The organism is Proteus sp. FME41 (assembly GCF_014897315.1).
In the GTDB taxonomy this organism is placed as follows: domain Bacteria; phylum Pseudomonadota; class Gammaproteobacteria; order Enterobacterales; family Enterobacteriaceae; genus Proteus.
Window position 1 is genome coordinate 57,672 of the sequence record NZ_JABUYL010000010.1, and the last position, 57,671, is coordinate 115,342.

General features: G+C 39.4%; 47 protein-coding genes (2 of these 47 cut by a window edge). 16 read left to right on the top strand and 31 right to left on the bottom strand.

The genetic code is table 11. The annotated features are described in order from the left end of the window. Both rcsD and rcsB read left to right on the top strand, forming a co-directional pair. A protein-coding gene (rcsD, locus tag INT04_RS10765; RefSeq protein WP_193016135.1) for a phosphotransferase RcsD crosses the window boundary here: on the top strand, window positions 1–2,143 show its 3' portion. It extends 566 nt beyond the left edge of the window; 2,143 of the gene's 2,709 nt are visible here — the last part of the coding sequence; its start codon lies off the left edge, out of view; its stop codon occupies window positions 2,141–2,143. A 2-nt stretch (window positions 2,144–2,145) separates the two neighbouring features. Further along, entirely contained in the window at window positions 2,146–2,802 is a 657-nt protein-coding gene (gene rcsB, locus INT04_RS10770; protein ID WP_193016136.1) for a response regulator transcription factor RcsB, read from the top strand. A 336-nt stretch (window positions 2,803–3,138) separates the two neighbouring features. Here the strand turns inward: rcsB and rcsC are convergent, their stop codons facing one another. Both rcsC and gyrA read right to left on the bottom strand, forming a co-directional pair. Continuing rightward, a complete protein-coding gene (rcsC, locus tag INT04_RS10775) occupies window positions 3,139–5,973 on the bottom strand; it encodes a two-component system sensor histidine kinase RcsC (RefSeq protein ID WP_193016137.1) in 2,835 nt (944 codons plus the stop codon). Between the two features lie 191 nt (window positions 5,974–6,164). Further along, window positions 6,165–8,792, bottom strand: a complete 2,628-nt coding sequence (gene gyrA / locus INT04_RS10780) for a DNA topoisomerase (ATP-hydrolyzing) subunit A (RefSeq protein ID WP_193016138.1) — start codon at window positions 8,790–8,792, stop codon at window positions 6,165–6,167. Window positions 8,793–8,964: 172 nt separating this feature from the next. Between gyrA and ubiG the strand changes: the two genes are divergently transcribed. From ubiG to tyrP, 6 genes are all read left to right on the top strand, one after another. Next, window positions 8,965–9,702: a bifunctional 2-polyprenyl-6-hydroxyphenol methylase/3-demethylubiquinol 3-O-methyltransferase UbiG gene (gene ubiG, locus INT04_RS10785; RefSeq protein WP_193016139.1), complete on the top strand. Its 738-nt coding sequence runs from the start codon at window positions 8,965–8,967 to the stop codon at window positions 9,700–9,702. Between the two features lie 348 nt (window positions 9,703–10,050). Next, window positions 10,051–12,342 carry a class 1a ribonucleoside-diphosphate reductase subunit alpha gene (gene nrdA / locus INT04_RS10790; protein ID WP_193016140.1) on the top strand — a complete coding sequence of 764 codons (2,292 nt, stop codon included), beginning with the start codon at window positions 10,051–10,053 and terminating at the stop codon, window positions 12,340–12,342. Window positions 12,343–12,353: 11 nt separating this feature from the next. Beyond that, a complete protein-coding gene (nrdB, locus tag INT04_RS10795) occupies window positions 12,354–13,484 on the top strand; it encodes a class Ia ribonucleoside-diphosphate reductase subunit beta (protein ID WP_193016141.1) in 1,131 nt (376 codons plus the stop codon). A 25-nt stretch (window positions 13,485–13,509) separates the two neighbouring features. Then, the gene (gene yfaE, locus INT04_RS10800) at window positions 13,510–13,788 is read left to right on the top strand and encodes a class I ribonucleotide reductase maintenance protein YfaE (RefSeq protein ID WP_226894070.1); all 279 of its coding nucleotides are present in this window, start codon (window positions 13,510–13,512) and stop codon (window positions 13,786–13,788) included. Between the two features lie 91 nt (window positions 13,789–13,879). Further along, window positions 13,880–14,113: a YgdI/YgdR family lipoprotein gene (locus INT04_RS10805; RefSeq protein ID WP_193016142.1), complete on the top strand. Its 234-nt coding sequence runs from the start codon at window positions 13,880–13,882 to the stop codon at window positions 14,111–14,113. A 182-nt stretch (window positions 14,114–14,295) separates the two neighbouring features. Continuing rightward, window positions 14,296–15,507 carry a tyrosine transporter TyrP gene (gene tyrP, locus INT04_RS10810; protein ID WP_193016143.1) on the top strand — a complete coding sequence of 404 codons (1,212 nt, stop codon included), beginning with the start codon at window positions 14,296–14,298 and terminating at the stop codon, window positions 15,505–15,507. A gap of 89 nt (window positions 15,508–15,596) precedes the next feature. Here the strand turns inward: tyrP and INT04_RS10815 are convergent, their stop codons facing one another. After that, entirely contained in the window at window positions 15,597–16,139 is a 543-nt protein-coding gene (locus tag INT04_RS10815) for a YfaZ family outer membrane protein (RefSeq protein ID WP_193016144.1), read from the bottom strand. Between the two features lie 283 nt (window positions 16,140–16,422). Between INT04_RS10815 and INT04_RS10820 the strand changes: the two genes are divergently transcribed. Continuing rightward, on the top strand, window positions 16,423–17,877 hold the full coding sequence (locus tag INT04_RS10820) for a catalase (protein ID WP_193016145.1): 1,455 nt from the start codon (window positions 16,423–16,425) through the stop codon (window positions 17,875–17,877). A 137-nt stretch (window positions 17,878–18,014) separates the two neighbouring features. On the opposite strand, the gene INT04_RS10825 is transcribed toward INT04_RS10820, so the two are convergent. From INT04_RS10825 to INT04_RS10860, 8 genes are all read right to left on the bottom strand, one after another. Further along, entirely contained in the window at window positions 18,015–18,398 is a 384-nt protein-coding gene (locus INT04_RS10825; RefSeq protein ID WP_193016146.1) for a type II toxin-antitoxin system YafO family toxin, read from the bottom strand. 5 nt (window positions 18,399–18,403) lie between these two features. After that, entirely contained in the window at window positions 18,404–19,024 is a 621-nt protein-coding gene (locus tag INT04_RS10830) for an iron-sulfur cluster assembly scaffold protein SufA (RefSeq protein ID WP_193016147.1), read from the bottom strand. 169 nt (window positions 19,025–19,193) lie between these two features. Then, complete coding sequence (gene menE / locus INT04_RS10835; protein WP_193016148.1) at window positions 19,194–20,624, bottom strand: o-succinylbenzoate--CoA ligase; 1,431 nt, start codon at window positions 20,622–20,624, stop codon at window positions 19,194–19,196. Further along, window positions 20,612–21,583, bottom strand: a complete 972-nt coding sequence (gene menC / locus INT04_RS10840) for an o-succinylbenzoate synthase (RefSeq protein ID WP_193016149.1) — start codon at window positions 21,581–21,583, stop codon at window positions 20,612–20,614. The genes menE and menC overlap by 13 nt, the downstream gene beginning before the upstream one ends. Further along, complete coding sequence (menB, locus tag INT04_RS10845; RefSeq protein WP_193016150.1) at window positions 21,583–22,440, bottom strand: 1,4-dihydroxy-2-naphthoyl-CoA synthase; 858 nt, start codon at window positions 22,438–22,440, stop codon at window positions 21,583–21,585. Before menB ends, menC begins: the two co-directional genes overlap by 1 nt. A gap of 12 nt (window positions 22,441–22,452) precedes the next feature. Next, window positions 22,453–23,220 (bottom strand): 2-succinyl-6-hydroxy-2,4-cyclohexadiene-1-carboxylate synthase, encoded by a 768-nt coding sequence (gene menH, locus INT04_RS10850; protein ID WP_193016151.1) that lies wholly within the window; start codon window positions 23,218–23,220, stop codon window positions 22,453–22,455. Continuing rightward, a complete protein-coding gene (gene menD / locus INT04_RS10855) occupies window positions 23,195–24,889 on the bottom strand; it encodes a 2-succinyl-5-enolpyruvyl-6-hydroxy-3-cyclohexene-1-carboxylic-acid synthase (protein ID WP_193016152.1) in 1,695 nt (564 codons plus the stop codon). Before menD ends, menH begins: the two co-directional genes overlap by 26 nt. 350 nt (window positions 24,890–25,239) lie before the next feature. After that, complete coding sequence (locus INT04_RS10860; protein WP_193016153.1) at window positions 25,240–26,571, bottom strand: isochorismate synthase; 1,332 nt, start codon at window positions 26,569–26,571, stop codon at window positions 25,240–25,242. A 211-nt stretch (window positions 26,572–26,782) separates the two neighbouring features. Between INT04_RS10860 and INT04_RS10865 the strand changes: the two genes are divergently transcribed. Beyond that, the gene (locus INT04_RS10865; RefSeq protein WP_193016154.1) at window positions 26,783–27,994 is read left to right on the top strand and encodes an alpha-xenorhabdolysin family binary toxin subunit A; all 1,212 of its coding nucleotides are present in this window, start codon (window positions 26,783–26,785) and stop codon (window positions 27,992–27,994) included. A gap of 15 nt (window positions 27,995–28,009) precedes the next feature. Further along, on the top strand, window positions 28,010–29,044 hold the full coding sequence (locus tag INT04_RS10870; protein WP_193016155.1) for an alpha-xenorhabdolysin family binary toxin subunit B: 1,035 nt from the start codon (window positions 28,010–28,012) through the stop codon (window positions 29,042–29,044). A 69-nt stretch (window positions 29,045–29,113) separates the two neighbouring features. Here INT04_RS10870 and nuoN read toward each other — a convergent pair whose 3' ends face one another. The 14 genes from nuoN to hexA form a co-directional block, all read right to left on the bottom strand. Next, window positions 29,114–30,583: an NADH-quinone oxidoreductase subunit NuoN gene (gene nuoN, locus INT04_RS10875; RefSeq protein ID WP_193016156.1), complete on the bottom strand. Its 1,470-nt coding sequence runs from the start codon at window positions 30,581–30,583 to the stop codon at window positions 29,114–29,116. Between the two features lie 6 nt (window positions 30,584–30,589). Further along, complete coding sequence (gene nuoM / locus INT04_RS10880) at window positions 30,590–32,119, bottom strand: NADH-quinone oxidoreductase subunit M (RefSeq protein WP_193016157.1); 1,530 nt, start codon at window positions 32,117–32,119, stop codon at window positions 30,590–30,592. 19 nt (window positions 32,120–32,138) lie between these two features. Further along, complete coding sequence (nuoL, locus tag INT04_RS10885; RefSeq protein ID WP_193016158.1) at window positions 32,139–33,974, bottom strand: NADH-quinone oxidoreductase subunit L; 1,836 nt, start codon at window positions 33,972–33,974, stop codon at window positions 32,139–32,141. Beyond that, window positions 33,971–34,273, bottom strand: a complete 303-nt coding sequence (gene nuoK / locus INT04_RS10890) for an NADH-quinone oxidoreductase subunit NuoK (protein ID WP_193016159.1) — start codon at window positions 34,271–34,273, stop codon at window positions 33,971–33,973. The genes nuoL and nuoK overlap by 4 nt, the downstream gene beginning before the upstream one ends. After that, window positions 34,270–34,803, bottom strand: a complete 534-nt coding sequence (nuoJ, locus tag INT04_RS10895; RefSeq protein ID WP_193016160.1) for an NADH-quinone oxidoreductase subunit J — start codon at window positions 34,801–34,803, stop codon at window positions 34,270–34,272. The genes nuoK and nuoJ overlap by 4 nt, the downstream gene beginning before the upstream one ends. Window positions 34,804–34,815: 12 nt before the next feature. Continuing rightward, window positions 34,816–35,358: an NADH-quinone oxidoreductase subunit NuoI gene (gene nuoI, locus INT04_RS10900; protein WP_193016161.1), complete on the bottom strand. Its 543-nt coding sequence runs from the start codon at window positions 35,356–35,358 to the stop codon at window positions 34,816–34,818. A gap of 14 nt (window positions 35,359–35,372) precedes the next feature. Further along, window positions 35,373–36,350 carry an NADH-quinone oxidoreductase subunit NuoH gene (nuoH, locus tag INT04_RS10905; protein ID WP_193016162.1) on the bottom strand — a complete coding sequence of 326 codons (978 nt, stop codon included), beginning with the start codon at window positions 36,348–36,350 and terminating at the stop codon, window positions 35,373–35,375. Beyond that, a complete protein-coding gene (nuoG, locus tag INT04_RS10910) occupies window positions 36,350–39,073 on the bottom strand; it encodes an NADH-quinone oxidoreductase subunit NuoG (RefSeq protein WP_193016163.1) in 2,724 nt (907 codons plus the stop codon). Before nuoG ends, nuoH begins: the two co-directional genes overlap by 1 nt. A 62-nt stretch (window positions 39,074–39,135) precedes the next feature. After that, window positions 39,136–40,500: an NADH-quinone oxidoreductase subunit NuoF gene (gene nuoF, locus INT04_RS10915; RefSeq protein WP_193016164.1), complete on the bottom strand. Its 1,365-nt coding sequence runs from the start codon at window positions 40,498–40,500 to the stop codon at window positions 39,136–39,138. Continuing rightward, window positions 40,497–41,042 carry an NADH-quinone oxidoreductase subunit NuoE gene (gene nuoE / locus INT04_RS10920; protein ID WP_193016165.1) on the bottom strand — a complete coding sequence of 182 codons (546 nt, stop codon included), beginning with the start codon at window positions 41,040–41,042 and terminating at the stop codon, window positions 40,497–40,499. The genes nuoF and nuoE overlap by 4 nt, the downstream gene beginning before the upstream one ends. A gap of 2 nt (window positions 41,043–41,044) precedes the next feature. Next, the gene (gene nuoC / locus INT04_RS10925; RefSeq protein ID WP_193016166.1) at window positions 41,045–42,841 is read right to left on the bottom strand and encodes an NADH-quinone oxidoreductase subunit C/D; all 1,797 of its coding nucleotides are present in this window, start codon (window positions 42,839–42,841) and stop codon (window positions 41,045–41,047) included. Between the two features lie 76 nt (window positions 42,842–42,917). Continuing rightward, window positions 42,918–43,592, bottom strand: coding sequence for a NuoB/complex I 20 kDa subunit family protein (locus tag INT04_RS10930; protein ID WP_193016167.1), 675 nt, complete (start codon window positions 43,590–43,592; stop codon window positions 42,918–42,920). Between the two features lie 17 nt (window positions 43,593–43,609). Next, a complete protein-coding gene (locus tag INT04_RS10935; RefSeq protein WP_036912633.1) occupies window positions 43,610–44,062 on the bottom strand; it encodes an NADH-quinone oxidoreductase subunit A in 453 nt (150 codons plus the stop codon). Window positions 44,063–44,861: 799 nt separating this feature from the next. Then, window positions 44,862–45,776: a transcriptional regulator HexA gene (gene hexA / locus INT04_RS10940; RefSeq protein WP_193016168.1), complete on the bottom strand. Its 915-nt coding sequence runs from the start codon at window positions 45,774–45,776 to the stop codon at window positions 44,862–44,864. 834 nt (window positions 45,777–46,610) lie between these two features. On the opposite strand from hexA, the gene INT04_RS10945 reads away from it, so the two are divergent. Together INT04_RS10945 and yfbR are read left to right on the top strand one after the other, a co-directional pair. Next, complete coding sequence (locus INT04_RS10945) at window positions 46,611–47,825, top strand: pyridoxal phosphate-dependent aminotransferase (RefSeq protein ID WP_193016169.1); 1,215 nt, start codon at window positions 46,611–46,613, stop codon at window positions 47,823–47,825. Window positions 47,826–47,961: 136 nt separating this feature from the next. Continuing rightward, a complete protein-coding gene (yfbR, locus tag INT04_RS10950; RefSeq protein WP_193016170.1) occupies window positions 47,962–48,543 on the top strand; it encodes a 5'-deoxynucleotidase in 582 nt (193 codons plus the stop codon). A 61-nt stretch (window positions 48,544–48,604) separates the two neighbouring features. Here the strand turns inward: yfbR and INT04_RS10955 are convergent, their stop codons facing one another. From INT04_RS10955 to yfbV, 5 genes are all read right to left on the bottom strand, one after another. Beyond that, window positions 48,605–49,102: a hypothetical protein gene (locus INT04_RS10955; protein ID WP_193016171.1), complete on the bottom strand. Its 498-nt coding sequence runs from the start codon at window positions 49,100–49,102 to the stop codon at window positions 48,605–48,607. Window positions 49,103–49,286: 184 nt separating this feature from the next. Then, entirely contained in the window at window positions 49,287–51,116 is a 1,830-nt protein-coding gene (locus tag INT04_RS10960; protein ID WP_193016172.1) for an SLC13 family permease, read from the bottom strand. 109 nt (window positions 51,117–51,225) lie between these two features. Next, window positions 51,226–51,888 (bottom strand): sugar phosphatase, encoded by a 663-nt coding sequence (locus tag INT04_RS10965; protein WP_193016173.1) that lies wholly within the window; start codon window positions 51,886–51,888, stop codon window positions 51,226–51,228. Window positions 51,889–51,922: 34 nt separating this feature from the next. Beyond that, a complete protein-coding gene (locus INT04_RS10970) occupies window positions 51,923–52,417 on the bottom strand; it encodes a YfbU family protein (RefSeq protein WP_193016222.1) in 495 nt (164 codons plus the stop codon). Between the two features lie 139 nt (window positions 52,418–52,556). After that, window positions 52,557–53,012 (bottom strand): terminus macrodomain insulation protein YfbV, encoded by a 456-nt coding sequence (gene yfbV, locus INT04_RS10975; protein WP_193016174.1) that lies wholly within the window; start codon window positions 53,010–53,012, stop codon window positions 52,557–52,559. Window positions 53,013–53,404: 392 nt separating this feature from the next. Between yfbV and ackA the strand changes: the two genes are divergently transcribed. From ackA to INT04_RS10990, 3 genes are all read left to right on the top strand, one after another. Next, complete coding sequence (gene ackA / locus INT04_RS10980) at window positions 53,405–54,607, top strand: acetate kinase (protein WP_193016175.1); 1,203 nt, start codon at window positions 53,405–53,407, stop codon at window positions 54,605–54,607. Window positions 54,608–54,684: 77 nt separating this feature from the next. Then, complete coding sequence (gene pta / locus INT04_RS10985) at window positions 54,685–56,829, top strand: phosphate acetyltransferase (protein WP_193016176.1); 2,145 nt, start codon at window positions 54,685–54,687, stop codon at window positions 56,827–56,829. A gap of 409 nt (window positions 56,830–57,238) precedes the next feature. After that, window positions 57,239–57,382: a Hok/Gef family protein gene (locus INT04_RS10990; protein WP_193016177.1), complete on the top strand. Its 144-nt coding sequence runs from the start codon at window positions 57,239–57,241 to the stop codon at window positions 57,380–57,382. Between the two features lie 70 nt (window positions 57,383–57,452). On the opposite strand, the gene alr is transcribed toward INT04_RS10990, so the two are convergent. Then, window positions 57,453–57,671 carry the 3' portion of an alanine racemase gene (gene alr / locus INT04_RS10995; RefSeq protein WP_193016178.1) on the bottom strand. The gene runs 1,005 nt beyond the window's last position, so 219 of the gene's 1,224 nt are visible here — the last part of the coding sequence; the start codon falls outside the window, past its right edge; its stop codon occupies window positions 57,453–57,455.

Below are 57,671 nucleotides of genomic sequence, written 5' to 3' on the forward strand. Positions count from 1 at the left end.
TGAAAAAGAGAGCCTTTCACCTATCAGGAAGATGTCTACAGAAAATATCTATTACTATACTTACCGCATTATGTTTAATGTGCCAGGTCAACTTACCAGTGTGGTGGCTTTTGATTTACCTATTAATAATTTCTTACCATCAGAGCTATCGCCTCACTATTTAAGATTACTTCCGACAGGGCAACAATCCGTTTACGATAAAAATAATATTGAAATATCAACCGATGGCACTTCCCTGATTTTTTCCCAGCCTATAGCGGGTATTCCCTATTCACTATCTTATGAATACCCCTTAAAATCGATGATTAAAGAAATTGCATACAAAAACATTTGGTTGCTAATTAGCCTTTTTGTTTTTGTTTCTATTTCTGTTTTTGGGCATATCTACATACGTAATAAGTATGTTTTTCCCTATATTTCAATGACACGTAATCTTCGAATCAAAGAAGAGATGACTAATGATATCATCTCAAACCTGCCGATAGGATTGTTAGTCTACAATTTCTCCTCTAACCATAAGATTATTAGTAATAGTCACGCCGAAAAATTATTACCTCATATTGATTTATCTAAGATCCGTCAAATGACGGTTGAGCATAATGGTTTAATCCAAACAGCTATCAATAATGAGATCTATGAAATTAGAACAAGTAATAATAGCAATATCGACAATACGTCATTATTCATATTTTTGAATAAAGATAATGAAGCATTAATCAATAAAAAATTACAACTTGCACAGCAAGAATATGAAAAAAACACCATGGCAAGGCGTAAAATTTTATCTAATATGTCATTAGAATTAATGCGCCCAATCAAAGATATAAATGAGATGGTTTATCAGTTCAAAGAGCTACTGCCTGAAAACATGCATCAACAATTGCTTAACTTATTATTAGAGAAAACAAATTACATTTCCGAATGGATAGAAAATATTACGTTAATTAATAAGTTAGAAAATCAAGAATGGAAAATTCATAAAGATGAATTTGAGCTTTCAACATTAGTTGAATCTATTCTGATAACAGCATCTCCGTTTATGATAAGAAAAGGCCTAACTCTTTATTTCCATAATAACATTAGACCTGGTTTACTTTTAATAAATGATGGCCCTGCATTAAGTAAGATTATTTTATCATTGATTAATTATGCTATTAGTACGACTAACTATGGAAAAATAACAGTTAATCTAAATTTAGCTAAAAATAAAGATAAAGAAGAAATACTTATTGATATTATTGATAGTGGAAGCGGATTGACACCACAAGATATCGCTAATATAAAATACCCATTCCTTGGACAAGCGATGGGCGATAAATATTATTCCAATTCTGGTATCATTTTTTATTTATGCCATTTATTGTGTAATAAAATACAGGGCGAGTTAACAATTAAAAGCCAAGAAAGTATTGGTTCTCATTTCAGAATCGCACTTCCATATCAGCATATAGATACGGAAGAACGAGGTTTTAGTGTATTATTAGAGGGCGTAAGCGCAAAACTCGCCATAAAAAACCCTGAAATAGGAAAAATCATCCGCCAACAGCTTGATAAATATGGCGCGACATACTTTGATAAAAATAAAGAGAATCTTTATCCCGAATACGATATCATACTTAAAGATACTCCGGATGATAATCCTGAGTCCCCAACAATATTATTAGTGAGCTCTATTGTTGGATTTGAAAAAATATCAAAAGATTTAATAAAGTGTAACTATAACTTCGGTGACCCTTTAATAGAGGCTATTACTTATTTAATAGAAGAAAATGAGTCATTTTCTCTAGATACAACTCAAACGAGTATTTTAGATGAAAATAATAACCTTGATAATTACGAAGTAATTCTTAATAATTATAGGAAGAAGTTGAATGGTAGTGATTATAAGGAACTATTTATCAATACTGTTCCTATTGATGTTGAAAAACTACACTTAGAAGCAACAAATAAAGACTTTCATTCTCTAGCCCAGACGGCTCATCGTCTAAAAGGGGTTTTTGCCATGTTAGATTTGGAATATCTCAGAGAAAGCTGTGAATATTTAGAGCATGACATAAAAAATCATAATGAATTAGAGATCAAAGAACGTATCACTCAACTGGACAAATGGATTCAACAGTTGCTGCAGCAAGGTAACAATTAAACATGAATAACCTTAATATTATTATTGCCGATGATCACCCAATTGTTTTATTCGGTATTCGTAAATCTTTAGAACAAATTGAATGGGTTAATGTTGTAGGCGAATTTGAAGATTCAACTTCACTTATCAATAACTTACCTAAGTTGAATGTCGATGCCTTAATTACTGACTTATCGATGCCTGGTGATAAGTATGGTGATGGCATTACACTCATTAAGTATATAAAAAGACATTATCCTAATTTGTCTATTATTGTACTGACCATGAATAACAACCCAGCAATTTTAGGTGCGGTACTTGATCTTGAGATTGAAGGTATCGTTCTTAAGCAAGGCGCGCCAACCGACCTGCCAAAAGCATTAGCTGCGTTGCAAAAAGGCAAGAAATTTATGCCTGAAAGTGTCGCGAAGCTACTTGAGAAAGTGAATGCAAATGGCTATGGCGACAAGCGTTTGTCACCAAAAGAAAGTGAAGTGCTGAGACTATTTGCTGAAGGCTTTCTCGTTACCGAGATTGCAAAAAAACTTAATCGCAGTATTAAAACGATTAGTAGCCAGAAAAAATCAGCGATGATGAAATTGGGTGTTGATAACGATATTGCACTGCTCAATTACTTATCATCAGTCACTATTGATAAGGAAATTAACGGCCCAGATTAATCTAATCCGAGTTACCGTTAGTTGTACCAATAAAACCAGGAAGCTCAATCTATATGAGAGCTTCTTTGTTTTTGTTTCTCAACTTCTATTTAAGTTCTCCTTTTTCATCTCCTCGCTCTCAATCTTCATTTCATAAGCGTTTTTATAAGTAGCAGAATGCTCAGCTCTTTTACATTTGTTTAGTCTAGCTACCGCTCTACAATAACCACTAAACTGCATTAGCTGGGGCTTTTTTCTTTATCATAAAATGGAGTTTTAAGCGACTTAGGTACAAAAAATAAAAAGGACTACTCAACTAGTCCTTTTTATTTACTCGTTAATGATGACTATTTAACGCTATTCTTTGGGAATATATCCCATCAGTACTTCTCTTAAGACAGAAAGGGAGACAGGCTTAGATACGCAGTCATTCATTCCTGCATCGATACAGCGTTGCTTCTCTTCTGCAATAGCGTTAGCCGTCACACCAATCACTGGCATATCACTGCTCATTTGTCGTATGTGGGTTGCGAGCTGATAACCATTCATATTCGGCATATTGACGTCTGTCAGAATAATATCGACATGATTTTTCGCTAAATAATTTAGTGCATCACAACCGTCTTCTGCCGTTGCGGTATTAAAACCAATTTTTTTCAGTTGATCGGTCAACAATAAACGATTTATTGGGTGATCATCGACAATAAGAACGGTCAATGTTTTTAAGCCGCTATCTGTATTCAATGCAGACATCTCAGAATAACTTGTGTCTACTTTAATTTGCGGCAATTGTAGTATTATTTTCGTTAACTCGTTTAATTTATAAGTACTACATATCCATGTATTTTCTGCTATTTTTTTAGTCGGTTCAAAATAATGCTTATTGATCCTAATAAATTGGCAACTGTCTGTTTTCAGATAATCATAATCTGTAATAATAAAATCGCTTGAAGATAGCGTGACTTCTTCTGTTAACAATTCACAGCTCAAGCCAAAATAACGAAGATAACGTCGAACAAACCCTTCTAAATAGAGGTTATTAATATCAACAAAACAACGAATAGGGCTCCCTTTATAGATATCTTTTTTAGAAGCAAGATTATCCTTTTCTAACGCACCATAAAGTGGAATTCGTACAGTAAAACGGCTCCCAATATTTTCTTGTGAAACAACGCTGATATCACCATCCATTAAATTGATCAATTTTTCACAAATGGCTAAACCGAGTCCCGTACCTTCTGATGCACTTTCTGTATTTTGTGAAACTTGGAAAAAAGGTTCAAAAAGCTCATGCAGCGCCTTTTCACTAATACCTCGTCCTGTGTCGTGGATATCAAAGTACAGATAATATTCATCTTTATAAAGATGTAAGGTGATACACCCTGTTGTAGTAAATTTAATACTGTTATTCAAAAGATTAGAAATAACTTGCTGCACACGAACAGGGTCGCTATTTACAATTTTAGGGACATCGGGTTCGATAAAACAATAAATAGCTAAATCTTTTTTTGCGATAAGAGGTAAATAGTTAGAAATAACGAAAGAGAGCACTTGGCGACAATTAAATGGATTTATATCTATTTTTAACTGCTTGGATTCGATTTTTGAAAAATCAAGAATATCACTGATAATTTTTAGCAATAATGATGAAGAGTTATCCATTGTTTTTAATAATCGAGCCGTATCATCACTTTGTGCAAATGACTGTAATAACTCTAAATTACCAATAATACCATAAAGTGGGGTGCGTAATTCATGACTGACCGTGGCTAAGAACATTGATTTGGCTTGGTTAGCTTGCTCTGCTGCTGTGGCCATATTTTGCAGTGAACGCTCCATTTTAACGCGGGCACTAATATCGACTAATACACAAATAGCCACATCTTCATTTTGATAGCGTGAATTCACAAAACTAATTTGTAAATGATTACGGTTATTCGTTACCACATCGACCATATTGCTACTTTTTTCAGCAATAATAGACAGAATATTTTGCTTATCACTGTGGCTAAGCAAACGAAAATAGTTATGCGCTAATTCGTTACTTAAGATAATCATACCATCACGTATTCTAAGAATACTAATCCCAACAGGCGCAGATGCCACAATTTTATGGTTAAATTGCTCGTGCTCTTCTAAGCGAGAGGCATTATTTTCTGCCGGTGAAAATATTTTCTTCTCAAAAATCCAAACAAAAATAAAAATAAAAATGGCAGAAATAATATTTAAAATCAGTGCATTAAAAATAGTAAATTTAAATTCATTTAAAATTTGTTTAAGTGGTAATGAATACACCACACTAAAAGATGACGGTAATAATTTACGCTTAGCGACCAAATCACTGAAATCCTCATCAAAACCAAAATAAGGCGCACTCACATCAGGGACTTGTTTCACCGTACGATAATTATTTTCAGCAGGATAACTTAGGATCGTGGTATTTCTACTATTAAGAAGATGAATAGAAATAACTCTGTCTTTAGCTGGAGAGAAATATTCGAGGCGGATTGCTCTTTCAATCCCAATCAGACCAATAAATTTACCCGAAGCATAAACTGGTGACATAATATACAGTATGCCACTATCTCCTTTCGCATCTGGCACTATCCAATATTGGTTAACTTCTTTACCTTGCGCACGTTGATTAATGTAGTTCCGTGTATTTTCATACACCATTTTTTTCAACATCTCAGTATCAACAGGTGATGCGCGTAAAGGAAAATTAATCATACACATGCTGTGGGAACCCACCATAAAGACTTGGTTTATCCCTTGTAATGCAGGTGTGTTATCTTTCCAATAATATAAAATACTGTTAAATGAGCGAAAATAGTTGTTCGTTTGCCCTTTAAATAATTCACAATCTGCGTTGTCACTGAGTTTATGAAGTGAAAAAGGTCCTTCATAAAATAATGAGTTTTTAATGTTAGGGTTTAAATTGAGTTGTTCTTGGTGGCGTTCTGCGAGGTATTGTAAATCACGGATGGTACCCGAAGTTTGCCTAAAAAAACTAAGAAGATTCGTGTAGTTATTACTATACTCTTGCCGAATATCTGACTTAGTGTCATTGAAGATATTGATAAGGTAAAACATGGTTAACAATGCGCCCATCGCCCACAACATGATACCTAATACGCGAAAAAGGTAGCGGGAAATTTTTAACGATGTTTTAAAGGACGAGAGATATCTCAAACAACCACCCTAATCAATATACCTACGCATAAGAAACTTATTCTATTCTAGCAGAAGTTACTGTATGTCTGAATGATATGATCTTTATCATCAAGATAATTTTTTCCGATAATAAACTTATCTTACTACATAAAAAAAGCAGGCAATTATGCCTGCTTTTCTTTATTTATACATCACAATAATGATAAATATTATTCTTCGTCCACATCATCTGCTAAATCTGATTCAGGTTCTTCAGAAGCTGCTTCGTTAATAACCTCATTAACTTCATCATCATCTAATGCATCATCTTCATCTTCAACACGTTGCAAGCCAACAACTAACTCACCTTCTGTTGTACGAATTAAGGTAACACCTTGTGTATTACGTCCAACAATGCTGACTTCTGAAACACGTGTACGAACTAATGTACCCGCATTCGTAATCATCATAATCTGGTCAGTGTCTTCAACTTGAATAGCACCAACAACTTTACCGTTACGCTCACTGACTTTAATGGAGATAACGCCTTGAGTAGCACGATTCTTCGTTGGGTATTCACTTTGTGCAGTACGTTTACCATAACCATTTTCAGTTACGGTTAAGATATCACCATCACCACGAGGAATAATAAGTGAAACCACTTTATCGTCACCACTTAGTTTCATACCGCGAACACCTGTCGCAGTACGTCCCATTGGGCGAACACAATCTTCTGCAAAGCGAACAACTTTACCGTCAGCAGAGAACAGCATAACTTCATTTGTGCTATCGGTTAAATCAACACCGATTAATTCATCACCTTCATTTAAGTTGACGGCGATAATACCTGCACTACGAGGGCGGCTGAAATCTTGCAGAGGTGTTTTCTTCACTGTCCCGCTTGCCGTTGCCATAAAGACAAACTTACCTTCTTCATACTCTCTTACTGGTAAAATAGCCGTAATACGTTCATTTTGTTCAAGAGGTAATAAGTTGATAATTGGACGGCCACGAGCACCACGACTTGCTTCTGGTAACTGGTAAACTTTCATCCAGTAGAGGCGACCACGGCTTGAGAAGCATAAAATGGTGTCATGAGTGTTAGCCACCAGCAAGCGATCAATAAAGTCTTCTTCTTTAATTCTTGCTGCTGACTTACCTTTACCGCCACGGCGCTGTGCTTCGTAATCGGTAAGTGGTTGATATTTAACGTAACCCTGATGAGAAAGTGTAACAACCACATTTTCTTCATTGATAAGGTCTTCTATATTAATATCTGCTGTATTTTCAGTGATCTCAGTACGACGCGGATCGTTATATTGATCTTTAATCGCATTTAGCTCTTCACGAATAACTTCCATTAAACGTTCAGGGCTTCTTAAGATGTGCAGTAACTCAGCAATTTGAAGCAATAAATCACGGTATTCATCTAACAGTTTTTCATGTTCAAGGCCTGTTAGTTTCTGCAAACGCAGATCCAAAATAGCTTGAGCTTGTTGCTCTGTTAAATAGTATTTGCCTTCATGCACGCCATATTGTGGTTCTAACCATTCAGGACGAGCAACATTACTGTCGCCAGCACGTTCTAACATAGTAGAGACGCTACCTAAATCCCAAGGTTGTGCAATTAATGCCGCTTTCGCTTCTGCTGGGTTTGGTGCTTGACGGATCAGTTCAATAACTGGGTCAATATTTGCTAATGCAATCGCGAGCGCTTCTAAGATATGGGCACGATCACGCGCTTTACGTAATTCATAAATAGTGCGACGAGTAACAACTTCACGACGGTGACGAATAAAGGCAGAAATAATTTCTTTTAGGTTTAATAATTTTGGTTGTCCTTGATGAAGTGCAACCATATTAATACCAAAAGAAACCTGCATTTGTGTCTGTGAGAATAAGTGATTTAATACCACTTCACCCACTGCATCACGCTTGATTTCAACAACAATACGCATACCGTCTTTATCAGACTCATCGCGTAATCCGCTGATACCTTCAATACGTTTGTCTTTTACAAGCTCTGCAATTTTTTCAATTAAACGCGCTTTATTCACCTGATAAGGAATTTCCGTCACGATAATTGTTTCACGACTGGTTTTCTCATCAGTTTCAATATTGGCCTGAGCACGGATATAAATTTTTCCGCGACCAGTACGGTAGGCATCTAAAATTCCTCTGCGGCCGTTAATAATAGCGGCTGTCGGGAAGTCAGGCCCCGTAATATGTTCCATCAACTCTTCAATAGTGATGTCTTCGTTATCAACATAAGCAAGGCAGCCGTCGATAACTTCACCTAGATTATGTGGAGGAATGTTTGTTGCCATCCCTACCGCAATCCCTGAAGAACCATTCACTAGCAAGTTTGGAACACGGGTTGGCATCACTGCCGGGATATGTTCTGTTCCATCATAGTTAGGAACAAAATCAACCGTTTCTTTTTCCAAATCCGCCAGCAGTTCATGGGCGATTTTCGCCATACGAACTTCGGTATAACGCATTGCAGCCGCCGAGTCACCATCAACTGACCCGAAGTTACCCTGCCCGTCAACCAACATGTAGCGCATAGAAAAAGGCTGTGCTAAACGAACTATCGTTTCATAAACAGCACTGTCACCGTGCGGGTGATATTTACCGATAACATCCCCAACAACACGGGCTGATTTTTTATAAGGTTTATTCCAATCGTTTCCTAGTACATTCATCGCGAAAAGAACTCGGCGGTGTACTGGCTTCAGTCCGTCTCGAACATCGGGTAATGCGCGTCCTACAATAACAGACATCGCATAATCCAAATATGAGCTTTTCAGCTCTTCTTCGATATTAACTGGTGTGATTTCTCTGGCAATGTCGCTCATGGAGCCACTGTCCCTCATACTACGGATTCAAAGGTTTAGAACTATACCATAAATCGCCAATTTTGGGAAAAAGGAAACAACTAAATTAATGATCCTTTCGCTATTCTCTTCGATTTCACCGTCTAACGTTGGTAGAATCATAGCAATATGAAAATAGGAGTAATACTTTCTGATGAATGATAAAACAACCTCTTTACATGCGAACGTTGATCAGCATGAAATCGACAAATTTGAAAGCGTCGCATCACGGTGGTGGGATCTTGACGGTGAATTTAAACCACTCCACCGCATAAACCCACTTAGACTCAACTATATCCAAGAACGCGCTGATGGCTTATTTGGAAAAAAAGTCCTTGATGTCGGCTGTGGTGGCGGTATTTTATCTGAAAGTATGGCGTGCGTCGGTGCTGAAGTTACTGGACTTGATATGGGCACAGAGCCATTACAAGTTGCGCGCTTGCATTCACTGGAGTCCGGCATTCCAGTGACATACATTCAAGATACCGTTGAAAACCATGCAAATGACAATCCTCAGACCTATGATGTCGTGACGTGCATGGAGATGTTAGAGCACGTTCCTGATCCGTCTTCTGTAGTAAGAGCGTGTGCAAAGCTTGTTAAACCCGGTGGGCATGTTTTCTTCTCAACCATTAATCGCAATAAAAAAGCATGGCTAATGCTGGTGGTGGGTGCGGAGTATATTCTGAATATGGTACCTAAGGGCACACATGATGCTAATAAGTTTATTCGCCCATCAGAATTACTGAGTTGGGTCGATGAAACCGATTTGCGTAGCAAAAATATGATTGGTTTACATTATAACCCGATCACGGACAAATTCCGATTAGCGCCAAACGTTGATGTGAATTATATGGTGCACACACAATCGACACATAACTCGAATTCGTGAAACTGAAAGTTTGATTTGGTTTAATAAAACATCAAACGATCACATTTTTTAAAATTGACTTTACATCATTGTCACTTGAATTTGAGTTTCTTACTGCCTGTATTTATGCAGGGTACGGGCAGTTATTTAAAAAATTATCCCCTATTTATCCACAGAAACAATCCAATTTGTACACTTGATCAATCTCTCAATTACCTTTATCTTGTTATCACCATTTGAACTAACCCCTATATATTGTGTTTCCTTAAATTTCACACCACAAGGCTCCTTGACACTCATTGTCATCGGGAGCGTTTTTTTGCGGTATAAAATTTTAGGTAACACTAATGCAAGAAAGGTGCATCGCTCATGAATCACAGCCTGCTCGTCACAAAACGTGATGGTCATAAAGAACGCATTGACTTAGACAAAATTCACCGTGTTATCGCCTGGGCCGCGGAAGGCCTAGAAAATGTCTCTGTATCTCAAGTTGAATTACGTTCTCAGATTCAGTTTTATGATGGCATCAAAACTGCCGATATTCATGAAACACTGGTAAAAGCGGCTGCAGACTTAATTTCAGGTGAAACCCCTGATTATCAATATCTTGCTGCTCGTCTTGCCGTATTTAACTTACGTAAAAAAGCCTATGGTCAATTTGAGCCACCGACACTGTATGATCACGTTAAAAAGTTAGTTGATTTAGGCAAATACGATCGTCATCTTCTTGAAGATTACACCCCAGAAGAATTTGAACAGATGAATAATTTTGTTGTTCATCAACGTGATATGAATTTCTCCTATGCTGCGGTTAAACAACTAGAAGGTAAATACTTCGTCCAAAACCGTATTACGGGTGAGATTTACGAAAGCGCACAATTTTTATATGTTTTAGTCGCAGCTTGCTTGTTCTCGCGTTACCCACAAGCAACCCGTATGGACTATATTGAACGTTTTTATAATGCGATTTCCACCTTTAAAATCTCATTACCAACGCCAATTATGGCGGGAGTCAGAACACCAACACGTCAATTTAGCTCTTGTGTGTTAATCGAGTGCGACGATAGCCTCGACTCTATCAATGCAACATCAAGTGCTATTGTGAAATATGTTTCTCAACGTGCAGGTATTGGTATTAATGCGGGTCGTATTCGTGCATTAGGCAGTGCTATCCGTAACGGTGAAGCCTTCCACACAGGGTGTATTCCTTTCTACAAACACTTCCAAACCGCGGTAAAATCTTGCTCGCAAGGTGGTGTTCGTGGTGGTGCAGCAACACTGTTCTATCCATTATGGCATTTAGAAGTTGAAAGCCTGCTGGTACTAAAAAATAACCGGGGTGTTGATGATAACCGTGTTCGTCATTTAGACTACGGTGTGCAATTAAATAAATTAATGTATGAGCGTTTAATCAAAGGTCAAGATATTACCTTATTTAGCCCTTCTGATGTCCCAGGCTTATACGATGCATTCTTTGCGGATCAAGATAAATTTGAAAGCTTATATGTACAATATGAGAAAGATAAAAGCATCCGCCAAAAACAAGTTAAAGCGGTTGAGCTGTTCTCATTGATGATGCAAGAACGCGCCTCAACAGGTCGTATCTATATTCAAAACGTTGACCATTGTAATACGCACAGCCCATTTGATCCGTCAGTTGCTCCTATTCGTCAATCAAATCTATGTTTAGAGATTGCACTGCCAACTAAACCATTAAATGATATTAAAGATCCTAATGGTGAAATTGCACTGTGTACATTATCTGCATTTAATTTAGGTGCCATTGAAAACCTTGATGATTTAGAAGAGCTTGCGCGTTTAGCCGTTCGTTCACTTGATGCACTATTAGATTACCAAGATTATCCAATTTTAGCGGCTAAACAAGGCGCTATGGGTCGTCGTACATTAGGTATTGGTGTGATTAACTTTGCTTATTATTTAGCAAAACACGGCGTTCGCTACTCAGACGGCAGTGCAAACAACTTAACTCACCGTGCATTTGAAGCAATTCAATACTATTTATTAAAAGCCTCTAATGAATTAGCGAAAGAACAAGGCGCATGTCCATGGTTTAATGAAACCACCTACGCTGAAGGTATTTTGCCTATCGATACCTATAAAAAATCATTGGATGTACTGACAAAAGAACCTCTGCATTATGATTGGGAAGGTTTACGTAAAGACATTAAAGAATACGGTTTACGTAACTCAACACTGTCTGCACTGATGCCATCAGAAACGTCTTCGCAAATTTCAAATGCAACAAATGGTATCGAACCACCTCGTGGTTATATCAGTATTAAAGCCTCTAAAGACGGTATCTTACGTCAAGTGGTTCCTGAGTATGAGCGTTTGAAAGGCGCTTATGAATTACTGTGGCAAATGCCAAGTATTGAAGGTTACTTGCAGTTAGTCGGTATTATGCAAAAATTTGTTGACCAAGCAATTTCTGCGAACACTAACTACGATCCTACTCGTTTCCCTAGCGGTAAGGTTCCAATGAACCAACTGCTAAAAGATTTGCTGCTCGCTTACAAATATGGTGTAAAAACACTTTATTATCACAATACCCGCGATGGTGCAGATGATGTACAGGGTGATCTGGAAGAAGTCATTGAGACAGAAGATTCAGATTGTGAAGGCGGCGCGTGTAAAATTTAATTGAGGAAGCTATGTCCTATACTACTTTTTCACAAGTTAAAAATGATCAACTTCAGGAGCCCATGTTTTTTGGGCAGCCTGTTAACGTGGCGCGTTATGATCAGCAAAAATACCCTATTTTTGAAAAGCTAATTGAAAAACAACTCTCTTTCTTCTGGCGTCCAGAAGAGGTGGACGTTTCTCGTGATCGCATTGACTACAATGCATTGCCTGATCATGAAAAACATATTTTTATTAGTAATTTAAAATATCAAACATTACTGGATTCAATTCAAGGCCGAAGCCCTAACGTGGCATTTCTACCTTTAATTTCGATCCCAGAGTTAGAAACATGGGTTGAGACATGGTCATTTTCTGAAACCATTCACTCACGCTCTTATACTCATATTATTCGTAATATTGTTAACGATCCCTCTGTCGTCTTTGATGATATCGTTGAAAATGAAGAAATCTTAAAACGTGCGCGTGATATTTCTTCTTACTACGATGAGCTAATAAGATTAACCAACCTTTATCACATGTATGGCGAAGGCGATCATCATGTGAAAGGCAAAACCGTTAATGTCACTTTACGCAAATTAAAGAAACAACTTTATCTGTGTATCATGAGCGTTAATGCGTTAGAAGCTATTCGTTTCTATGTCAGCTTTGCCTGCTCATTCGCCTTTGCTGAACGTGAATTAATGGAAGGCAACGCTAAAATCATTAAATTGATCGCTCGTGATGAAGCGCTGCACTTAACCGGCACACAGCATATGCTGAATTTACTGCGTTCAGGTCAAGATGATCCTGAAATGGCAGAAATTGCTGCTGAGTGTGAACAAGCATGTTATGACCTGTTTGTAGAGGCCGCGGAGCAAGAAAAAGAGTGGGCTGAATACCTGTTCTCTGAAGGCTCAATGATTGGTTTAAATAAAGAAATCCTCTGCCAATATGTCGAATACATTACCAATATTCGTATGCAAGCTGTGGGTCTAAAATTACCGTTTAAAGCTCGCTCTAACCCTATTCCATGGATTAACGCATGGTTAGTATCTGATAATGTTCAAGTTGCGCCTCAAGAAGTTGAAGTTAGTTCTTATCTTGTAGGTCAAATCGACTCACAAGTAGATACTGACGACTTAAGTAGCTTTGAACTGTAATACTGAGAGATAACACTGATTCGTTATGGCATCTCATAAAGTGACCCTGCATCAGCAGGGTCTTTCAACCCCATTAGAATTTCATACTGATACCCATCCTTCTTTGCTTGATGCACTAGAACAAGGGAACGTTGAAATCGAATATCAATGTCGTGAAGGTTATTGTGGCTCTTGCCGTTTACGCTTAGTAAAAGGTAAAGTTTGCTATCGCACAGAACCTTTAGCCTTTATCCAACCTGATGAAATCTTACCTTGTAGTTGCCACCCTATAAGTGACATTGAAATAGAAATTTGCTCTACATAATTTGAATTATCTTAATTTGGGCTTTTCTCCTAACACTCTTGTTTATTTTTGACTAAAGTTAAATTAACACAATAAAAAAAGGAAAAGCGCTATGAAATTAAAGTCTATTTTCTCAGTCATTGCTATTTCTACATCAATTCTGCTCGTTGCAGGTTGTTCAAGCCCACAAAAAATAGAAACAGTAAATGGGGAAACGATTTTAACAACAGATAGACCCCAAGAAGATGAAAAAACTGGATTAATTACCTATAAAGATGCAGAAACTGGGCAATTGAAACAAATTAATCGTGATCAGATAAGAAGAATGGTAGAGCTTGACGATTAATATCTTTATTAATCTTCTCATCAGAACGCCAATTAATATGTATTAGTTGGCGTTTTTTTATGCTCCAAACCTCTTAGTGTAAACATAACATTACGCTATACGTAATTAAAATTTGACAGAGATTTGCCATTCTTATACCCTGCTTTAATATAAATAAAATAGTCTAGTGAACAGAGGATTTTGTGAAAAATCGCACTATAGGTAGTGTTTTTATTGTTGCAGGAACAACAATTGGGGCTGGCATGTTAGCAATGCCACTGGCTGCGGTTGGCATTGGTTTTAGTACCATCATGCTATTACTCGTAGGGTTGTGGCTATTAATGAGTTATACCGCGCTGCTGCTAGTGGAAGTTTATCAATACAACGATCCGCATACTGGCCTTGGCTCTATTGCTAAACGTTACCTTGGTGTAGGTGGTCAGGTGATCACTGGACTTGCATTATTATTATTAATGTATGCATTAACCACTGCTTATATTAGCGGCGCGGGTGAATTACTCTCAGCCACACTCTCTTCTTGGATTGGTCATGAACTCTCTGTCACACAAGGTATTATTCTCTTCACTGTGATTGGTGGGGCTGTAGTCGGTGTTGGTACCACATCGGTTGATATCATTAACCGTTTGCTGTTTACAGCGAAAGTCTTTTTCCTCATTTTTATGCTAGTTGTGATGCTACCTCACGTTGAAAGCGTCAATTTAACGTCAATGCCGGTTGCTCACGCACTGATTCTTTCTGCTATTCCTGTTATTTTTACTTCGTTTGGTTTTCACGGTAGCGTGCCAAGTATTGTCAGTTATATGAACGGCGATATAAAAAAATTACGTCTTATCTTTATTATTGGTAGTGCAATCCCGCTTGTTGCCTACATTTTATGGCAAATCGCCACATTAGGTGCAATTCCAACAGATACTTTTATGGGAATAATGGCTCAACAATCTGGCTTAAATGGACTTCTTACTGCTATTCGTGATGTTGTTGCTACACCTCGCGTCAATATTGCAGTAAACCTTTTTGCTGCATTAGCCTTAGCCACATCATTCCTTGGTGTTGCACTCGGCTTATTTGATTATCTTGCTGATCTGTTTAAACGCAGTAATCGTGTAACGGGTCGGATGCAATCAAGTTTATTAACATTTATTCCACCGTTGCTTTGCGCCCTTTACTTTCCCAACTTTGTACAAGCATTAGCGTACGCTGCTATTGCGTTATCTATTTTAGCATTGTTACTTCCTGCCTTATTAGTCTGGAAAGTTAGACAAGAACAACAACATACTGATAAATATAAAGTGAAAGGTGGAAAAGGTGCATTAGCAGTTGTATTTACTTGTGGTTTAGTCGTCATTGGTATTCAAATTGCCATTACTTTTGGTGCGTTACCTCAAGTCGGCTAATCAACCGCCCTCAAGTACAATCTATAAAAAAGCAGGTGCTGATCCTTCAACACCTGCTTTTTATTTAATGTGATATTAGGTTTTCTATCTTAAAAACGTAAACCTGCACCAACGTAGAAACCATCAGCTAATTTATTATTGCTTCTGTTATGTGAGTTTTCGATTTCAATCACACGATAACCCGCATTCACATGTAAAGGTTTAAATACCGTTAATTGTGCGCCTACATCAGCTTCATAATAAGATTTGCTACCAGAGGTTAATCCTTCAGGAGACGCATAAGCTTCGCCATAAACACTTAAAGACGGTAGGACATCCCAATTAAGTCCAACGCCTCCCGCTAAAGCAGCACCATCATCACCATTCTTAGGGGATAGATAGAGTGCTTTACCTCCCACACTGGCTGAAAAAGGCCCTAAAGGTAGAGCAAATTTTGCCCCTAAACTACCTAATTGACCATCATGATCACTACGAGCCCAGTTACCATTAAATGAAAGACCCGCATTAGGATTACCTAATCCCGCACGAACATCCGTATAATGCTCACCTGCTTGAATATTCATTGATACCGCATTGGCATTTGCCGCCATAAATAATGTACTTATAGCGCCAACCAACAAATATTTTTTCATTGTTATTACTCCAGCAAATAATTGTCCTAACTTATAATTATACAACAAATTTATTAAACAAATTTAGCAATAATTGAAAGCTAATCTGTAGAATTTTCAATCTATGTAAATAAGTTACGTCTATCAATGTTATTGGTCTAATTGGTTTTATTAATGAGTTTAATGTTGCTAAAGTGGAATTGCAGTCAAGATTAACCATAATAAGTATAAGGCTGTTCGCTTCGTTTTATTCACACATGCTATTTTTTAGAACGTTTACTATTTCATAAACTGGAGATATGTGATGGAAAAGAAAAAGCTAACAACGGCGTCTGGCGCACCTGTTGTAGACAATAATAACTCAATGACCGCAGGCCCTCGAGGCCCAATGTTACTTCAAGATGTCTGGTTTCTAGAAAAACTGGCTCACTTTGATCGTGAAGTTATTCCTGAAAGACGTATGCACGCAAAAGGCTCAGGCGCTTTTGGTACATTTAAAGTTACTCACGATATAACACAATATACTCGTGCTAAAATTTTCTCTAAAGTGGGTAAAAAAACAGAAATGTTTGCTCGCTTTTCAACCGTCGCTGGTGAAAGAGGTGCCGCAGACGCAGAGCGTGATATTCGTGGTTTTGCGTTAAAATTTTACACCGAAGAAGGTAACTGGGATATGGTGGGTAACAACACCCCTGTTTTCTATCTTCGTGATGCCCTGAAATTCCCTGACTTGAACCACGTTGTAAAACGTGATCCTAAAACTAACCTACGCAATATGGCATACAAATGGGATTTCTTCTCTCATTTACCAGAAGCATTACATCAATTAACCATTGATATGAGCGATCGTGGTTTACCACAAAGCTATCGTTTTGTTCACGGTTTTGGTAGCCATACCTACAGCTTTATTAATAAAGATAATGAGCGTTTTTGGGTTAAATTCCACTTCCGTTGCCAACAAGGTATTAAAAACTTGATGGATGACGAAGCACAAACCCTCGTAGGTAAAGACAGAGAAAGCTCACAACGTGATTTATTTGATGCTATTGAACGCGGTGATTTCCCACGCTGGAATTTACAAATTCAAATCATGCCTGAAAAAGAAGCGTCAACAGTCCCTTATAATCCTTTCGATTTAACTAAAGTATGGCCACATGCGGATTACCCATTAATTGATGTGGGTTATTTTGAATTAAACCGCAACCCCGAAAACTATTTTTCGGATGTAGAACAAGCTGCCTTTAGCCCAGCTAATATTGTTCCAGGGATTGGATTCTCTCCAGATAAAATGTTACAAGGTCGCCTATTCTCTTATGGCGATGCTCACCGTTATCGTTTAGGTGTTAATCATCATCAGATCCCAGTGAATGCGCCACAATGCCCATTCCATAATTATCATCGTGACGGCGCAATGCGTGTTGATGGTAATAGTGGCAGCGGTATTACTTACGAGCCAAATAATGGCGGTATGTTCCAAGAACAGCCTAATTTTAAAGAACCTCCATTATCTATCGAAGGTGCGGCAGATCACTGGAACCATCGTGAAGACGAAGATTATTTCAGCCAACCTCGTGCGCTATATGAATTACTGAGTGATGAAGAGCATCAACGTATGTTTGCTCGTATTGCAGGCGAATTAATCCAAGCAAGTAAAGATACACAAAAACGCCAAATTGCCTTATTTAAGAAAGTCCATCCTGAATATGGCGCAGGCGTTGAAAAAGCAATGAAAGCATTAGCCAAAAAAGACACTAAATAACCGTATAATAAGAAGCCTTGTGAGCACTCGGCAAAAATAATAAGGCGCCTTCGGGCGCCTTTCTTTATTTCTAATAATCTTTGGGATTTATTGTTATTAAAATAAATTATCAGGAGTATGAATTCATCGAATTAAGTTTAATGACTATTTTGAAATTCTTCGGCTCGCCGCTCTAATTCTGCCATATAAGAAGTTTTTGCTTTTTCATGTCCATCTGGTGACATAATACCAATAATTTGTATATTGTCGTAATTCAGCCAATGTCTTGAAAAAACGAGATAATGATTTGAATGCCTGTCGATTTGTGGTTTTTTTTTCTTCCAAGAAGGCTCTGAAGGCAATCGAATATGAAGCTTATAAACAAATGAGCCACACAACCTTGAATTACCTTCCCATTGACCTTCATTTCCAAATCTATCTGGTAATATTCCAGTGTTTTTCCAGTTTTCTATTGCTTTAGCATATTTATTGGCTATTTCTGGCATCTCTACATCAGCATGTACATTTACAACACAAACCATCCGGACTACTCCATGTCAACAACTCCAACTTTACGATGTTCAGCTATAATCCAAGCGCTGACTTCATCTTGATCTGGCATATCAACTAATTGAACCGTTTTTTCGGGCGTTGAACATTGCTCAATGCACGATAAGATGTCTCGCAAAATAAATTCGCCCTGAGCCACAACTCGACCAAACTGAAGTAAGCTTGTTTTATATTTGGCTTGTTGTTCTAAGTTGTCTGGAAATAAATTATAGATATTGTTTCCACTCATGACGTGCTGTACAGCAGATTTAATTTGCGCATGACGTTCTAATCCATTGATACACAAATGTTTTACTTGCGCAAGATTAGTAAAAAGAGGGCCTTTACCTCTATTTTTCCGTTTCTCTTTCATCGAATCGAGTAGAATGCGTTGCTGTATATTGATGTTATTAAGATATTCAGAGGCTTCATCTAAAGGTAAGAAAATTTGACTATGAGGCAATTCAAACCCCAATGCTGTTGTTTTTTCTTGCTTATCCTGTTTTTCAACAGTCGTTATCGTATGAAGTGGAATACTCTTTGCAGGTACGGGAGCAAGTGAAGCCATTAAGCTTGTTGTAATCGTGGCTATCGCTAACTGAGTTGTTTTTTTCGTCATCTGAACTCCATATTAACGGAATTATTCTATTCCGAAGTATTACCCTTGCATCCATTGTCTATTTTATGCCCATCATTTTAACTACGATAAGCATAGATTCAAATCACTTTTATCTACGCTTTACATTAGAAATAGAATTTTGAGAGGAGGCTCGATAAATGCATTAATATTATTTCAACATTTGCCCTTTCACCCATTCTTGCACTTGTTTACGAGAGATTTTAATTCCGCCATTTTTAAGGCTTTCAGGGAGTTGTAAACAAGCAACGGGTCGTTGAAATCCAGCTAATCGAGAGTGATACCACTGTGGTAATTGATTGATTATTTCAATAGCAGCATCCACAACTGCGACTGGACGCTGCCCGAATTCAGCATCATCAAGAGGGACAATAAAAGATTGGCTTACACTTGGGTGCATATTGAGGATCTTTTCTATATCTTCTGGTTGAATACCTTCGCCAGCACTGAAAAAAAGATTATCTAAACGACCTAAAACACACCATTCATCAGCGATGAAACCGCCTTTATCTCGCGTTGAATACCAACCATCCGCAGTGAGTGATAACGGTTTTAATGCACCGTCAGACCAATAACCCAGCGCGATACTATTAGATAAAATTTGCAGTTCATCATCTACTAATCTAACGTCTTTGCCTTTTAATGGAAGCCCAACACCTGCTTTACCATCAGCACGCTTGGCACAAACCGTCGAGGCCATTTCCGTCATACCATAACCGCACCAACATTGAATTCCCCAATGTTCTGCTTCTTGTGTTAGCTCAATAGGGATCATGGCTCCCCCTAATAGAACAGATTTTAAGGTAATAGGTCGTTGATTTTTATGTTGCGTTCTACTTTGTAAGAAGCGCCATAGCTGTGTGGGCACTAAAGAGGCATGTGTACAACCTTGCAATGCATCCACAAATGGGTGCATTTCACGTACCACCAGCGTTGCTCCACGTAATAACCAACGCCAAAATATACCTTGTCCTGATACATGAAATAGAGGCAAAGAAAGTAACCAACTATCCCCTTTTTCAAAAGGCATTAATGACAAAACACCCATTGCGCTACAAAAATGCGCATCAAAGGTGTGTATCGCGGCTTTGGGTAAACCTGATGAGCCTGATGTCAAAATAAGTGTTGCCATACGAGATGGCGCCCATAAGACATCATTTACTTTTTGAGTGTTATATTGACGTGATGTGCTATCTAGCTCAATACCACTAAAATCAAGTAATGTCGCATTCAAATCTAGTGGCGTTTCACTCAAATCAGCATAAAAATCGATACCTAAATGAGGCAATAATTCATTAAGTAAAGATGTTGGAAGTTGTGGATTTAAAGGTAACACCTTAGCGCCACATTGAAAAACAGCAAGTAATACAAAAACAAGATTGAGGTGATTTTTTCCACGCAATAACACTGTACTTTGTGTATCAACACCTTGTTTAACAAAATTATCCGCTAACTGATTGACATGACAACTTAGTTGTTGCCATGTGATAGGCGAAACACCTGAAATGATGGCCGTTTCATTTGGGGTTAATTGTGCCCAGTGATTCCACGGCCATTGATTAAATGGCACTACTGTTGCCATACTATTTCTAGCTGTTCAAGCGAGATAAGCGGAATGTCTACATCAGGCCAAGGACGAATAAGCTGTTGCTTTATTAAATCAACAGTATCTAGTCCTGGAATACTATTCGGTGTCAGCCATTGCGCAATTCTTGCTAATTGAGTCAGCCCAAAGCTGCTTTCAATACTTGAACTGATAATGGCGTCTAATCCTAAAGCATGTGCCTGCTCAACAAGCGATTGACAGCGTTCAAGACTTCCCACCAGCGTAGGTTTAATAACAATCGTACTAACACCAGGCTGTGGTTTTATTTCAAATCCATCATCTCGAACTGTTTCATCCCAAGCAATATCAATCCCTGTTGCCATTGAAAAAGCGAGTGATTCTTCAGGCGTTTTACACGGCTCTTCTAAAAACGCAATACGATCTCGCCATTGTGGATTAACATACTTAGCAAAACTTTCTGCTTTCGCTGGTGTCCAGCTTCTGTTGGCATCGAGTCTTAGTTTTAAGTCAGGAATAGCTTCTAATAACAGATTGACCACAATTCCATCTCGTACCGCTTCATATAAACCGACCTTGATTTTAGCGACTTTTTCACCGTCCATATCATTAAGGCTTAAAATCAAATCATCTGGATCGCCGTTACATAAAGGTGCTACACGATAATTTGCCTCTTGTGGCAATGAGCCTTCAAGCTCAGCTAATGCACAACTGATACCAAAAGCCACACTTGGCAGTTCACTGTGCTCTGGGTTTTCACCTGCACACCATGCTGTTAACCAAGATTGTGCTGACACTTGTGCTTGTTCTAAAGTTTCACGGCTAAATTCAGGAAGAGGTGAAATTTCACCCCATCCTTGTTTGCCATTTTGCTCTAAACAGACAAGAAAGCCATCACGCGTTTTTAGCCTTTGATAGCGCAGAACAACACCTGCATCTACAGGGAGGCTGAATGAATAGAGTTTGGCGTTTCGCATTATGGATTACGTTTAAATTTAGTGAAGTCAGGTTGACGTTTTTCGTTAAAGGCATTGCGTCCTTCTTGACCTTCATCAGTCATGTAGAACAGCATGGTCGCATTGCCCGCTAATTCTTGAAGACCTGCTTGTCCATCACAATCCGCATTTAATGCTGCTTTTAGGCAACGCAATGCCATTGGACTGTTTTCCAGCATTTCACGACACCAACGCACAGTTTCTTTTTCAAGATCGGCATAAGGGACAACCGTATTCACTAATCCCATGTCTAGTGCTTCTTTGGCATCATATTGACGACATAAGAACCAGATTTCACGGGCTTTCTTTTGACCCACAATGCGTGCCATATAAGAAGCACCCCACCCCCCATCAAACGAACCCACTTTAGGACCAGTTTGACCGAAAATGGCGTTATCAGCAGCAATAGTTAAGTCACACATCATATGAAGTACATGACCACCACCAATAGAATACCCCGCAACCATGGCGACGATAGGCTTTGGGCATGTCCGGATTTGACGTTGAAAATCTAATACATTCAGGTGATGCGTACCACTATCATCACGATATCCGCCGTAGTCACCACGAATTTTTTGATCCCCCCCCGCACAGAATGCTTTCTCGCCTGCCCCTGTTAAAATAATGGTACCAATTCCATCATCATAACGAGCATCAGCTAATGCTTGGATCATCTCTTTCACTGTCAAAGGACGGAAAGCATTACGCACTTGCGGGCGGTTAATCGTAATTTTAGCAATGCCATCGACAGACTTATGGTAGAGGATATCTTCAAAATCGCCTGAACAATCTTGCCATTCTATCGGTGCATATAACTTTTCTTCGCTCGGGTAAAGCATAATTAGGTTCCTTTAACCAAAGAGGGATAAAACATGATTTATCACCGCAGCATAAACAACTGGTTGTGCCTGATGGGCATTATGACCTGCATGCGGGATAGTCGTTAAGGGTAGCGAATATTGTTGCGCTATCGCTTGAAATTTTTGATCTTTTTCACCACAAAGCCAAATAAAAGGCAGGGTGAGTTGCTGTAATTGTGGCACTAACCAAGGTTGGTTACCTAAAGAAAGTGTTTCTAGGCTTTCAGCAATACCAAAACCCGCATTACAGCAACGTTTATCAACAAGTAATTGCCGTTTTTCATCACTTAAATCGGCAAATACAGGCTGTTGATACCATTGAGTTAATACGTCACAAATAGGTTCATCACGAAACCGTTCAGCCCAATGTTTATCATGAGCAATACGGTTTTCTCTTTCTGTTACATCGCATAACCCAGGGTTTCCACCTTCAACAATCAACCCTGATAATCCAGTCGTATCGCCAAAACAGGCATGATACATCGCAATTCGGCCACCTAAAGAGTAGCCAATTAGCCAGTAGTGATCGATCCCCTGCTTTTTGAGTGTCTCTGTTATCAATGCACTGACATCAACAAAATTTTTTACACTGATAGAAGTGGAATCACCATGGCGAGGTAAATCAATCACAAGTGATGGATATTCATGGCAAGCCTTAATTACAGGCTCCCATTCACAACCTTCACCTAATAACCCATGTAACCAAACCAACCAAGGCCCTTCATTATGGGTATTATATCGCTGACATGCTAAAGTCATGAGATGTTACCTGTTTTACAAGCTGATTTAACGTTTTTGCACCCTCAGTATCATCAACAATTAATTCAATTAATGTGGTTGTTGGTGTTCCTGCCCAGCATGCTTGAACTGTGGTTAACAGTGCATCCCAACTTTTTGGGGATACATAATGCAAGCCAAACATGGCGGCTGCATGTTTGAAATTTAACGAATGAGGCATGCAATAAAAACGTGCTCGCTCTGCCTCTGGTGTTGGTAGCATAGAGAATATTTGCCCACCATTATTATTCACCACAATAATAACATTAGGCGCATAAACTTGCTGATGTAGCGCTAAGCTATTTAAGTCATACAGTGCTGACAAATCACCTAATATCGTTAATGTTGGCTTTTTCGTTGCACGATGAACACCTGCAGACGTTGAAATTAAGCCATCAATTCCGCTGGCACCGCGGTTACTCATCACAGGGTAGCCTTGAGGCAGTTGAGCAAATGCATCAATTAATCTGACTATCAGACTATTGCCAACAAATAACTGTCCATCATTAGGAAGTAATTTATCTAATTGGTGCGCAACCTGTGCTTCACCGAAATAATCCGTTATTTCACTGACTTTCTGGTAGGTTTGTTTGGCTATATTAGCTAATGCATTTGTCCACGGTGAATTATCAATCGCAGGATGTGCCGTTAACCACTGCATAGGTGGTAATGTAAATTTCTCACCTTGATGATGACCAGGATCTAAGCGTCCCGGAATAGGATCAATAATCCAATACGCCTTAGGAGAGCACCCTACTTGCCATTGCAATAAACGCTTACCGGTTAAACTTGAGCCAAATTGAATAACAATTTCAGCATTATTTAATTCTGATTTTGCTTGTGAGTTATTCAACCATAAATCGGCACAAGGTAGTGGTTGCCCCGTTTGAGATAATACATCACCTAATAAAGGCCAACCTAATTGCGAAGCCCATTTTGCAACTTCAACCCCCTCTTCTGGGCTAATACGCCCTGCAATAACCACACCTTTTTTCTGCCGTAATTCATTCCACAGAAGATGGGGTGTTACTGCGGTAAAAAGGGTTTCTTGTAACCATGGTTTATCACTTCCCCACCAATCACCTAAAGCCTCTGTCCAAGGAGTTGATGTCTCAACATCATCACCATATAAAGGTTCAGCAAAAGGACAATTAACATGTAATGCACCGTGAACCAATGTATTCATGGCATTATCAAGAGTAGACACTAACCAGCTTGCAGAAATATCTACTGTTGGCCTTGGTAAAGAGAGAGTTTGCGAAGGATGCGTTGCAAAAATACCTTGCTGGCGGATAGCTTGGTTTGCACCGCAATCAATTAATTCAGGTGGTCGATCTGCGGTTAAAAAAATAACACGCTCCCCTGTTAATCCCGCTTCAATTAATGCCGGATACAAATTAGCGACAGCGGTACCCGATGTCACAATCACCGCAACAGGATCTTTGGTTGCTTTTGCGAGTCCCAACGCTAAATGTCCAAGCCCACGTTCATCAAAATGCGTATGACATATTAATTTTTGATTAGCGGCGGCCGCAAGTGTTAAAGGAGTCGAACGTGATCCGGGTGCAATACAGATATGGCGTAAACCATGACGAGTCAAAGTTTCGAGTATAACTTTAGCCCATTGGCGATTAAACGAACTATTAGACATTGATCATCCCAACAACGAAAACCAGCAATTGCTATTATAATATCTATTCCTAAATACTTTTCCTTAGCCTAGTTCAATGAACAGAAGTTTTCGTTAAATAAATCGTTAAAGAAAATACTTAAAGCGTGCATTATTTAGGCTAATTATCCACTCTATTTCTAATGCGCTTTTTTTATCATTAAGTATAGGAATAAATAGCGTAAGTAACTCAAAGAATAGCATCAATTAGTTAACAATTAGCAGTGGTTATTTGAAGAGTAGCACTAAATAACAGACTTTAAGAAACTACTCGTCAATTTTTGATTATTGTTATTACTGTATTTATTAAAACTGAGACTATCTGTAAGAAATTAATCTTCTTTTTCCAACAAAGTCCGTAAACCCGCCGCTTTATTTTCGATTTCAATCCACTCTTGTGAAGGATCAGAGCCTGCAACCACACCAGCACCTGCATACAAAGTCAGTGTATCATCATGTAATTCACCACAGCGCAAACTAACTGCAAATTCTGCATGAGGAAGCGATAAATAGCCCGCAGAACCTGCATACCAACGACGTTCGAAAGGTTCATGTTTTCGAATAAAAGCGCGTGCGATACTTCTTGGTAATCCACACACCGCTGCAGTTGGCTGTAAGCGTTTTAAGCAATCGGTATCATCAGAGTTAATTAATTTACCGTGAATATAACGACGAAGATGTTGCACTTTACGCAATCGGATCACGTCGGCAGGCGAAACATCAATTCCTTCTACACCACCTTGTAATCGTTGGCAAATATCATCAACAACCACTAAGTTTTCATGCTGATTTTTCTTATCGTTGATCAGCCAGTTTGCAAATTCTGTTGCTTGCTGTTCATTGTCAGCGCTCGCCACTGTACCCGCTAATGCTTCGGTATAAAGCATTAATTCATCGCGTTTGTATAACCTTTCAGGCGAAGAGCCCATAAATGCATCTGACGGTGAAAAGGCCAACATATAATGATAACAATGATGGTTAACATCCCGACTTGCTTTCATAAATTGAATAGCTTTAAGCGGACTATCCAACATTAAGCATGTTGCTCTTGCTGGCACCACTTTCTCAAATGAACCTTGACGAATTTCATCTAACGCAATATTAAGATAGTGGCGCCATTGCTCTTGTGTTAAAGAGTGATTAACACGAGTAACAGAAACCGACAGAGGTTCAATCTCCAGTGCTTCATTTAATGTTTGCAAAAAATCTAAGGTCTCTTTTATATCACCTTCATCAAGCAGATTTAAATGAACAGAAAGATGTTGCTGGTGGCGTCTAATTTCAATTCGAGGTAAGAAAAGGTAGGCATCATCCCCTTTTATTTCATCTATACGACCAGGAAGAATGGTATCCCACGCATTTAACCCCCAAATACGCACATCATCAATATGGGCATCAGTCTGGTGCATAGCCAAAAACTGGTGTGCTTCTTGAATATGGTTAAAACAACATAATTGTCCACATGCCGCGACTTCTTCATGCTCATCACGATGTTGCCAATAAAATTGGGGATAATAGACCTGTGCAGCAAGCCATGAGAGCAACGAAAATGAAACCTCTGATGGCAAGGTGACTTTCAAATGTAAAAGATTACCTTGTGCTGTCAGATTTATTTTTTTAACTTTTTCGTACAGTGTCGAAAACACAGGATTAACCTTTTCCACTCCAAATACCCACAACTAATTAAAAGGGAGATTATACGTCTCTATACAAATTATCAAAGGGCTGATTAATTATAACCTTTGTCATTTATCAAAGTTTTGCATTTTTCATGTTACAAAGTAGGAAGCATTAATCTGTAGGCCTTAAAGAGAAAACCAATCCTTCTAAAATAATGCCGTAAAAACAAAAAACATTATACATAAGAGAGGTTATATGGATACAACCATCTTTAAACACGTAGATAAGATTATTGAAATGCCAGATGTGCCTAAAGTTGCACTTGGTTTAATATTAGGAGTTGATATCCAAGATGGTCGATTACCTGGCATTGTGACATCTCGTGATTTAATTAAGATAAAATCTTATATTAATAAAGTACTTTCCTTTCCTTACAAATTAGAAGATGTTATTAGTTTTATTGGCTACCATGAAATAAGCATACAACAGCTCTCATCTGAACATATTTTATCTCTTTTTGTTAGAATGCGCGAACATGCCTTTGAATGGAATAAGATAGAATATGCAATAAAACAACAGGCTATTGATTTGGAAATTATTGGTAGAGAGATCACTTCTACGGGTGAAAATATTATTTCATTTATTAGTCAAATGCCATTATTAGTTAAAATATCAACAACGCTACGTGATCTTTCTGATCAAGAATTAGTTAACATTCGCTATTCACCTCAAGATGAACTGGTTGCAACTCAACTAATTCATATATTAGAAAGTATGAAGCAAGATATTGAAGCCGAACGAGATAAAACACTTAAAATAAAAGACAGCTTATCAACATTTAGAAGTAAAATTATTGGAGGAAAAGATAATCAAAATGTTTCCCATCACTCTATTTATCATGAAGTCATTAATAAAAAGAGATTAATTAATGAGTTTTACAATAACAACAACATCTCACTTACGGAGGAGCGAGATTTACTGATTGAGGATATTGCAATATTAAAAGAAGAATATAAGAACTATGTTGGCCTCGCCTTTACAGGCCTTGCTGCGGGTATTATTGGTGTTATTATTACAGGCGGTATTTTTGGCGCAAAAGCAGAAAAAATACGAAAAAAAAGAAATGAATTAATCGAAAGAGTAAAAATTCTCAATAAAGACATAGACATCTATACAGGTCTATCCTTACATTTAAACTCCCTTTATATTGAATTAGAGGAAATCGAACAACTCATTGAAGATACTAATATGGCATTAGAACATATTGAATATGTATGGCAAGCCATATTAACTGAAATTGAAGCCTCAATTACTAATTTTAATAAAATTAACAATGCATTAGAACTGATTAAATTTAGTATTTATCTCGAAAAAATCATCTCACCTTGGTATATGGTTATTGGCTATTCTAAGGAGATTTTGCTTTCTTTTGATGAGGCACTCTCTTCTTTTTATTCATCAAATTAACAAAAGGATCTTGTTATGAATAATCATAAAAAAAATTCAACATTAGAATCCATATTCAAACATAATGAATTATTCCATGCCTATCGAAATATTCTTCACTTAAGCAATAATAAGTGCTATATGAATGAAGAATTTGATAACGAATTAACAATTTTTATAGAAAGAAACAATAAAAATATAGAGAATATAATTTATTTTTCACTTGTATTAAAAAGCCGATTAAGACAAAAATTACTTAATGATGTTTTTAAAACAATTAACGAAATTGACAATGAGATAAAAAAAGATTTACTCAATAAAGATTTAAAAAAAAGATTAGAAGAAGAGAAAGAAGAAATATTAGCAATATTTTTTAATGAAATTGATGAAACAAAAAATATTATTAATGAACATAATTTATTCCTCTCAACTGAAATACAACAACTAAAAATGCAATTTATTAGTGATAAAATAGCTCCTTTTATCAATGATAATAAAAGAATAATTAATACGTTAATAAAAGAAATTTCAGCGCTAGAGTACACTGCCGAAAAAACCAAAAAAGAGCTGAATATTATACGTGAAAGTGAAGAAATCTTAAACAAACGTAGTTTTTTCGATCTTTTCAAAAATTCAATTCCGTTAAAATCAGAAATTGAAAGCCTCAACATTGAAGCAAAAGAAAAAAACACATTATCATTATTAGTGGAAATTCTTAATAGCCTATTTTCTGCATTAGATTATGGTTTTTCTTATACTAAAATTGTTGAAACTCGTCATCAACTCACGTCGCTCTATCTAGATCAAATTAAACAACTCAATCAATTAAAAAACAAAAAGAAAAATACACTATTCACCTTGAAACATTATTATAAATTAGTAGATATTGATTATTTTCTACAAAAATTCATTGAACAATTAGAACTATTAAATAAATTTTGGAATGATCTCAATGTACAGTTTAGTCTTTTGAAAAATGATATTTTATTAACAGAAGATATCATTATTCCTATTTTCTCGTTTTTAGATGACTTTGCTTTATATTATGGCGACACAGAGAAAAGAAGATAAAAGTTAAATGCGTAAAAAAACGGCTCTATTAAAGAGCCGTTTTATGCTTTGAATCTTCAATTATGACGATTAGTTTACAGCAGGTGCAATAATCGCAAAATTCGTTAATTCGATAAGGGGTTGTGGCCACACACCTAAAGCAATAACAATAATTGCACAAATTAGTGCAACAAATGTTGCCATGTTTTGTGATGTTGTCGAAATTGCAGGGGTGTTGTCATTGTCTGGTTTACGCAAGAAAACAATGGCAGCAGCACGTAGGTAATAGAATAAACCTATCGCACTTCCTAACACGACCATACCTGTTAACCACCATAAGCTTGAGTTAATACCCGCCATAATGACATACAGTTTACCTATGAAACCTAAGGTAATGGGTACACCCGCCAGTGATAACATCATCAGTGACATCACAATAGCAACAACAGGACGGCGCCAGAATAATCCACGATAATCTTCTAATGAATCCATTTCGCTTTCACGATAAGGACTCGAAGCAACCGCGATTGCACCAAATGCTCCTAAGCTTGCAAATAAGTAACCTGCTAAATAAATCTCAGCAGTTTCTTGTGCCAATATAGGGCTGTATTGTAATACGATCAATGCCACTAACAGATAACCAAGATGTGATACTGAAGAGTAACCCAGTAAGCGCTTCACGCTCTTTTGCGTTAATGCCATGATGTTACCAAACAAGATAGAAGCAATTGCCATGAAACCTAAAATCATACGCAAGGTTTCACTATCTGCTGCGGGTGCTTCAAGGAATAAACGCATCACAACCGCAAAAATACCAATCTTACTTGCGGTAGCTAAGAATGCTCCCGTTGGTGCTGGCGCACCTTGGTAAACATCCGGAGTCCACAGTTGGAATGGGAATAACGATAATTTAAACCCAATTCCCACTAACATCATACCTAAACCTGCAAGCACTAACGGTTTATGAATATTGCTATCATTTAGGCTTTGGCCCATTGCAGTAAAGGAAAGATTGCCGGCTTCTGCGTATAAAAGCGCCATACCAAACAGTAAGAAAGAAGACGCTGCCGCAGAAAGCAGCATGTATTTAATACCCGCTTCCAGTGATGGACGTTGTTGGAACGCATAACCGATAAGACCAAACAGTGGTAATGTCAGTAATTCAATTCCAATAAACATCGATGCAAAATGGTGAGCAGAAGAGAGTAAAATCCCGCCCACTACTGCGATCGAAATCAGCAAGTAAAATTCTTCTTTATTATCTTGGTAACCTTCTAACCAAGGATAAGCAAAAGCGATAGTACCAATACCCGAAAGAATAACTAGCGCTGTAAAGAAGCTAGAATATCCATCAACATGGTAAAGCGTGGTCACATCCACTACGCCAAGTGCATTAACGTAATAGAGTGATCCCAACGCAATAATGAAACCCGTTGCTGTCAAAGTGGCAATGGTAAAATGATCGCGTCGCCACGCAATGGACAGCATCACAACCACCACCGTCAATCCGACGATTAATAGCGGTAGCATTGCGATCAATTGTTCAGGAGTTATTGTCATGGCGAATTACGGCCTTACTGTTGAAATAGAAGCGGAATACCAAGTCTGGAGATTTTCCATCGCTGATGCTGATGTGTCTAATACAGGTTGAGGGAAGAAGCCCAAAATAACCAGTAAAACCACCAATGTGATCAGGATAATAAACTCTCTCAGATCCAGCCCTTTATAGGTTCTTTCAGCTGTTTTCGGCGAACCATAGTAAGCTTGTTGCATCATCCACAGTGCGTAGACAGAAGCAAAAACTAAACCAAAGACCGAAATAATCGTAATCAGCTTAAAGTTGCCATAAGTACCAAACAGGATCATAAACTCACCAACAAAGTTACCTGTTCCGGGCATACCTAAAGAGGCAACCGCAAAGAACAGTGAAAATGCAGGTAAGAAACGGATGCTTTTCCACAGTCCGCCCATTTGATTCATATCGCGTGTACCTAAACGCTCATACAGCATGCCACACATGATAAATAGACCTGCTGCTGACAAACCGTTGGTGATCATTTGAATAATCGCACCTTGGTAAGCCAATACAGAGCCAGCATAAATCGCAATCACGATAAAGCCCATGTGAGAAATACTACTATAAGCCGCAAGGCGTTTAATATCTGTCTGACGGAAGGCTAACAGTGCTGCGTAGAATACCGTAATTAGCCCTAACCACATTGCCACAGGAGCCAGTAATGCAGATGCCTCAGGGAATAATGGTAAGTTAAAACGCAATAGACCATAAGCGGCTGTTTTAAGCAAAATACCCGATAAATCGACTGAACCTGCGGTAGGTGCTTCTGCGTGCGCATCAGCTAACCAGCCGTGGACAGGAACAATTGGCATTTTCACCGCAAAAGCAGCAAAGAAACCTAACATCAGGATAAATTGCAGTTCAGAACCTAATACCGTATGAGCTTGCAATAAAGTGTCATAGTTAAACGTCCAAATACCTGTTTCACGGTAGAAAGCCACCGCTAAACCGATAATGGCCAGCAACATTAACAGGCCACTTGCCTGTGTATAGATAAAGAATTTTGTTGCCGCACTAACGTGTTGTTTATCACTACTTCCTTTGTGTCCCCATAAAGAAATCAGGAAATACATTGGGATCAACATCATTTCCCAGAAGAAGAAGAATAAGAACAAGTCAGTCGCTAAGAATACGCCCATTACACCCGCTAAGATCCACAGCAGGTTAAAATGGAAAGCGCCTTGTGATGGCTGATTTTCGCTCCACGAAGAGAGCACCGCTAAAATACCTAAAATCGCGGTTAATACTGTCATCAGTAATGACATGCCATCAAGTGCAAACTGGATATTAATCCCTAAAGCTGGGATCCACGGTTCAAAGAAAAACTCTGTCCACCGAGGTGCTCCATCCGCACTGATTAGTTGATAATCGCCCTGCAACCAGAGTTGCACAGAAATAACGAGTGTTAATCCCATCGTCAGCAACGCAACCCAGCGAGGGACTTGCGAGCCGATTCGTTCAGCCTGCCAACTTAGCAGGCCACCGATGAAGGGAATAAGTATTAGCCAGGGTAATAACATGGCGCAATGTGTCCCTTAATTAAACCAGAAGCAGCAGAGCGATGACCAGCACTGCACCTAAACCGAGAGAAGCCGCATACCAACGTGCTAATCCATTTTCACTGAAACTTAATCCTTTATTGGCGCCTTTAAGCAGACAACCGAATAAATTAAAGAATTGGTTAACAGGATCATTTTGGATAAGCCACGCCGCCCCTTTATAAGGTTTGACAAACAGCACTTCATACAGCGCATCGAATCCCCAAGCATGTAACCACCATGTTGAGAAGAAACGACCTGTACGAGTATTGGCAACTTTAGAAACACATTGACGCTGTTTCAAATATAGCCATGCTGCAATGGCAACGCCTACTATCGCGACCACACCAGAAAGTATTTCTAACACATACTTACCATCATGAGATACGTTTCCTTCAGGGAAAACGGCACCTAACGGTTGAGTAATTAATGCACCGATGAACGTCGATAACAGTGCTAATACCGCTAATGGGAAAGTATGTGTAAAACCTTTAACTTGGTGTGCTTCGGTTTTGGTTTCACCATGGAATACGATGAAAATCAAACGGAAGGTATAAAGCGACGTAAATAATGCGCCCACTAAACCTGCTAGCATTAAGTTAACATGCCCGTTTGAGTACGCACCCCATAAGATTTCATCTTTACTGAAGAACCCTGCAGTTAACAGTGGTAATGCAGCTAATGCGCCACCACCAATTAAAAAGCATGCATAAACAAATGGGATCTTCTTACGTAGCCCGCCCATCTTAAAGATATTTTGTTCGTGGTGGCAGGCAACAATCACCGAGCCTGCAGATAAGAACAACAATGCTTTAAAGAAAGCGTGGGTCATTAAGTGGAAAATTGCCGCATCCCATGCTTGAGCGCCTAACGCCAAGAACATATAACCAATTTGGCTCATGGTTGAATAAGCAAGAATACGCTTGATATCGGTTTGTACTAAAGCCGCAAAACCGGCTAAAACTAATGTTAGTGCACCAATAATACCGACTAGCTCTAATACTTCTGGTGCCATTAAGAATAGCGCATTGCTACGTGCTACTAAGTACACACCTGCCGTCACCATGGTCGCAGCATGAATTAATGCTGATACCGGTGTTGGGCCTGCCATTGCATCAGCTAACCAAGTTTGTAATGGAAGCTGTGCTGATTTACCCACTGCACCGCCTAATACCATTAACATTGCCCAGTTAATAACGCTTGAACCTACTGCTAATTGCTCAGGAGCCAGCACTGCCATTTCACGGAAGCTTAATGTCCCTAATTGGTCAAACAGGATAAACATACCGATAGCTAAGAACACATCCCCGACACGCGTTACGATAAATGCTTTCATCGCTGCTGCGCCGTTTGCTGGATTGGTGTAATAGAAACCAATTAACAGGTAACTACATAAACCAACACCTTCCCACCCCATGTACATCAACATCATGTTATCAGCGAGCACTAAGAGAACCATACTTGCGATAAATAAGTTGGTATAAGCAAAGAAGCGTGAATACCCTTCTTCACCACGCATATACCATGATGCGTACATATGAATAAGAAAGCCAACACCGGTAATAACACCGAGCATAGTTAACGACAGACCATCAAGAACCAGCGTAAACGGAATATTGAAATTCCCTGCTGACATCCAGTTCCATAACGTCAGAACGTAAGTTTCTTGCCCATTAGCAAAGAAATCTAAGCCAGCCCAAAGTGTCACTAAGGCTGATAAACCAACCGAACCGGTACCAATCCATGCTGATACGTTTTCAGACCAACGACCGCGTGAGAAAGCGAGCAGTAAAAATCCCAGCAGTGGTAGCAGAAAGGTTAAATAGAGTATATTCATCCGCGCATCTCACTGACTGAATCAATATTGATATTTTGGCGATGTCTATGAAGCTGTAACAACAATGCCAAACCAATACTTGCCTCTGCCGCCGCCAAACTGATAGCCAGAATATACATTATCTGTCCATCGGTTTGACCCCAAAAGCTACCACCAACAACAAATGCCAGTGCAGCCGCATTAATCATAATTTCTAGTCCGATCAACATAAACAACAGGTTGCGGCGAAGTACTAAGCAGGTAAAACCTAACACAAACAGTACCGCAGCCAAGATCAAACCATGTTGAAGAGGTATCATTTTTGCTCCCCTGCGTTTTCGTTTTCGACAAGATCGTCATGGCTCTGATCACGACCAATGTGATAAGCAACAATTAATCCTGACAGCAACAGCACAGATGCTAACTCAACCGCCAGAATATAAGGCCCGAATAAACTAATACCGACCTCTTTCGCACCAATCACGTCTCCAGCAATTTCACCGTGAGTCACACTACTAATGGCATAAATTAATACCGCTAATAGTGTGAGAGATAAAAGTGCAGGCCCAATCCAAAACTTCGGTTGTAGCCACTTTTTCTCTTGATCAACGACGGATTTACCTAAGTTGAGCATCATCACCACGAAAACGAATAACACCATAATGGCGCCAGCGTAAACGATGATTTCTAAAGCACCTGCAAAATAAGCGCCTAGTGAGAAGAAAACCACAGAGAGTGCAATCAATGAAATCACTAAGTACAACAGTGCGTGTACCGGATTGGTATGAGTGATGACTCTCAGTGTTGCAAGGATGGCAATCAGCCCCGCGATGTAAAATGCAAATTCCATGAATATCGCTCCTTACGGTAACAGGCTTTTGACATCGATAGGTTTAGCTTCATCATCCGCTTCACCTTTATCTTTGCCGTTAATCGCCATACCTGTTTTATGGTAAAAGTTATATTCAGGATATTTGCCGGGCCCTGAAATTAACAAATCGTCTTTTTCATAAACCAGATCCTGACGCTTAAACTCACCCATTTCGAAATCAGGCGTTAATTGTAATGCCGTCGTTGGACAAGCTTCTTCACATAAACCGCAGAAGATACAGCGCGAAAAGTTGATGCGGAAAAACTCCGGATACCAACGACCATCTTCATGTTCTGCTTTCTGTAATGAAATACAGCCTACTGGACAGACTGCTGCACACAAGTTACAAGCAACACAGCGCTCTTCACCATCGGGATCGCGCGTCAACACAATACGTCCACGGTAACGTGGTGCAACATTGACAGGTTCTTCCGGGTACATCTGTGTTTCGCGTTTGGCGAAGGCATGTAAGCCTATCATCCAAATGCTTCGTACCTGGGTGCCGAAACCAGTCAATAACTCTTTTAAAGTCATGGTTCAATCACCCCTTATTGAGCGTTGTAAAGTATCACTGCAGCAGTTACCAGCAGATTGATAAGTGTTAACGGTAAGCAAATTTTCCAACCAAAAGACATCACTTGGTCGTAACGCGGACGCGGTAACGATGCACGAATAAGGATAAACATCATCATGAAGAACCCTGTTTTTAGTGCAAACCAAATGAATGATGGTAAGAAAGGTCCTTGCCAACCCCCAAAGAATAACGTCACGATAAGACCAGACACCGCAACGATCCCGATATATTCACCAACAAAGAACAGACCGAATTTCATACCGGAATATTCAATGTGATAACCATCAGCCAGCTCTTGCTCTGCTTCTGGTTGGTCAAATGGATGACGGTGACAAACGGCAACCCCTGCAATCGCAAATGTGATAAAACCAAAGAATTGAGGAATAACGTTCCACACATTGGCTTGTGAGTTCACGATATCAGTCAGGTTAAAAGAGCCTGCTTGAGCAACAACCCCTAAGATAGAGAGTCCTAAAAACACCTCATAACTCACGGTTTGAGCTGATGCGCGCATTGCACCTAATAAAGAATATTTGTTGTTACTTGACCAGCCCGCAAATAACACGGCATAAACCGCAATACCTGCAACCATCAAGAAGAACAAAATACCGATATTTAAGTCAGCGACAACCCACGTTGAGCTAACAGGAACAATGGCAAAAGACAGTAGCAAAGATGAAAACGCAATCACGGGTGCAATCGTAAAGATAAAGCGGTCAGCAAATTTCGGGATCCAGTCCTCTTTAAAGAACATTTTGATCATATCCGCAATGAGCTGAGCTGAACCTGCATAACCGACACGGTTAGGCCCATAACGATTTTGGAATAAGCCCAGTAAACGGCGTTCACCCATACTCATAAAAGCACCACAGGTGACAACAACCAGTAAAATCACCACAGCTTTTAAAACAGTGAGTAAAATCTCGATAACTTCAGGAGATAACCAGCTCATTATGCAATACCCCGCAGTTGACGAACCGATACACCCACCAGCGATGGAGAAATACCCGCCATACCTAACGGCAGGCCTATTTGACCTTGAGTCAGATAAGCACTGATCTTCACAGGTAAGGTGAATTCACGGCCTTCGTAAGTAAACATGGCTTGCTGACCTTGAGTTAATGCCAATGCAGTTGCATCAGATTCACTCAATGTTAAATAAGCAGTTTCCATACGAGATTGGATAACTTCAGCGCGTTGTGATAACTCTTCACTACCAAATAAACGGTAGCAAGGTGCCACAGTCCACTGATTTTTCTGTGCATTAAATGGCGCAGGAATATCAGTAAAGTAGCCTAATGTATTATCACCACATTCAATTAAACGCACACCTGGGTCACCAAAGCGTAAACTGCCACCCACTTCTGCTTGGAATTTATTCCATGCTTGTGGTGAGTTCCAACCTGGCGCCCATGCAAATGGAATTTGCTGGCGTGGTGCTGTTGGGCTGTTATTACCTTCCATTGAGAATGCGAAAGGTGTGTCGATATCTTTTGGTTGACGCTGTTCATGAACAGACACATTCGCCAACATAGAAGTACGACCACTGTAACGATGCGGTTCACGCGCCAGTTTTTGACCACGAATACGGAATGATGCATTCGGTGCGGCATCCACAATGCCTGCAAACTGAGGAAGACGTGCTGCACAATGCTCAATGACACTGTCTAACTGTGTCCAATCCAGCGTTCTTTCATGCCACTGTGAATCAACTGCACTTAACCAACGCCAGCTTTCATGCATCACGATATCTTTATTATAGAAAGACGGTTCGAAAACTTGGAAGTAACGTTGTGCTCGGCCCTCTTGGCTTACCATCGTTCCGTCGCTTTCAGCGAACGAAGACGCAGGAAGAACAAGATGCGCTTTCGCCATAATGTCCGTTTGCTGGTGGTCAATAACAATCAGGTTATCAACTTTCGCAATGGCATCATCAATAATATCGGCATCATAATGGCGATATAAATCGTTTTCCATGACCACAACGGTGCCAGCTTGACCACTGCGCATCATTTTTAATGCATCATCAAGTGGTTGTGCATTCATCATGGCAAGTCCCATGCTGTTTGCATCATCAGCAACGAAAGAAAGTCCCACTTCATTGCCTTTTGCTTTTAATGCAAACGCAATGTTAGCAGCAGCTTTAATAACGTCTTCGCTACCCGCATGGCTACCACTGATAATTAATGGTTTTTTCGCTTGAGAAAGGGCTTGAACAACCATGTCGATATGTTTATTCAATGTTTCATCAATACCATCAACCGCAGGTGCATCACCGTTAATATTATTGGCAATCGCAAACCCTAAACGAGCTTGATCAATAACTGGAGCGCGATAGCTCCACGCAGCAACATCATCAAGACGAGTTTCATCAACATGTGTCACAAACAGTGGGTATTTAGCACGTTGCCCGATATTCATAATCGCCGCAATTTGCCAGTCAGCGACTTTTTGAGCTGCTGCCATTTCGCGTGCTTTACCTTTCACAGCTTGACGTACAGACAATGCCATACGCGCACCCGTTTGTGTTAAGTCTTCGCCTAACACTAACACCGCGTCGTAATCTTCAATTTCACGCAGGGACGGAGTATGAACGCCACCTTTTTGTAAAATATCCAGCATTAACGTCAATCGTTTCTGCTCTGATGCAGAAATGCCGCTATAGAAGTTTTCCGCACCCACAACTTCACGTAACGCAAAGTTACTTTCGATGCTTGCACGTGGTGAACCAATTCCCACAATACGCTGGCTTTTCTTCAGCATATCTGCAGCAGCTTGTATTGCTTGAACCGCATTGATCTCTAACCAGTTACTGCCTAAACGTTTTTTAGGCTGGCGAGGTCTGCTTGATAAATTCACATAACCATAACCAAAACGACCACGGTCACACAGGAAATAGCGGTTCACCGTCCCGTTATAACGGTTTTCGATACGACGTAATTCACCATAACGTTCACCAGGGCTTGTATTACAACCCATGCTACAACCTTGGCAAATACTAGGTGCAAACTGCATATCCCACTTACGGTTATAACGTGATGAGTGTGTTTTATCTGTAAAAACACCCGTCGGACAAATTTCAACCAAGTTACCTGAAAATTCGCTTTCTAATGTACCATCTTCAACGCGTCCAAAGAAAACGTTGTTATGTGCACCAAAGACGCCTAAGTCAGTACCATCAGCATAGTCTTTGTAGTAACGAACACAGCGGTAACAAGCAATACAACGGTTCATTTCGTGAGAAATAAACGGTCCCAGATCTTGGTTTCTATGTGTACGCTTCGTAAAACGATAGCGACGCATAGTGTGACCTGCCATTACCGTCATATCTTGAAGGTGGCAGTTACCGCCTTCTTCACAAACTGGACAGTCATGAGGATGGTTTGTCATATACCATTCAACAACGCTCTCGCGGAATTTCTTCGCTTCTTCGTCATCGATAGAGATAAACGTGCCATCAGCCGCAGGTGTCATACAAGACATCACTAAACGACCGCGGGTATCCTCAGCATTTTGATACTGCTTAACCGCACACTGGCGGCAAGCGCCAACGCTACCAAGCGCTGGGTGCCAGCAAAAATAAGGAATATCTAAGCCTAAATTAAGACAGGCTTCTAACAGGTTATCAGCCCCGTTAACGTCATATTCTTTGCCGTCTACATGAATCGTAGCCATAGTCAGCATGCTTCCCAAAGGCCTGCACAGCAGGCGTTAAACCTAGAATGTGTCGTGAAAAACTACCAGCGGCTTTTCAGCAAGTTAGGCTGAATACCTCTGATTAAGTTGGCATTGGTATAATCTTCTTGAATAATGCCAGCCTCAAATTCTTCACGGAAATATTTAATTGCGCTTTGTAAAGGCTCTACAGCACCCGGTGCATGCGCACAGAATGTGTGTCCTGGACTTAAAGAGCGACATAAATGCTCAAGGGTTTCGATATCACCTGGGCGACCTTTGCCGTTTTCTATTGCACGTAAGATTTCGACACTCCATGGCAAGCCATCACGACAAGGTGTGCACCAGCCACAAGATTCACGCGAAAAGAACTCTTCTAAGTTACGGGTTAATGAAACCATATTAATTTCATTATCAACCGCCATAGCAAGCGCTGTACCTAAACGACTACCCGCTTTAGCAATCGAGCCAAAATCCATCGGCAGATCAAGGTGATCTTCGGTTAAGAAGTCCGTACCTGCACCACCCGGTTGCCATGCTTTCAGTTTAAGTCCATCACGCATTCCTCCCGCATAATCCTCAAGGATTTCACGCGCGGTAGTACCAAACGGTAATTCCCATAAGCCTGGATATTTCACACGGCCTGAGAATCCCATTAATTTGGTTCCTGCATCTGGGCTTTTGCCTTCACTTAAGCCGATATACCAATCTTTGCCGTGCTCAATAATCGGGGGCACATTACACAGTGTTTCAACGTTATTGACACACGTTGGTTTACCCCATAAACCAGATGTAGCAGGGAATGGCGGTTTAGAGCGTGGATTAGCACGACGGCCTTCCAGTGAGTTGATCAGGGCTGTTTCTTCACCACAGATGTAACGACCTGCACCGGTATGAACGAACAGTTCAAAATCAACACCAGAACCGAAGATGTTTTTACCAAGAAAGCCGGCTGCTTTTGCTTCTTCAATTGCATGACGTAAATGCTTCGCTGCTTCGATATATTCGCCACGAAGGAAAATATAGCCACGGTAAGCTTTCAGTGCGTGAGCGCCGATAATCATCCCTTCAATTAACAGATGTGGAAGTTCTTCCATTAAAAGACGGTCTTTATATGTCCCCGGCTCCATTTCATCTGCATTACAAAGAATATAGCGGACGTTCATGCTTTCATCTTTAGGCATCAAGCTCCATTTCAAGCCTGTTGAGAATCCAGCACCACCACGACCTTTTAAGCCAGCATCTTTCACTTCCGTTGTCACCTCAGTCGGTGACATAGTTTTCAATGCTTTTTCTGCCGCTTTATAACCGTTTTTAGCACGGTATTCATCCAGCCATACAGGCTGACGATCATCACGTAAACGCCACGTTAGCGGGTGCGTTTCTGCGCTACGAATGATCGGTTTTGCTCCTGAAATTGCTGTCATGGATACTGCTCCAGTAACGTTTCAATCTCTTCAGGTTTAACAAAGCTGTGAGTATCGTCATCTACCATCATGGTAGGACCTTTATCACAATTACCTAAACAACAGGTTGGCAGTAACGTAAAGCGACCATCTGGCGTTGTTTGACCAGGGATGATACTAAGATGCTTTTCAATTGCTGCCTGAATGCCTTGGTAACCTGTAATATGACAAACCACGCTGTCACAAAAACGAATAATGTGACGACCTACGGGTTGACGGAAAATTTGGCTATAGAACGTCGCAACGCCTTCAACATCGCTTGCGGGGATCCCCAAAACATCAGCAATCGCATAGATTGCCCCGTCTTCGACCCAACCACGGCTCTTTTGCACAATTTTCAGTGCTTCGATAGACGCTGCTCGCGGATCTTCATAGTGATGTTTTTCTTGTTCAATTTCAGCACGTTCTTCTTCAGTTAACACAAACGTCGCTTTCTTTGAATGTGTGACATCAACAATTTCAATCTGCACAGCATCATCTTTTTGGTTTAATTCATTTTGCATGATTAACGATCCACATCCGACATTACAAAATCAATACTTCCCAGATACACAATCAAGTCAGAAACCAAACTGCCGCGGATAACCGCTGGGATTTGTTGCAAGTGAGCAAAACTTGGCGTACGAATACGCGTGCGGTAGCTCATTGTGCTGCCATCACTGGTTAAGTAATAGCTGTTGATCCCTTTCGTGGCTTCAACCATCTGGAATGATTCATTAGCAGGCATAACAGGGCCCCATGAAACCTGTAAAAAATGGTTAATCATAGTTTCGATATGCTGTAATGTGCGCTCTTTTGGTGGAGGCGTTGTCAGTGGATGGTCTGCTTTAAATGGCCCTTCAGGCATATTTTTATAGCACTGCTCTAGAATACGTAAGCTTTGACGTAGTTCTTCTACTTTCAGCATTACGCGATCATAACAGTCACCATTACTTGCGACAGGAATTTCAAATTCAAAGTTTTCATAACCTGAATATGGACGCCATTTACGCACGTCAAACTCAACACCCGTTGAACGAAGGCCTGCACCTGTGACACCCCAGTCTAACGCTTCTTTCGAGTTATAAGAGGCAACACCAATAGTACGACCTTTTAAGATACTGTTTTCCAATGCCGCTTTTACGTAAGAATCTAGACGTTTTGGCATCCAATCTAAGAATTCACGTAATAAACGTTCCCAACCACGTGGTAAGTCGTGAGCAACACCTCCGATACGGAACCATGCTGGGTGCATACGGAATCCAGTAATCGCTTCAACGATGTTGTAAACTTTTTGGCGGTCAGTAAAGGCAAAGAACACCGGTGTCATTGCACCAACGTCTTGGATAAAAGTACTGATATACAGTAAATGGCTATTGATACGGAATAGCTCAGACAGCATGACACGAATGACTTTAACGCGTTCAGGCACTTCGATACCGGCAAGTTTTTCCACTGCCAGTACATAAGGCATTTCGTTAACGCATCCGCCAAGGTATTCAATTCGGTCTGTGTATGGGATATAGCTGTGCCAAGATTGGCGCTCACCCATTTTTTCAGCACCACGGTGGTGATACCCCACGTCTGGCACACAGTCAACGATTTCCTCGCCATCAAGCTGAAGAATAATACGGAATGCACCGTGAGATGATGGATGATTAGGGCCGAGGTTTAAGAACATAAAGTCCTCATTCTCCGTACCGCGTTTCATCCCCCACTCTTCAGGTTTAAATGTCAGCGATTCCATTTCCAGATCCTGTTTCTGCTTTGTCAGCACATAAGGATCGAACTCTGTCGCACGTGCGGGGTAATCTTTACGCAGTGGATGCCCTTCCCAATCAGGAAGCATCATGATACGGCGTAAATTTGGGTGTCCATTAAAGACAATCCCAAACATATCCCAGACTTCACGCTCATACCAATTCGAGTTAGGAAAGATAGAGGTGATAGTCGGAACATTAAGATCATTTTCACTTAATGCAACTTTCAACATGATATCTTTATTACGATCGAGTGATATCAGATGATAGAAAACAGAAAAGTCAGCTGCAGGCAAGCCTTGACGATGCGTACGAAGACGCTCATCAAAACCATGCATATCAAACAGCATGACATAGGGTTTTGGTAACGATTTGAGGTATAGAATTACCTCAATGAGTTGTTCCCGCTTTACCCACACAACTGGCATGCCAGTACGAGTAGGCTGGAACGTAAACGCATCTGGCCCAAATTTTTGACGCAGTTCATTAACAACCTGATCATCAATATGATCGGTTGTTTCCCACGCTGGCCGAGCGCCTTTTTGCGCTATCTGATCGGTCATTTCTATTCACCACAACTTTGATCAGGGTTACTATGATCGCAACACATTGCTCTGGTTACGTCTTAGGCAAAAGCCTTTAAATTTCGTCAGGAGTACGCAGATTTTTCACTGCGATACGTTCACCGTGTTTTCTTTCTCGTTCTGACTGCATGTTGGCACGGTAAACGCCTTGGTCGCCGACAACCCATGATAATGGGCGACGTTCTTTACCAATGGACTCTTGTAATAACATCAGTGCTTGCATATAAGCTTCAGGGCGCGGTGGGCATCCAGGAATATACACATCAACTGGAATGAACTTATCAACGCCTTGCACTACGGAATAGATGTCGTACATACCACCAGAGTTTGCACATGCACCCATAGAGATAACCCATTTAGGTTCTAACATCTGATCGTATAAACGTTGAATAACTGGTGCCATTTTAGTAAAGCACGTACCTGCAACTACCATAAAGTCAGCTTGACGAGGAGATGCACGTAATACTTCAGAACCAAAACGTGCTACGTCATGCACAGCCGTAAATGACGTCACCATTTCAACGTAACAACAAGAAAGACCAAAGTTATATGGCCATAAAGAGTTTTTCCGCCCCCAGTTCACAACATCATGCAATGCATGATCCAGTTTCCCCATATACACGCTGCGATGAACGTGAGCATCTAATGGGTCACTGACAATTTCCTGTGTTTGCAGGGGATAACGGTCATTCTCACCGTTCGGATCTATGCGGGTGAGCGTATAATCCATTTCTAATGCCTCGCTTATTACTGCTGCGGATGTTTGCCGCTGGTTAATCGGACATGGCTTTTACTCGCAGTTTCACGGCGAGAGCGAACAGGCGTCCAATCTAATGCGCCTATGCGAACCAAATAGAATAATCCAGCTAATAAAATAGCGATGAAGACTGATGCTTCAATAAAGCCTAACCAGCCAACTTCACGAACGGAAACAGCCCAGGCATAAAGAAACAGTGCTTCAACATCGAAAATAACGAAAAACATGGCAACTAAATAGAATTTAGCCGACATGCGCAGACGAGCGCTGCCAACTGAATCAAGACCAGATTCATAAGGAACATGCTTTGCCCTTGCCTGTGCGCGTCCGCCTAAGTAGCGGGCACCCAACAGCATGAGCGAACATAACCCCAATGCGCCTATGAGGAAGACAGCAAATGCCCAATGATGGGCGATAACTTCGGTGGTTGTAGACATACTCATTGCTTACTCATCAAAGGTGGTGTCAATTAACCAACTCTTATCCGGCGGTTTACACCACATTTCTAATTACGAAAAAAAAGCGAATTAAACAGACTTGCTAATTAAAGAAATAATAACAGTCTATTTATACCTTTCCTCTTTTTTAGAAAACTTTGCGACAAATCACTCAGTTTTCTATCGCGATTTAACAAATTTAACACTCAGTTTTAACACTCAATTATGAGCTAATGCTAAAACGTGTCAGTCAACCTACAAAATTTTTGCTAACACGCTTAGTCTAACCGATAATTCGATTTTACTACACCAGTATCTCAGGAAAAACCTGACTCAACACAGGCTAATGTGCCTTATTTTTTTGATCAAACTCACAAAATAGTCGAAAAAATACTTAATCAGTTTAAAATTTATCCAAATTTTAACAAATTAACTTTCTAATATTGTGGAGGAGGTCAAATATCCATTTTGATTTGTGATTTTATTCTCTTAAAACCTAGACAATCTTTTTATTTGTTAACAAATCCTACAACTGATTAACCAAGGGAGAAGGTGAACATTTTATTAACATGCTATTGGGCGAGTGATAGAGTGAAATGTCACAAAGATGAATACATAAACCAACATAAACATTAACATAATGTTATTACCCTCTCTTTTAATCATAAAAAAACGGAAATAAATGCGCTCAATTGCATCTATTCCCGCTTATTATTATTCATCACTGCTCAGTCTTATTTGACTGTTTTTTTAATCTTTAATTTTTGCGTTTTACGTCTAAAAATTCACACAATTATTAATGTGATTATTCAAGCTCAGTAGAGCTAATATCTTCAGGTGCAGTGACTGTATAAGGTGTTTTCTTGTTTTCAATCGCATTGAAGACTGTTAACACCGCTTCATTTTGTTCATCAGAATTACGATATAGCCAATATTGTGTTTCAGGTAAACGAGGTAAACCTTCGCTTTCACTTAAAATACGTAAATCGGCATTTTGCATTTCAAGTGGGCGGGCTGTAATCCCCACTTCTGCATTTACAGCAGCACGAACAGCAGATAAAGAGGCTGCTTCATACGCTATACGCCATTGAATACCTGCGTCATCTAGCGTATTTGTTGCTAATTGACGGAACGGGTTAGTTTCATCCATAACCACTAATGGTATTGGTTCATTTAACTGTAATTGGAAATCTGGCGCACAATGCCATAAAACGGGCGCTGTACGTAATGCAGTACGCGGGTGATGACCAATACGAGCCGTTGTTAATGCTAAATCAATTTCGTGATTATCTAGCATCGTTTCAATAAATTGTGAACGCTTAATGCGGACATCAACAGCTAAACGAGGATACACTGACGCGATACGGTTTAATAAAAATGGTAATAAAGTATCAACAGAGTCATCAGAAGCGCCAATACGTAGCTCCCCTTCTGCATCGCTATACGTTAATGATGCAGTTGCATCATCATTCGCACGCAGAATTTGACGCGCATAACCTAATAATTGAAGGCCATGCTCTGTAAGAAGTTTATTACGACCATGACGGGCGAAAAGCTCTCTCCCCACCAATTGCTCTAAACGTTGCATCTGCTGACTAACGGCAGATTGGGTTCGACATACAGCAGCAGCGGCTGCGAAAGTGTTCAAATCTGCTACAGCGACAAACGTTCTAAGCAGATCGAGGTCGAGATTCATTATCGGACGATTTGCATTAATCATTGTTTATTCTTCACTTATTTTTGATTTTTAAATTACATATACCTGGTGTTTTTTATCAAAAGTCTAAAAAAGACTTCCGATTTAGACAGTACTCTACTCTGAAAAAGGGAGCAAAGACATACCGAATACTTTACATTTGTTTCTTATCGTTTACACCTCCTAGATAGAAAGGAATTGCATCTTTTTGTAACAAATTAAATTTTATTATCATTTCAATCATTCACAAGAAAGAACTGTATACCGTCATCACAAGTTAGACTTGGATCATACTATCTTGCTTTCTTGTACATAAATTTTAACATTTTGAAAATAATTTAAATTATCTTAACTATGCATTCTGATTTAAGTATCTTCCCCTATAAACTAAATTTAAGATTTAAATTTAATTTATACTTAAACCAATTGATTGCTATAGAGTAAAGTAGATTTAACCATATTATTTGAAAATTTAATATATTAAGGCAGATAATACAAATCCAATAAAATTATTCAATAATTGATTATGCAACATTTTGTCTACCTGTGTATTACCGTCACTTTTTTCTTGTTTCCACACTAAAAAGCCCCTTTTCACCAAAATAATACTCTAGAATATCAAACAGAACTGAAACATAACACCAAACTAAGCAATATAATCAGTCATCAAAATAACATTCCGAGAATAAACCGACCTTTTACACCAAAAATTACTCAACATCTTCAAAAGTTTGTAACGTAAGAGTAGAGTGGTAGAACAGTCATTTTGCTGGGACAGACTTTTCATTTGTATCTTCTATATAGATAGCTATTAATCGCTATATAGATACAAGTCAGACCCTATTAGGTAAACGCGCTATGAATCAGATAAAAAAATCAAACAAACTCGAACATGTCTGTTACGACATTAGAGGTCCGGTTTTGCAAGAAGCAAAACGTCTGGAAGAAGAAGGTAATAAAGTTTTAAAACTCAATATTGGTAACCCAGCCCCTTTTGGTTTTGAAGCTCCTGATGAAATTTTAGTTGATGTTATTCGTAATCTCCCAAGTTCTCAGGGCTATAGTGATTCCAAAGGACTGTTTTCTGCGCGTAAAGCCATCATGCAGCATTATCAAGCCCGTGATATGCGTGATATCACCGTTGAAGATATCTATATTGGTAATGGTGTTTCTGAATTAATCGTACAAGCAATGCAAGCCTTATTAAATAATGGTGATGAAATGCTTGTACCTGCTCCTGATTACCCTTTATGGACGGCAGCAGTTTCTCTTTCTGGGGGAAATGCCGTTCATTATATGTGTGATGAGCAACAAGGTTGGTTTCCTGATTTAGATGATATTCGCAGTAAAATTACAAAAAATACTCGTGGTATTGTGATTATCAATCCAAACAATCCAACAGGTGCGGTATATAGCAAAGAAATTTTGATGGAAATCGTTGAGATTGCTCGTCAACATGATCTGATTATTTTTGCTGATGAAATCTACGATAAAATTTTGTATGACGATGCAGAGCATCACTCTATTGCCGCGATGGCACCCGATTTATTAACAGTAACATTCAACGGGCTATCAAAAACCTACCGTGTTGCCGGTTTCCGCCAAGGTTGGATGGTATTAAATGGCCCTAAAAAACACGCTAAAAGCTATATTGAAGGCTTGAATATGTTAGCGTCGATGCGTTTATGCGCTAACGTTCCTATGCAACATGCGATTCAAACGGCGTTAGGTGGCTACCAAAGTATTAGTGAATTTATCCTACCAGGTGGACGCTTATACGAACAACGTAACCGTGCTTGGGAGTTAATCAACCAAATTCCAGGAGTTTCTTGCGTTAAGCCAATGGGCGCATTGTATATGTTCCCTAAAATTGACTTAAACCGTTACAGTATTAAAGACGATCAAAAAATGATCCTCGATTTGTTACTGCAAGAAAAAGTATTACTGGTACAGGGTACTGCCTTTAACTGGCCATACCCAGATCACTTCCGTATCGTTACCCTTCCACGTGAAGATGATTTAGATATGGCAATCCAGAAATTTGGTCGTTTTATTGTGGGTTATCACCAATAAAAATAAGCTAAATTAAAATAAAACGCAGTATAACAACTCGTTATATTGCGTTTTTTTATTTTCTTTTTTATTAGCGTTTACATCTGCGTTGTATCCACTCACAATAATGTCTTCAATCACGCAATTGGGAGATATTATGAGTTACTTTTTTGCCCACCTTTCTCGTTTAAAACTCATTACTCGTTGGCCTTTAATGCGTAATATTCGCCAAGAAAATGTTTCTGAGCACAGTTTACAAGTCGCTTTTGTCGCTCATGCCTTAGCGGTGATTAAAAATCGCAAATTTGATGGTAATGTCAACGCCGAGCGTATTGCATTACAAGCAATGTATCATGATGCCAGCGAAGTGATCACTGGTGATATGCCAACACCCATTAAATACCATAATCCACAAATTGCTCATGAATATAAAAAAATAGAAAAATATGCACAGCAAAAATTAATTGAAATGTTACCAGAAGAATTACAAGACGATTTTCGTCCGCTTATTGATGAACAATTACATAGTGAAGAAGAAACATTGATTGTTAAACAGGCAGATAGCTTATGTGCTTACTTAAAATGTCTTGAAGAGCTTGCTGCTGGTAATAGTGAATTTAATTTAGCTAAAAATCGCTTAGAAAAAACATTAGCAGAAAGACATAGCCCTGAGATGGACTATTTTATGAAAGTGTTTGTACCCGGTTTTAGCTTATCACTTGATGAGATTAGTGAATAAGAAAATCGGCTTATAGTGGTATAACCACCGTAAGCCGAATATCTTTAAATTTAAATAAAACCTAACTGTTAAAACTATTTTCATTGCTTATAGAACGAACATAAGGTGAACATATATACTTGTTATTATTAGAGTGTATCTCATTTCCTAATGTAAATTCATCTGTAGGTATTTTTGTGGTAAGCCATAAATTTTCACTTAAATTAACATTCATTTTTTTTGGATTTTGACTTTTTTCAAAAAATTCATGTGCTTTTTCTGTAGAATATCTAGAAATACTCTCATTGATACTATAATTTAAATCTTTAGCTATTTTACTATTTTTAAAATGAGGCAAAACCTCTCTATTACCCTCTAATTTTTTATTTTCATGTATCTCATTTAAATCGATAGGATTTTTCATCACGTTATTTGTTTTTTTTGTACCGAAAAATTTAACAATGCTATTTTTAATACTGCTAATATTTGATGCTAATTTTGAAAAAATAGATTCTTTCTTTTCAAAACCAATACCAGTAACTATTCCTACTTTATTTTTTGTTTCAATGGGACCAATCATATTACACCTTATCTATAACACTAATGTATAGATAAAGAATACACTTCTGATTTAAATTAGTTTTCAGAAAAAAAACATCTATAAATATATTATATGTCACATATAACAAGCCACCGCCTAATAAATAAAAAACGCCGTTCATTAATTAACAAACGACGTTTCAGTAAAACAAAAATATAGATATTTAGAATGGGAATAATAGCGGAATAAGGAAGACACTTATTAGCATCACGATGATGGTAAAAGGTACTCCAATTTTGAGAAAATCTGCAAATTTATACCCACCTGGTTCAAGAATTAACGTATTTACAGGTGATGAAACAGGTGTCATAAAGGCGGCTGATGCAGCAACACCAATTACCATGGCAAAGGGTAAAGGAGAAACATCCATTTGATTAGCAGCCGCGATAGCAATAGGCGCCATTAATACTGCCGTCGCTGTATTTGAGATAAACAAACCAATTGATGCACAGAGTATAAATAGACACACCAACATGACTTGAGGGCCAGCACTACCCGCAACATCCATTAAGCCATTAACAATAAGTTCGATCCCCCCAGTTTTCTGCAATGCAGCAGCAAATGGCATCATACCTACGATCAAAATAATGCTAGGCCAATGGATAGAACGATAAGCACTTTCCATATCAATACAGCGGAATTTTCCCATTAACAAGCACGCGATTAAAGCAGCAATAAAGTTAGGCACTTCATTCGTCACCATTAACGCCACCATTAAGGCTAATGAAAATAAAGCATGAGGTGCTTGTGATGAAGCTGGGGCTACCGTTTCAATTTCTGCTGCTAAATTTAAGACGATAAAATTACGTGGTTTAGTCGATAAAATACGAATAAGTTTCCAATCACCAATAACGAGTAACACGTCACCAAGGCGTAATGGCTCATCGACTATTTTACCTGGTAATGCACTACCTTCACGTCGAATAGCCACAACATTTAACCCATAACGAGTACGGAATTTAATTTCTCTTAGCGATTTTCCTAATAACTCAGAATCAGGATTCATGGATACTTCAGCCAGTCCTACATCACGAGACTGTTCAGAGAAATACTCACCTCGTAATACCATAGGCTCTAGCATTTGTTCACGGCAAAATTCACGTAAATCGACATCACTGGATGACATATCGATTAATAAAACATCGCGCTCTCTTAATTCCGTTCCCCCTGTGGCACTGACCATAACACGCCGAAACCGCCTCCAGCGTTCAATACCGACAACGTTTGCACCATAACGAGAACGTAAATGTAATTCATCCAATGAATGTCCAACCAGTGGTGAACCTTTACGTATTGCTAAACGACGAGCTCGCCCCGCTAATTGATAATCGCGAATAAGATCACGGAACGTCCGACGATATGCTTCTTTTTGCTTGCCATTATCGTTATTTCCTAACCAACGGCGAACCACCAGCATATATAAAATACCGGCAAATAATACCGCAATACCAATGGGTGTAATGGAGAAAAATTGAAAACTGGGTAAGCCTTCTCTGACTAATTCGCTATTAACAACCATATTAGGCGGTGTCGCCACTAAGGTCATTAATCCACTAATAAGGCCTGCAAAACCCAGAGGCATCATTAAACGCCCTGGTGATGTTTTCATTCGAGCCGCAACACTCAATACAACAGGAATAAAAATGGCAACTACGCCTGTTGAGCTCATAAAAGCCCCCAGACTTGCAACACATATCATTAATAGCACAAGCATTTTGACTTCACTGCTACCCGCAACTCGAACCAGCCAGTCTCCCATTTGATAAGCCACGCCTGTTCTCACTAACCCTTCGCCGATAACAAAAAGGGCAGCAATAAGTAATACGTTAGGATCACTAAATCCTACTGTGGCTTCATTTAATGAAAGTGTACCGCTAAGAACGAATGCAATGATGACAAGTAAAGCGACCACATCCATACGGATTTTATTGGTCGTAAAAAGGACAATAGCTATCAATAGCAGGCTTAAAACCCATAATAGTTCGCTATTCAAAATGGCCTCGATCAGCAATAAGTGAAAACAGGTTAAGACATCAATTCACTACATTGATAAGTAGACCATTTTTACAACAATAAGTCTTCTAGTATGATCAAAGAAAAGACTATCTTTTGTGCGTTATTATCACTTCTTCAGCTTGCTTCTCGATTTGAATATCATTTAAAGAATCAATAATTAAATGAATCTCATTACGACGTGGAAGGGAAAGAGGCGCATGAACAGCAACCACTTGGCATCCGGCATCTAAACCCGAGTAGATACCCGCGGCAGCATCTTCAAAAACCACACAATCTTGTGGTAATAAACCCAGTTTTTTTGCTCCTAAAAGGTAAGGCTCAGGATTCGGTTTACCTTTATGAATACATTCAGCCGTTACCCAATATTTAGGCTCAGGAATACCCGTAACTGATTGACGTGTGGACGCAATTGGAACAGTGCCCGAAGTCACGATTGCCCAAGGAATAGTTAACTCATTTAAACGATTAATTAGCTCAATCGCCCCCGGAAGAGGCGCTAAACCTTCTGTTTTCGTTGATTCTAGTTTTTCTAACCAACGAAAAGTTTCCGTTATCTCTTGTTCGGTTGCATTAGGCATAAAATGGCGAATCGACTCAATGGCAGGCTTTCCATGAATATAATCATTAATCTCTTGTGTTGATACCCCAACACGCTCACCAAACAGCGCCCAACAATGTTCAACAACGGGTAGTGAATCGACTAATGTTCCATCTAAATCAAACAGAAAACCTTTACATGTGATTGCCATATTTTATGCCTACCTTACAGTGATGCGTTAATTATTACGCATTAAGTATTTGCTGGATTTCAACTGCGCTAAGGTGATATTGACGGGGACACGCTAACCAGACTGCAAGCATTCTTTGGTATTTTTCCCACATTGGTGTTTGCGAGTTAAAACCATGACTGCCACTATCAAAATGAGTATAGCGCCCTTCTGTATTTACCATAAAGCGAACATAACTAAGATAACGGGATTCTGTCGCGGCATCAAAGCCCATAAATGCGACCCGACGAGCATCAGGCATGTCTTGCTCTTTTAAGTTATCACGAGAAACTTGCAGTGCATGGTACATTTCCATGATGTTAATAATAGTACGACAGGTTTCTTCAGTCATTTCATCAAAATCGCGGTCAAGTTCGCGTAATTGCAATCCATAGCCACGTTCAATAATAGTCTGATAGCGACGATAACGTTCAGCGTTATCAGGATCCATCATAGTCATCATTTTATATTGATTAGAGAGGATCAAGCGTTGTGCGTGTGTCATTTCCATCATTAATTCTCCAAAGAAATCATTGAGAAGAGCATGACATTAATCAAAAGTATTGAGTAGTGCTAACTACGCGTTTTTTGATCTCAACAGGGTAATTCAGATGACAATCAGGACAAACGAAGAAGGTAGAACATAGGTTCTACACATCATCAAGAAAAGAGCGATCAAGTTGTTTAAAAGCACGTTTTAATAAATGCGCTAAAGAAAGGTAAGTCGGTGTTTGTTCTACTGGGGCTAAAGCAATACCTGCGGCTTCGAATTTCTCACGAATTTCATAAAACCAACGCAGTAATGCAGCAGGAAGTGGCGTTGCAGCCCGTTTACCTAACCACCATAATCCTTGCATTGGTAAGCTACATGCAAATAACGCTGTTGTGATGGCAGGTCCTAAATTACCGCCTAATGCGATTTGCCACGTCATTGTAAAAATAGCAATAGGTGGCATATAACGAATACCAAATCGTGTTGCTTTGACCATACGGTTTTCTGGAAAAACAGGCGCTAACTGCTTTTCAACCGGCCAGGTTTTTAAATACTCGTTACCCAAACGAAGCTTTTTAAAAAAGCCGGGGGGAGTCACTGTCGGTTCGCTCATAATGACCTCAATCAATTTCTTCTGTAACTTTTAAAATATATCTATAAAGAATAAAAATCTTTTAGTAGAATTAAGTATATTTTGTCTTTGTTGCCTTTACTCTGTATCCTGTGCCCATTCTAAAGGTTTGTGGCAATAAAGCGCTATATTTTGTTTGCCGGCGTGATTTTCAACCCTTTTCGCCGATTTTAACGCGAAAAGTTAATGGGTGAATAAAAATCGTCCAATTAATGATTGGCAACTATAATTAGCATCAAGTTTTTTACTTTAAGCATGATGCGCGTCATTAATGTCATCATAGTAATGCGATAGGCTTTTATGATTGACGTTTTATTAACCACCGTCTTTATAATATAAAAGACACTACGACAACAAGATAAATAGGTAATTCCATGTCAAGTAAGCTGGTGCTGGTACTGAACTGCGGTAGTTCTTCTCTTAAATTTGCAATTATCAACCCAGAAAATGGTGAAGAATTCCTTTCAGGTTTGGCTGAATGCTTCAACCTTCCTGAAGCCCGCCTGAAGTGGAAAATGGATGGCCAGAAACACGAAGCTGCGTTAGGCGCAGGCGCTGCCCATAGCGAAGCATTAAACTTTATCGTTAATACGATCCTGGCTGAAAAACCAGAACTTTCTGCACAAATTGCTTCAATTGGTCACCGTATTGTTCACGGTGGTGAGAAATTTACATCATCTGTTATTATCACAGATGAAGTTATTCAAGGTATTGAAGCTGCTATCCCGTTTGCACCATTGCACAACCCAGCTCACCTTATTGGTATTGAAGAAGCGCGTAAAGCTTTCCCTCATTTAATTGAGAAAATGGTTGCAGTCTTTGACACTGCATTCCATCAAACAATGCCAGAAGAAGCTTATCTGTATGCTCTGCCATACAGCTTATATAAAGATCACAGCATCCGTCGTTACGGTGCTCACGGAACTAGCCATTTCTACGTTTCTCGTGAAGCCGCTAAATTGTTAAATAAACCCGTTGATGAACTGAATGTAATCACTTGCCACTTAGGTAATGGGGGTTCTGTTTCAGCTATCGTTAATGGTAAATGTGTTGATACTTCAATGGGGCTGACACCATTAGAAGGTTTAGTCATGGGTACACGTAGTGGTGATATCGACCCTGCTATCGTATTCCATTTGCACGATACTTTAGGTATGAGCGTTGAAAACATCAACAAACTGCTGACTAAAGAATCGGGTCTGTTAGGGTTAACAGAAGTCACTAGTGACTGCCGTTATGTTGAAGATAACTACGACACTAAAGCTGATGCTAAACGTGCAATGGATGTTTACTGCCATCGCTTAGCAAAATATATCGGTTCTTACTGTGCACTGATGGAAGGCCGTTTAGATGCTATTATCTTTACTGGTGGTATCGGTGAAAATGCAGCAATGGTACGTGAATTATCCCTGAAAAAACTGGCACTGTTAGGTTTTGAAGTGGATCATCAACGTAACTTAGATGCACGTTTCGGTAAATCAGGTTCTATCACTACCGATAACAGCCGTCTTGCTGTTGTTATCCCAACTAACGAAGAGTTAGTTATCGCTCAGGATGCTAGTCGCCTGACCGCTTAAGTTCTTTGATGTACTGTCAGTGTAATGCTGGCAGTACTGTTTTACATAACGAGCAACCGATATTTAAAGAGGTTTCCGTGTCCCGTACAATTATGCTAGTCCCAACTGATACACGCGTAGGTTTAACCAGCGTCAGCTTGGGTGTTATCCGTTCTATGGAACAAAAAGGCGTTAGCCTTAGCGTGTTCAAGCCAATTGCACAACCTCGTGTAAAAGGCGCACTAGATCAAACAACTGCTATCATCCGCTCTCACTCCACTATTCAATCATCAGAACCTTTAAATATGGATTATGTTGAGTCTCTGCTCAGCTCAAACCAAAAAGATGTTCTGATGGAAGAAATCGTTGCGAGATACCATGAAAATACCGCTGATGCAGAAGTTGTTCTCATCGAAGGTCTGGTGCCTATGCGCAAGCACCCTTTTGCACAATCATTAAACTATGAAATTGCAAAAACATTAGGTGCTGAGATTGTTTTCGTTACTGCACTAGGTAACAACACCGCAGAACAGCTAAAAGAGCGTATTGAATTTGCGCGCGCTGAATTCGGCGGTGTTAAAAACCAAAACATCACTGGTGTGATTGTTAACAAGCTAAATGCTCCTGTTGATGATCAAGGTCGTACTCGTCCTGACTTATCAGAAATTTTTGATGATTCAAGTAAAGCGACTATCGCAAATGTCGATTTAAAAACCATTGAAAAAAATAGCCCACTGCCTTTATTGGGTTGCATTCCTTGGAACTTCGATTTAATCGCTACTCGTGCAACAGATATGGCAAAACACTTAAATGCGACTATCGTCAATAAAGGCGATATAGAAACCCGTCGTATTAAATCTGTTACTTTCTGTGCGCGTAGCATCCCTCACATGTTAGAACATTTCCGCCCAGGTTCACTGTTAGTGACTTCTGCGGATCGTCCTGATGTGTTAGTTTCAGCCTGTCTTGCTGCAATGAATGGCGTTGAAATTGGTGCAATCTTACTTACTGGCGGCTACCAAATTGATGCGCCAATCAAGCAACTTTGCGACCGTGCGTTTGAAACTGGCCTTCCTATCTTTATGGTGAATGCAAATACTTGGCAGACTTCTTTAAATCTGCAAAGCTTTAGCTTAGAAGTACCTGCAGATGACCATGAACGTATCGAGAAAATTCAGAACTATGTTGCTCAACATATTAATGCTGAATGGATCGATTCACTGACTGCTAACTCTGAACGCCCTAACCGCTTATCACCACCTGCTTTCCGTTATCAATTAACAGAATTAGCACGTAAAGCGAAAAAACGTATCGTTTTACCTGAAGGTGATGAACCTCGTACCGTTAAAGCCGCTGCAATTTGTGCAGAACGCGGTATTGCAAGCTGCGTCCTCTTAGGTGACCCTGAAGAAATTCGTCGTGTTGCAGCTGCTCAAGGTGTTGAATTAGGCACGGGTATTGAGTTAGTCAACCCTAAAGAAGTTCGTGAAATTTATGTACCACATTTAGTTGAGCTACGTAAAAATAAAGGTATGACCGAAGTAGTTGCTCGTGAACAGTTAGAAGATAACGTGGTTCTGGGTACATTAATGCTAGAAAAAGGCGAAGTAGACGGCCTTGTTTCTGGTGCCGTTCATACAACCGCTAACACTATTCGCCCACCACTTCAGTTAATCAAAACTGCACCAGGTAGCTCATTAGTGTCTTCTGTGTTCTTTATGCTGTTACCAGAACAAGTGTATGTTTATGGTGACTGTGCAATTAACCCAGATCCAACGGCTGAACAACTGGCTGAAATCGCCATTCAATCTGCAGACTCTGCTATTGCATTCGGTATCGACCCTCGCGTTGCGATGATCTCTTACTCTACAGGTAACTCTGGTGCAGGTAGTGATGTAGAGAAAGTGCGTGAAGCGACACGTTTAGCACAAGAAAAACGTCCTGATCTGATCATTGATGGTCCTTTACAATACGACGCGGCTGTTATGGCTGACGTTGCTAAATCGAAAGCACCAAATTCACCTGTTGCAGGTAAAGCAACTGTGTTTATCTTCCCTGATCTGAACACCGGTAATACTACATATAAAGCGGTACAACGTTCAGCTGACTTGGTTTCAATCGGACCAATGTTACAAGGTATGCGTAAACCAGTGAATGACCTTTCTCGTGGTGCATTAGTAGACGATATCGTCTACACCGTTGCGTTGACAGCTATTCAAGCAAGCCAACAAGAAAACGCATAATTATTGAAGTTCGCTTCAAATAAAAAAACGCCAGATGATTAATTTCATCTGGCGTTTTTTTATTCTACAGATTTTTTATTTGACTAAAATTCGAGGCAGTCTCAAAGCAGACAACTTGATTCTGTCTCCTTTATAAAAGAGTGTCAAATAAAATCACATATATAAACACTCGACATAAAAACAACTAACACATTGATTTTACTTGCTTATTTATATCTTTATTATTCATAAAAAGATAGGAATGGGGTGAGTTTCTGTTAGTATGCAGGCGGGTGCTTGGATCATTTTGGTTCAAGCATTTGCAGGAGCCAAAAAGACGAAAGCCCCGAATTTTAATTTACTAAAATTCGAGGCAGTCTCAAAGCAGACAACTTGATTCTGTCTCCTTTATAAAAGAGTGTCAAGAGAAATGACTAAGCTTGCCCTATTAGGGCTGATTACTGTATGTATTACAGTTTTGTGTTTTGCTTTACTGAAACATAAAAGATTATGTTCTTTTAATATCAGTAGTGGCGACACCGTAGTTCAAGCTATTTTATCTTGCGATAAATAGTTTTGTGGGGGAAATTCCCCCACAATTTCTCTCAAAAGTTGTTGAGATTGGTGATCACAAGCACCCTACTTTAATCCACTAGCACACGCTGATTGGTCGCTCCCCACAAAATCGACATCTCTGTAAACAGTGCACCACTAATATCTTCAACCTCTTCAGCCGTGATCTCTGCATTGCCTTGCTTACCAAAGAACACGACTTCATCCCCTGATTTGATATTTTTAAGATCGGTAATATCAACAATCACCGTATTCATTGAGGTTTTACCTAAAACAGGCACACGTTGGCC

Excerpts from the sequence above, each read along its gene's own strand:
- rcsB (WP_193016136.1), top strand. The coding sequence starts at position 2,146 with ATGAATAACCTTAATATTATTATTGCCGATGATCACCCAATTGTTTTA.
- gyrA (WP_193016138.1), bottom strand. The coding sequence starts at position 8,792 with ATGAGCGACATTGCCAGAGAAATCACACCAGTTAATATCGAAGAAGAG.
- ubiG (WP_193016139.1), top strand. The coding sequence starts at position 8,965 with ATGAATGATAAAACAACCTCTTTACATGCGAACGTTGATCAGCATGAA.
- nrdA (WP_193016140.1), top strand. The coding sequence starts at position 10,051 with ATGAATCACAGCCTGCTCGTCACAAAACGTGATGGTCATAAAGAACGC.
- nrdB (WP_193016141.1), top strand. The coding sequence starts at position 12,354 with ATGTCCTATACTACTTTTTCACAAGTTAAAAATGATCAACTTCAGGAG.
- yfaE (WP_226894070.1), top strand. The coding sequence starts at position 13,510 with ATGGCATCTCATAAAGTGACCCTGCATCAGCAGGGTCTTTCAACCCCA.
- INT04_RS10805 (WP_193016142.1), top strand. The coding sequence starts at position 13,880 with ATGAAATTAAAGTCTATTTTCTCAGTCATTGCTATTTCTACATCAATT.
- INT04_RS10815 (WP_193016144.1), bottom strand. The coding sequence starts at position 16,139 with ATGAAAAAATATTTGTTGGTTGGCGCTATAAGTACATTATTTATGGCG.
- INT04_RS10820 (WP_193016145.1), top strand. The coding sequence starts at position 16,423 with ATGGAAAAGAAAAAGCTAACAACGGCGTCTGGCGCACCTGTTGTAGAC.
- INT04_RS10825 (WP_193016146.1), bottom strand. The coding sequence starts at position 18,398 with ATGGTTTGTGTTGTAAATGTACATGCTGATGTAGAGATGCCAGAAATA.
- INT04_RS10830 (WP_193016147.1), bottom strand. The coding sequence starts at position 19,024 with ATGACGAAAAAAACAACTCAGTTAGCGATAGCCACGATTACAACAAGC.
- menE (WP_193016148.1), bottom strand. The coding sequence starts at position 20,624 with ATGGCAACAGTAGTGCCATTTAATCAATGGCCGTGGAATCACTGGGCA.
- menC (WP_193016149.1), bottom strand. The coding sequence starts at position 21,583 with ATGCGAAACGCCAAACTCTATTCATTCAGCCTCCCTGTAGATGCAGGT.
- menB (WP_193016150.1), bottom strand. The coding sequence starts at position 22,440 with ATGCTTTACCCGAGCGAAGAAAAGTTATATGCACCGATAGAATGGCAA.
- menH (WP_193016151.1), bottom strand. The coding sequence starts at position 23,220 with ATGACTTTAGCATGTCAGCGATATAATACCCATAATGAAGGGCCTTGG.
- menD (WP_193016152.1), bottom strand. The coding sequence starts at position 24,889 with ATGTCTAATAGTTCGTTTAATCGCCAATGGGCTAAAGTTATACTCGAA.
- INT04_RS10865 (WP_193016154.1), top strand. The coding sequence starts at position 26,783 with ATGGATACAACCATCTTTAAACACGTAGATAAGATTATTGAAATGCCA.
- INT04_RS10870 (WP_193016155.1), top strand. The coding sequence starts at position 28,010 with ATGAATAATCATAAAAAAAATTCAACATTAGAATCCATATTCAAACAT.
- nuoN (WP_193016156.1), bottom strand. The coding sequence starts at position 30,583 with ATGACAATAACTCCTGAACAATTGATCGCAATGCTACCGCTATTAATC.
- nuoM (WP_193016157.1), bottom strand. The coding sequence starts at position 32,119 with ATGTTATTACCCTGGCTAATACTTATTCCCTTCATCGGTGGCCTGCTA.
- nuoL (WP_193016158.1), bottom strand. The coding sequence starts at position 33,974 with ATGAATATACTCTATTTAACCTTTCTGCTACCACTGCTGGGATTTTTA.
- nuoK (WP_193016159.1), bottom strand. The coding sequence starts at position 34,273 with ATGATACCTCTTCAACATGGTTTGATCTTGGCTGCGGTACTGTTTGTG.
- nuoJ (WP_193016160.1), bottom strand. The coding sequence starts at position 34,803 with ATGGAATTTGCATTTTACATCGCGGGGCTGATTGCCATCCTTGCAACA.
- nuoI (WP_193016161.1), bottom strand. The coding sequence starts at position 35,358 with ATGACTTTAAAAGAGTTATTGACTGGTTTCGGCACCCAGGTACGAAGC.
- nuoH (WP_193016162.1), bottom strand. The coding sequence starts at position 36,350 with ATGAGCTGGTTATCTCCTGAAGTTATCGAGATTTTACTCACTGTTTTA.
- nuoG (WP_193016163.1), bottom strand. The coding sequence starts at position 39,073 with ATGGCTACGATTCATGTAGACGGCAAAGAATATGACGTTAACGGGGCT.
- nuoF (WP_193016164.1), bottom strand. The coding sequence starts at position 40,500 with ATGACAGCAATTTCAGGAGCAAAACCGATCATTCGTAGCGCAGAAACG.
- nuoE (WP_193016165.1), bottom strand. The coding sequence starts at position 41,042 with ATGCAAAATGAATTAAACCAAAAAGATGATGCTGTGCAGATTGAAATT.
- nuoC (WP_193016166.1), bottom strand. The coding sequence starts at position 42,841 with ATGACCGATCAGATAGCGCAAAAAGGCGCTCGGCCAGCGTGGGAAACA.
- INT04_RS10930 (WP_193016167.1), bottom strand. The coding sequence starts at position 43,592 with ATGGATTATACGCTCACCCGCATAGATCCGAACGGTGAGAATGACCGT.
- INT04_RS10935 (WP_036912633.1), bottom strand. The coding sequence starts at position 44,062 with ATGAGTATGTCTACAACCACCGAAGTTATCGCCCATCATTGGGCATTT.
- hexA (WP_193016168.1), bottom strand. The coding sequence starts at position 45,776 with ATGATTAATGCAAATCGTCCGATAATGAATCTCGACCTCGATCTGCTT.
- INT04_RS10945 (WP_193016169.1), top strand. The coding sequence starts at position 46,611 with ATGAATCAGATAAAAAAATCAAACAAACTCGAACATGTCTGTTACGAC.
- yfbR (WP_193016170.1), top strand. The coding sequence starts at position 47,962 with ATGAGTTACTTTTTTGCCCACCTTTCTCGTTTAAAACTCATTACTCGT.
- INT04_RS10955 (WP_193016171.1), bottom strand. The coding sequence starts at position 49,102 with ATGATTGGTCCCATTGAAACAAAAAATAAAGTAGGAATAGTTACTGGT.
- INT04_RS10965 (WP_193016173.1), bottom strand. The coding sequence starts at position 51,888 with ATGGCAATCACATGTAAAGGTTTTCTGTTTGATTTAGATGGAACATTA.
- INT04_RS10970 (WP_193016222.1), bottom strand. The coding sequence starts at position 52,417 with ATGGAAATGACACACGCACAACGCTTGATCCTCTCTAATCAATATAAA.
- yfbV (WP_193016174.1), bottom strand. The coding sequence starts at position 53,012 with ATGAGCGAACCGACAGTGACTCCCCCCGGCTTTTTTAAAAAGCTTCGT.
- ackA (WP_193016175.1), top strand. The coding sequence starts at position 53,405 with ATGTCAAGTAAGCTGGTGCTGGTACTGAACTGCGGTAGTTCTTCTCTT.
- INT04_RS10990 (WP_193016177.1), top strand. The coding sequence starts at position 57,239 with ATGACTAAGCTTGCCCTATTAGGGCTGATTACTGTATGTATTACAGTT.